Below are 57,671 nucleotides of genomic sequence, written 5' to 3'. Positions count from 1 at the left end.
ATCTTTGGTTTTTTGCGTGATAGTTTTTTTGCTAAAACAGCAGTTAAAATGTCTTTTGTCCAGTGGATATGTAAGACATCAATATTTTGACTATCGATAATACCAGCAAGATGAAAAACCGCAAACCTGTCCATCTCATAAAATGCCAAATTTTCAGCCTCAAAAGCTACCTTAAGCTTTGAGTTTTTGCCTATTACAGCAGTTGAGTTTAAATTTTTAGTCGCATTTTTCATATATAGCTCAAGTCCACCAAGATCAGGTGATAGACAAAGCTCTAAAATTTTAGCCATATTTTCCTCTTTAATACCTGAATTATTTTACATAATGCTTAGATAAATTTAGCTAAAATAATTTTCAAATAAAATAAAAAGGAAAATAAAAAGTGAAAATTTTCGTTATAAACCTAAAAAAAGATATAGAAAAAAAAGAAAAATTTATCAAAACATTTGAGCCTATCGGACTTGATTATGAATTTATTGAAGGTATTTATGGAAGGGGGCTAAGCGAAGATGAGCTTAGAAAAAGCGTATATGATTACGATAATTGTTTCATTACAAAAGGCGAAGTGGGCTGTGCGCTAAGTCATCTTAAAATTTATCAAAAAATAGTCGATGAAAATATACCTTACGCTCTTATCTTAGAAGATGATACCGTATTTAATTCTGAATTTAGAAACTATCTTAATATATTACAAGTTTTTTTGCAAACCAAACAAAATTACGAACTAGTTTGCCTAATGTATATGGTTAATAGTTTTAAAAATTTTAATATCAAAATTAATAAAGAGATTACTCTATATAAATTTGTAGCAGGTACTGGAACCTACGGCTATATAATAACAAATGCTGCTGCAAAAAAGATGTTAAAAGCAAATACTCCACTTATTTTGGAAGCTGATTGTTGGCTACAATTTTATAAATTATGCGGTTTAAACATTTATGGTTTAAATAAAAACATTATAGAAACTAGTGATATAGATGGAACAAACTCATCAATTGAGAAAGAACGCGTGACTTTAGGCAAGAAAAAATCACGCGCTAGAAAGCAAAGAATGCGAAAATTCGGCGGTGTAGCCTACATACTGCGTGGCTTATGGTATCGCTTGTTAAAGACAATTTTTAGCAGACATCTTATTAGCAAGTAAAACCTTTTTAAGCTCATTTTAGCTAAAATCTATATACAAATTTAAGGAACAAAAATGGAGTTTCTAGAAAAAAAAGATGTAAAAATTTGCATTATTATGCTTGGTCTTTTTGGAGATGTGCTATTTAGAACGCCCATTTTAAGAAGTATCAAAAAAAAATATCCAAATGCAAATATAACTGTTATTGTTGATAAAATAGGCTATGATGTTCTTTATAACAATCCAAACATAAATCATATTATAGTAATGAATCGAAAAAAAACAAATTATATAAAATATCTTTATAGCAAGATATCTACACAGATTAAGATAATTATTGAAAAATTTGATATAGTTATTGATTTATATAATGGCAGCTCATCAAGAAGCATGGCTAAGCTATCGCTTAGCAAGTATATCATAGCAAAAGAACCGTCTAAGTTACCTTATAAATTTAACAACGAAGCACATTTTACATCAAGGCTTTTTCAAGGACTCTCAAAGCTTAATCTAGACAGACAAGATATGAGTGTAGACCCTGAGTTTTTTATAAATTCAAAAGTGCAAAACCGCATTTTAAGTGAGGTTAAAAATTTAAAAAAAGATAAATTTTACCTACTTTCGCTAGGTTCTGGTGGGCTAGAAAAAATACTAGACATACATAAAACTTATGAAATTGTAAAATATTTAAATCATCATTATGGCTTTAAGCCAATAATCGTTGCCAATCCTGGTCAAGAGTTTTTACAAGAAAGATTAATAAACGACTATCTAGAACCAAATGGTATAAAATTTGTAAAGCTTGGCATAAAATCAATAGATGAGATAGCTATATTTATTAAACACTCTACTTTTTTTATAGTTCCAGATACTGGGTTATTACATCTATCTTTTAGTCTAAAAACACCAACCTTTTGCGTTTTTACACACACTCACCCACTATATGTTCAACCTGAAAATGATATAATTTATGGCATAGCCTACAAACTGAAAGAACCAGAAGAGTTTGATAGTTTTGGACTACGACACTGCACTCAAGATATTAATTTTAGTGAAATAAAACAAAATCTAGATGATTTTATAAGCAAAGTACTAGAGCAAGATAATGTATAAATTTACCCTAAATGAGAATTTTAACTGGCTAAAAGAGTTTTTGCTAGATATAAAAGATAAGTTTAAAAGCTCGCAAAACTCGCTACATAAAGTACGAAACGAGATAAAACTCATCAGCCAAAATGATACAGAAGTGGTTGTAAAAAGTTTTAAAATTCCAAACATTTTTAATAAAATTTTATACTTTTTTGGCAAAAAAACAAAAGCACAAAAGTCATACGAGCATGCCTTAAGGATTGAAAATTTCACACCAAAACCTATCGGATATATCGAGTTTTACGAACATAAATTACTTTGTGAGAGTTTTTTTGTAAGTGAAAATTTTGCATATGATTTTACTATAAGAGAAGTTTTACTAGACGATGAGTTTTTAAACAAAGATAGCATTTTAAAACAATTTGTAGCATTTACATATGCACTTCACGAGCAAGAAATTTTACATCTTGACTACAGCCCTGGAAACATCTTGATAAAACAAAGTGGCGACCGATACGAGTTTAAGGTAGTTGATATAAATAGAATGAAATTTAAAAAACTAAAGCTAAAAGATAGACTTAAAAATTTCTCTATGCTTTGGGCTACAGATGAGGATATGAAGTCTATCGCTGTTGAATACGCAAAACTCTCAAACGCCGATGAGAGCAGATGTATCGATATGGCGATGAAGTATTCGCATAGACTAAAGGCAAGAAAAAATTTAAAAAAACGACTAAAAGGACAAAAGTGCTAATAAGCATAATGTATCATCATCTAAATAGCGACAGGTGCTCTAATGATGCTGAAATTTTTGAGCAACATTTAAAACACATAAAACAAAATTTCACAACTATTTTCGCGGGAGAAAGCGTGCAAGGAAAGTGTGTCCACATCACATTTGATGATGCTTATGCAGACTTTTACCTACTTGTTTTCCCGCTTCTAAAAAAATACAACCTAAAAGCCACACTCGCAGTCCCTAGCAAATTTATACTAGATGACACACAAACTCCATCAAACGAACGGCTAAGTTTTGAACACAACGATCTTTTTGAAAATTTTAAAAAAGCAACATTTTGCACCTATAAAGAGCTAAAAGAGATGATAGACAGTGGCCTTGTTCAAATCGCCTCACATTCGCACTCTCATGTAGTTTTAACCAACGATGGTGTCGATTTAGATAGCGAAATTCGTGGCTCAAAAGAAATTTTAGAAAACAAGCTAGGCATAAGGGTAGATAGTTTGTTTTTTCCATACGGTAAATATAACGATGAAGTTTTAAAATTTACAAAAAAGCATTACAAATACGCTTTTCGTATCGGCAATGCGATTCAGGCTGATTTTAATGGCATAAATGGCGTAATATACAGAATAAATGGCGATGCACTAAGCTCACCAGACGCGATATTTAAACCATTATCAATGTTAAAATACAGACTAAAAGCATTTATAAAAAGGATACTTAAAAAATGATAAGTGGCGTAGTCTTGGTCAAAAATAACGAAAAAACTCTTGATAAAACGCTAAAAAGCCTTGAATTTTTAGATGATGTCGTGGTTTTTGATAACGGCTCTACCGACAACTCACTACAAATCGCAAGCTCATATAAAAATGTAAATTTGATACAAGGCGAGTTTGTGGGCTTTGGGCGTACAAAAAATAAAGCTGCAAGCTATGCAAAAAATGACTGGATACTAATCATCGATAGCGATGAGGTCGTAGATAGCGAGCTAAGAAGCATTTTACAAAACAAAATGCTTGATGAAAACTGCGTTTATAAGCTAAATTTTATCGCATTTTATAAAGAAATTCAGATAAAATACTGTGGATGGAATAACCAAAAGATAAAACGCCTATACAATAAAAAAATCACACACTATAACGATAACGATGTGCACGAAGATATCATAACGCAAGGTCTTAGAACTGAAATTTTGAGTGGAAACATCAGGCATTACAGCTACTCTAGTATCGAGCAGTTTGTCCAAAAAGCAAACACCTACTCAACGCTCTTTGCCAAAAATAACGCAGGCAAAAAGCACTCCAGTCCAGCCAAAGCTTTTTTGAACGCTGCGTACTCTTTTTTTAAGACCTATATATTTAAAAAAGGCTTTTTAGACGGCTATGTCGGTCTTATCATTGCCGTTTCGCACGCAGTAACAAATTTTTATAAATACATCAAACTTTATGAGCTAAACCAAGAAGCAAAAAATGAACATACTCATAACCAGACACGATAAGATCGGCGACTTTGTGCTGGCTTTACCTATGATAAAGCTAGCAAAAGAGCAAATTTTAGATGCAAAAATTTCGGTGCTAGTTTCAAAAGTAAATTATGAATTTGCTAAAAATATCGACTTCATCGATGAAGTTTTACTTTATGAAGAGAGCATTTTTGCACTATCAAAAAAGATAAAACAAGGACGATTTGATATTGCTATTAGCGCCTTTACAGATACAAAACTAGCGCTTGCTCTGCTTTTAGCTGGGGTAAAAAAACGAGTAGCACCAGCCACAAAAATAGCTCAAATTTTTGCAAATATCCGTATAAGACAACGCAGAAGTGAAGTAAAAATGCGCGAGTTTGAGTATAATATCGAGCTTTTACGCTCAGTTTTTAGTGAAATTTCGCCAGATTTTAAAAGACCGGTTTTAGAATTTAGCGAACTTGAAAAAATGGCTGTTTTTCAGAGTTTTTTAGATGAGAACAAGATAGAAAATGGACTTAATATCGTTGCTTTTCACCCAGGGTTTGGCGGTAGCAGTGATGGAAATTTAAGCCTTGATGATTATATCTTACTTGCTAAAATCACAAGTCAAAAACCAAACACAAAGGCTGTTTTTAGCTTTGGTCCAGACGATGATAGTGCTTACAGATATATAAGTTCAAAGCTTGATTTTGATGCTGTTTTATGGCGCTCAAACTTAAATTTGATAGATTTTTGTAAACTTTTGTCAAATTTTAGACTTTTTGTAAGCACCTCAACTGGTCCAATGCACCTTGCAGCAGCGGTAAATACACCCACTTTTTCATTTTTTGGAAACTCACTTTTTGCAAGTTTTAAGCGCTGGGGCAGCATAAATGAAAGTCAGCAAAATTTTTGCATATCAAAAGAGTACTCAAAGCAAGAGTTTGAAACGATAAAATCAGAATTTATAAAGGTACTAGATGCTTAAAAAGCCGTTTGTTTGGGACTTTTACTCAGATCAACCAAGCGTGATAACCGATAAAGCATATAAAAAAAATATGCGTAAAAATTTTAAATTTGATTATGCCAAGATGGCTCTTTTATCGCTATTTATCCTGCCACTAGCTACGATTTGTATAAAAATTTTTAAAGGCTTACAAAAGCCAGCAAAGAGTGATTTTTACGGCATAGGCGTAAATTTAGATAAAGGGGACGAGCAAGTTTGGCTAGTAGATGAACTTGGAGTTAAAAATTTGCTTATAAGGCTGCCTCTTTGGGATATGCAAAATTTAGATGAATACATAAAATTTGCTTTAAAATTTAAAGGCAAAAATATACTCATAGCCATCATGCAAGATAGGGATAATATCGAAAATTTAGAGCTTTTTAGAGAAAATTTAAGGCAGATTTTTACCAAATTTCAAGGCATTGCAAATGAGTTTCAGATAGGCATAGCTATAAATCGCTTAAAATGGGGCTTTTTTGCACCTTGTGAATATCTAAATTTTTATAAAACGGCTCAAAACTTAAGAGATGAGAGCTTTAAAAGCATAAAACTTATTGGTCCAAGCGTGATTGACTTCGAGTTTCACCACAATGTAGCTACGCTTTTTAGCCTAAAAGATGTTAAATTTGATAAACTTTCAAGTCTACTTTATGTAGATAGGCGTGGGGATCCGAAAAACTCGCAATACGGCATATTTGACCTAAAAAATAAGATAAACTTGCTATTTGCCCTAGTAAAATTTTCACCAAAAACTAGCAATGAAATTTATATAACTGAAACAAATTATCCACTTAAAAACACCGCTCCGTACGCACCAACTAGCGAAAAGGAGTGCGTGAGCGTGCATCAGTACGCACATTTTATGCAAGAATATCACGACATAGCCCTAAAAACAGGCAAGATAAAGCGGATTTACTGGCATCAGCTTATAGCTCCTGGATATGGGCTAGTGGATAATAGAGATGGCAAACTTGTTAAAATGCCACAATTTTACGAATACAAAAAGATGATAAATGAAGATATTTATTGAGATACCTGTGTGGTTGGGAGATGCAGTGATGGCAACACCAGCAGTTCAAAATATCATAAAAGCATATCCACACGCAAGCCTTATCATACTTGGCTCATCAGTCTCAAACCATGTTTTTAAGGGATATGAAAATATCCAACGCTTTATCGTAAATGAGACAAAAAAAGGCGGAAATAGATATATAAATTTAATAAATTTAGCCAAAAACATCGGCGAAGTTGATATAGCGATATCATTTAGGCGTAGCTTTTCATCTAAATTTATGATGTTTTTTATAAAAGCAAAAAAAAAGTTGCAATACCATCGCTTAAGCAAAAACGAAACACATTTAGTCGTTAGATACAACGACTTTATAAATAAATTTTTAGAACTTAACTTAAATGCAAAAGAGCAAAAGCTATATCACAAGCCATTTTGTTATGAGCGAAAAACTCTGGGCATAAATCCCGGTGCAACATATGGAAGCGCCAAAAGATGGTATCCAAAAGAGTTTGCCGATGTTGCTATGGCTTTGGCTGATAAATTTGACATTGTTATATTTGGCGGACCCAGCGAAACACAAATAGCCACAGATATAGAACAGATACTAAAACAAAACAATATCAAAAACTATCAAAACCTAGCTGGCAAAACAAGCGTAGATGAGCTAATCTCTCGCGTCGGCGGGCTTAGTCTTTTTATAACAAACGATAGTGGCCCTATGCATATAGCAGCGGCTTTTAAAGTACCTACTATAGCTATCTTTGGTCCTACAAAATTTAATGAAACCAGCCCATGGATGAATCAAAATGCCCATATCATCAGCAAAAACCTAACTTGCGCACCATGCATGAAGCGCACCTGTCCACTCTCTCATCATGACTGTATGAGACTTATCACTGCCAAAGATGTGTTAAATCTAGTTTAAAATTTAGGTTTATTTTAGTAAAATAAAAGACAAAAAGGGCAAAAGTGAGCATAACAAAAAAGTTACAATATAAATTTCTCTATCATCTTTATATCGTCTTTAATGCCATTTTTATGCTTGTGCCAAAGCCAGTTTCAAAAAAGATCCTTGAAATTTTTGCATTTTTAGTCTATAAACTAAACTCTCACTACCATAAAATAGCAATCTCAAATTTAAAACTAGTTTTTGATAATTCAAAAAGCGAGCAAGAACTAGAAAAGATAGCACTAAATTCATACAAAAGCCTTGCGTTTAACATGTTTGAGCTACTTGAAAATCAAAATTTACCAAAAGATGAAATTTTAAAAAAGATGAGTGTTATTGGTGGCGAATTTATCACAAATGCCCTTAATAGCGGTCGTAAAATCATCTTTGTTACCGCACACTATGGTGGGTGGGAGCTTACTTTACCAGGCATTGCACTAGCCTTTGACATGAAAGTTGGCGTGGTAAATAAAAAGATGCAAAACCCATACATACAAGAAATTTATGCCGCTGCAAGAGCTAAAAACAACATCACAATGATAGAAAAACACTCAGCAGCAAAAGGCATGCTACAAACACTAAATAAAGGCAACCAAGTAGCCATCGTTATTGATCAGCACACAGACACTGGTTGTGAGATAGAGTTTTTGGGTAAAAAGGTTATCGCCACCGATGCTGTAGCAAGGCTTGCTATAAAGATTGACGCACTTATTGTGCCGATACTAACCACTAAAAGTGAGTTTAGAAAGCACGAAGTTACGGTCTTTGAGCCTATTGATGTAAGGCAAATTTTAGATGAAGATAAAATTTTTACGCTAACTAAGCTTCAAAACGATATAATCTCAGCGCAAATTCTTAAAAATCCAGACCTTTGGCTCTGGCAACACAAGCGCTTTAAGGCATTTTATAATGAAATTTATGAGTAAGGACAGGTATTGCAAACATTAGCACTTTTTATCAATAGAACAAGTAAAATTTTAGGCGCTCTTGTTAAGGGTTTTGGCTATATATTTCACTTTATATTTCCTAAAATGAGATTTAACATACCGCGCTATAGCGAAGCAAAACTTACGCCAAAAAAGCAGACCAATATCCCAAAAACCATCTGGCAGATAAACTATACATACAAAGTCTCTCTACCAGTATATATAAACTATCTTTTCAACAGACTTTTGTCGCTAGATTGGGAGTATAGGCATTTTAGCAATGATGATGCGACAAAATTTATAAAAGAGTTGTGCGATGAGGATACTTTTAATGCTTATGACCAGCTAAATGATGGAGCAGCAAAAGCTGACTTTTTTAGACTTTTTGTGCTGAATAAATTTGGCGGGATATATCTTGATATAGATGCTTGCTTTTGCTTGCCACCAAGCATGCTTATAGATGAGAAACAAAGTGAGCTATTTTTAATGACAAAACATCGCTTTAGCAACTACTTTATGGCAAGTGCACCTGATAATAAATTTATCAAACAAACCATAGAAATGATAGTCCAAAATATCAAAGACAAAAACACAAGCAATGGCGTATATGCACTTACTGGGCCAACTGTTCTAAATGCAGCCATCACTGATGAAAATAGCGTTACACATCGTCATAATCGCTTTACATGTGTACAAGGCAGTTTTACAAATGAGCACTTTCAATACATCGATAAACCACGCGGCAAATGGACACATATAAGCCCAGATAGTATTTTGAAGTCATAATTTTAGAAGTAAGATAAAAAAGACTAAATAATAAAAATTATTTAATAAATATTTTAAAACAAACCCTATAATGGCTAAAATTTTCAAAGGATTATATATGAAAAGACTGGCTATTTTGGGGATTGCGTCTATTTTTAGTGTTTCAGCATTTGCTGTTGATGGAGCTGAAATTTACAAAAAATGTGTTGGCTGTCATGGTGCAGATGGTACGCAAAAGTATCATCCTAAAGCAAGCCCTATCGTTACCCTACGAAAAGACCGCAGACTACGCGCCCTTGAAGGATATAAAGAGGGAAATAACAACAAATACGGTATGGGTTCAGCCATGAGAGCACAGGTGCAAAACCTAAACCAACTCGAACTTGAAGCCGTAAACGAGTATATAGAGTCACTAAAAAAGTAACTCTTGCCATAACTCAAGTGCAAAATAGACCGCCACAGAGCTAATTTTGGCGGTTTAGCTAAATTCTCTATCAATCACTATAAAAACTTCAAAATCAGGATAGTTTTGCTCAACTCTTTGCTCTATCTGAGCTCTAAGCCAAGCCAAATCACGCTCTTTATAATCAACTACAACATCAAATCGTATGCGCTTTTGCTTTAAATTTATAAAAAATGCGTGAATTTCCTTTATGCTTTTTAAGTCAGAAAGGCTGTTTGCTACGCACTCTTTTGCGCTATTTTGACCCAAGTTTATACTATAAATCCCAAAAACTAGATAAACGCGAAATTTATTATAAATTGAAATTTGTAGCTCATTTAACTTTTGCGAAACATCACAAAGTGGCAAATGCTCATCTATCTCAACATTTGCCGAACCCACATATCGCTCAACACCATAATTATGCAGTATGAGATCGTAAGCGCCATGCACTATATCACATGACTTTATCGCAGCATAAATTTCATCGCTTATCTGCTTTTCAACCCTTTGCCCAACAATCTTATCAAATGTTTCTTTTATCAAAATCACACCATTATAGATAATAAACAACGACGCACAAGCCCCTGCATAGCCATCAACTTGAATGTTGGCAAAGTATGAAAGCGCAGCTGAGATTAGGATTATCGTGGCTATTATCGCATCTCCTAAAGCCTCTTGTCCTACCGCTTTTAGTGAGATAGATTTTGTCTCTTTGCCAACTTTTCGGTAGTAAAATCCTATACCAAATTTTACAAAAATGGCTATAAAAAGTATAAGTAAAAGTGGCGGCGTAAAGCTTGTAGCCACTGGATTAATAATATTTTGAATAGAAGTTTGTAAGAACTCAATGCCAAGCATGAGAACGATGATTGAAACTATTAAGCCACCGATATATTCAACCCTGCCATAACCGTATGGGTGGTTTTCATCTGGTAGCTTTTGAGCCAGCTTTGAGCCAAATATCGTTATTAAACTTGAAAATGCATCACTTAGATTGTTTATGGCATCTGAAATTATGGCTACTGAATTTGAAACAAGAGCGATAAAAATTTTAACACTTGCTAAAATTACATTTATGATAATCCCTAAAATAGCCGTTTTGATGATCTTTTTCTCGCGACTTCCGTCCTTAAAATCCATCATTTTAAAAATCCTTATCAAAAATAAATCTCAATTATATCATTTCTTGACATTAAAGCAAAATTTTTATAAAATCACAACTTCAAAAACTTCAATGTGAAAAACTTCTATCGATATTATTCGCAAATTTTAAAGAGGAAATATGGAAAATAACGAAACCCAACAGCAAAATGAGCAAAAAGAAAACACAAAACCCACTAAAAAACACCAAAACACCCGCACTCATACTCCAGTTGATGGACATAAAATCGAAGAGCTAAGAACACTCGATCTAGAAAATTTAGTTCAGATAGCAAATGCGGTAGGCGTGGAAAATCCACGAGAATTTCGCCGACAAGATTTGATATTTGAAATTTTAAAAACACAGACATCACAGGGTGGCTTCATACTTTTTACAGGAATTTTAGAGATAACAAACGAAGGCTACGGCTTTTTACGCTCTGTTGATGCAAATATCAGTGATAGCTCAAACGACGCTTATGTTTCAAACTCACAAATACGCAAATTTGCACTTCGTGTTGGTGATATAGTTACAGGGCAAGTTAGAGAGCCAAAAGATCAGGAAAAATACTACGCTTTATTAAAAATAGAAGCCATAAACTACATGCCTCTTGCTGAGGCAAAAGAGCGTCCACTTTTTGACAACCTAACTCCACTTTTCCCAACCGAAAAAATAAAACTTGAATACGATGCCATGAAACTTACAGGACGGGTTTTAGACCTTTTTACGCCACTTGGAAAAGGTCAGCGTGGACTTATCGTAGCGCCTCCAAGAAGCGGCAAAACAGAGCTTATGAAAGAGCTTGCTCATGGTATTGCCAAAAACCATCCAGAAGCTCAACTCATGGTGCTTTTAGTCGATGAACGCCCAGAGGAAGTAACTGATATGCAGCGCTGCGTAAAAGGTGAAGTTTATAGCTCTACTTTTGATCTCCCCGCGCAAAACCATGTACGCGTGGCAGAGCTTGTCATCGAAAAAGCAAAACGCCTTGTAGAGATGGGAAAAGATGTCATCATACTTCTTGACAGCATTACTCGTTTAGCTCGTGCTTATAACACCGTAACTCCACCAAGCGGCAAGGTACTAACGGGTGGTGTTGACGCAAATGCTCTACACAAGCCAAAACGCTTCTTTGGTGCAGCTAGAAATATCGAAGGTGGCGGCAGTCTAACGATAATCGCAACCGCTCTTATTGACACTGGCTCGCGCATGGATGAGGTTATATTTGAGGAATTTAAAGGCACAGGAAACAGTGAAGTTGTGCTAGATCGTAATATCTCAGATAGAAGAATTTATCCAGCCATAAGCGTCTTAAAGTCAGGCACAAGAAAAGAGGAGCTACTTCAAAAACCAGACGAACTTCAGAAAATTTGGGCTATACGCACCGCTATTGCGAGCATGGATGATGTTGAAGCTTTGAAATTTTTATATGCAAAAATGTTAAAAACAAAAGATAACGCGGAGTTATTGTCTATCTTAAATGAGTAGTTGGAGAGGCTCTCCAACTCAACCGCCTTTATTGGCTCTATGCATCGGATGTTGATAGTCGTTGCGTTCACATCCCATAAAACTACAAATGCCAACTGCAAGCAAAGCTAAAACCAAAATTTTTTTCATATTCTCCCTTTTTGTTTGGTTATATGAGAAATTTATCCAATTTTTAGTAAAATAAACATAAATTCACAACAAGGAATGCGCTTTGCAAGCACTAGCACTAAAATATCGACCCAAAAATTTTGACGAGCTCATCGGTCAAGAAGCAGTCAGTAAAAGTCTTAGCCACGCACTAAACGAGGGTCGCATAAGCCACGCATATCTTTTTTCAGGACTTCGAGGAAGTGGCAAAACATCAAGTGCTAGAATTTTTTCAAAAGCCCTAGTTTGCGAGCATGGTCCAAGCTCTCGTCCGTGTGAAATTTGTCCTCACTGCCAAATGGCAAATGAGAGCAGACATATGGACATAATAGAGATGGATGCTGCTAGCCACCGCAAGATAGATGACATAAGAGAACTTATAGAACAAACCAAGTACGCCCCAGCCAGTGCACGCTATAAAATTTTCATCATTGATGAAGTGCATATGCTTACAAAAGAGGCATTTAATGCACTTTTAAAGACACTTGAAGAGCCACCAAGCTATGTTAAATTTATCCTTGCCACGACAGATCCTTTAAAACTTCCAGCCACGGTTCTTTCGCGTACACAGCATTTTAGATTTAAACAGATAAGTCGTTTAAATATCATAAAACATCTACAATTTATCCTAAGCAAAGAGGGCATAAGCTACGAAAATGAAGCACTTGAAATTCTAGCTCGCAGTGGCTCTGGATCACTTCGTGATACTCTTACTTTACTTGATCAAGCTATTATTTTTAGTGAGCAAAAGCTTACACAAAGCTCGGTAGCATCTATGCTCGGTCTTCTTGATCCAAGCAGGATAGAGCAAATTTTAGATACTATCTTGGCAAAAGATAAAGAGACATTAAGAGTGCTTATATCTGAGTTTGAAAGCTATGAGCCAGAGATGATAATAGACGAACTTATAGCAAATTTAAAAGAGAAATTTCTAGCTGGAGATAGTAAATTTTCACTGCTTGTTTATGAGAGGTTTTTACGCATTTTAGCTCAGGCAAAAAGTATGTTAACTACCACTAGTGACAACGGCTTTGTCCTTTGTGTAATGTTTTTTATGATGCTTGAAGCATTAAATTTACAAAGCATAGATGATGCTATCGCTATTAGTCAAACAACGCAAATTTCTCAAACACCAAAACCACAGCAAAATATCGATAGCCAACCTGTAAAACAAATGGCACAAGCTCAGCCCATACTAAAGCAAGCACCACAAAAAAGCCAGTATGAAGTTTTCACATCAAGGCTTTATGATAGAGACTATGATCTTGGGGAGTGCTTTAGGCGAAGCGTGGAATTTGTATCTTTTGAAAGTGATATTTTAACACTTGCAACACCACAAGATGGCGATGATAGACAGATGCTTGTTGATAAATTTAAGATCATAAATCAAATTTGTAAAGAGATATTTGGTGCAAATACAAAAATAGACGCCCAGAAAAAACAGATACAAAAGCCCAAAAGTAGCCTTGATGAGATGATGAGCAAAGAGCTTGAAAACATCAAAGAAACCTCATTACAACAAACACCAGACACGCAGCCAGTCATACAAAAAGAGCCAAAAGAAAAGCCAAGCTTGTTATCTATAAACTCAAACAAAAGCGAGACTGAACGCGAAGCGATAAGACAAAACTCTATCTTGCAAGAAGCACAAAATCTATTTGGAACGCCACGGATAGAGTAGCTAAATTTAGCAAAGTTACGAAAAATTTTAGCTTTTTTGATAAATTAAATTTTACCCATTATAAGCATGCCTATTATAAAGCCAACAGCACAGGTTACAGCACCCAAAACAAAGGCTATGGCGCTTGTTTTTTTCTGCTTTTTTACCAGCTCGTCAAGCTCTTTTTCATGGCGTTTTTTAACACCCTCAAATGTCATGCTTAAGATTTGCTCATTATTTTTTTGTAAATTTTGAGCAAACTCTCTTATTTGCTCCTCATTTATAAAACGCATAGTTTCGACTGTCGTAAGCGCCAGCTTATCAAAGTCCGCCTCATCTTGCCAATACTGCACAACGGTATTGTTTTTAATATGATCACTTAAGCTTTGCTCAGTTTTTGCTAGTTCATTTGCCATTTTAAAGCCTTACTAAGCCGATAGTTTCGGCCTGTTTTATTTGTTTTTCTTCACTTAGATTATATTCTATCGCATCTTTTTCATTTATGATAAGTATCGTTGAGCCAAGCTCGAAATTTCCAAGCCTTTCGCCCTTTTTTACATATAAATTTTCATATCCATAAACCTGCACTTGACTGGCGTTAGCATTTGTTTGTATCCGCTCATCAAAGGTAAATTTCATCTTGCTAACATTTAATGCCCCAACAAACACAAGCCACATCAGTTTGCCATTATCCATCTGACATCTAAGCGCAACACGCTCATTTTTAGCATAAAGCCCATCAACTTTTTCAAGCCATTTTTTAGCTACACTATAAAGCTTGCCACCCATATGCACGGCTTTTAAAATTTTAAGATCACACGGAGCGTGGTAGTGATGGTAGTCTTTTGGGCTTAGGTAGATATTAGCAAAGTCATACTCATTTTTTAACTCAACTTCACTTATGCTTTGCCCCAAAAGCTCTTTTAGACTGTAAGTTTTACCCTTTATACTAAAAGCCATACCATCTTTTGTTGTACCGCTACTTAGACATGTGCCATCGCACGGACTTATAAAAATTTGTTTATCTTTATCAAATTCGCGCTCTTTTAGAAAATTTCTTGTAAAAAGAGCATTTAGACTTTCATATTCGCTTGCTTTATCAAACTCGCTCATATCAAGCTTAAAATACTTTATGTACTGTTCGTTTATAAAAGTTTGTACCGCTTTTGGAAATTTTATCTTACCAAAAAGTCCAAAATATCTAGAAAACACTCTATCCATACTCACTCTCCGTATAAATTTAATATCGCTATCTCGCTTGGTGCGAGTATACGAACTGGTGGACCCCAAAAGCCAGCACCAGAGCTAACATAAACTTGCATTTTATCATTATGTTTATAAAGTCCGTATAAATATGGCTGATCTATCATCACAAGTAGCTGAAAAGGAAAAATTTGCCCAGCATGGGTATGCCCACAAAGAACAAGATCTACATCTTTTTGCATAGTTCTTATAAATTTTGGCTGATGTGATAGTAAAACTGTAGGCAAACTCTCATCCTTACCAGCCAATGCCTGATCTAAATCTGGCTCAAAATGTTTAAATCTAAATCCGGCCAGATCATAAACTCCAGCCAAATTTATACCGCCCACAGAGATATTTTCATTGCCTAAAATTTTAATACCAAGTTCTGAAATTTTTGCCATTATATCTCTTACTCCATGATAATACTCGTGATTACCCGGGACATAAAATGTACCATAAGTAGAACGCAAATCTTTTAGAGGATCTAGGTTATCGCCTATCTTTTTTGCATCAAAGTCGATAAGATCACCCACTATCACAACCATATCTGGGCGCTGCTCATTTATCTGAAAAACCAGTGTTGCCATAAATTCTTTTTGCAAAAACTCACCGATATGAACATCTGAAATAAGTGCTATCCTAAGTCCAGAAGCTAGGCCTTTTATTTTTATATTGGTATGTTTTACTTTTGGTGGAGTAAGCGCACAAAAAACCCCTTTTAAAAAATAGCTCGCAAAAAGTATAATAAAAGTCACATCAAAGCAAAATTTGATGAATTTTCGGCGATTTGAGTTATATTTGCTCTTTTTTAATATACTTTTTGTAATGTCATAAATAAGACTTATAAAAAGCAAAAACCAGCTAAAAGCCACCATCGCACCTGCGATTAAATAGCCTTGTAAGTTTAAAATATCAAAGCGAATTTGCAAGAAAAATATAATCTCAAACGGCACTATGATAAAAAACGCTATGCGTATAAATTTTAAATACGGTTGCAAGAAATCAACTTTGCTAATAAAGCGCTTATATGCGTAAAAATTTGCGCCCACAGAAAATAAAATAGCAACCAAAAATATAGTTAAAAGTCTCAAATTTTACCTTTTTAGAGTGTCGTTATTGATATTTTAAGAACAAATAGCTTCTAAAAGCTCAACATTTTTTTCAGAAATTTGGTTTTTCTCATCAAGTTTTACTAAATTTTGAGCCTTAAATTTGTTTAAAATTCTTGAAAAAGTCTCTGGTGTAATGTTTAAGATAGAGGCTATTTTAGTGTGTTTTAGTTCGTTAAACACATCTTCATGCGAAAGGATAAACTGCGCTACTTTGGCTTCTGAACTTAGTATAAGCTCTTGATGTAAAAGGTTGCTTGTGATACGAAGTTTTTCAGACATTGAGCGTATTATAGCCATGCAAATTTCTGGGTCTGCCATAAATTTACTATAAAATTTTTCATAATTTATCTTTACCACCTCCCCAGAGATGACAAACACAGCGCTTGCTGGATATGCGATATTTTCAAAATTTACAACTTCAGCAACAAAATTCATAGGAGGTAGCTGATGAAGGAAAATTTCCTTTCCATTTGGTGTCGTTTTATAAAGCTTAACAGAGCCTGAAAGCAAGTAGATAAGCCACTTTGGCTCTTCACCCTCAAGGAACAAAAACTCACCTTTTTTATAGCTTTTTGTTACCACAATCTCCTCAAGCTCTCCTAGCTTTTCTGGGCTTAGTGTTTTAAAAATAGGTATCTTTTTAAGCACAAATTTCTCCTACAAACTTATCTTAAAGTAGGACATTTTAGCAACTTTTAGTAAATATTGAATCAAGAGCAGGGGCAAATTCCCCTGCATGAGAGTAAAATTATTTTTTAAGAAGATCTCTTATCTCGGTTAAGAGTGCGATATCTGCTGGAGTTTCAGCTGGTGCTTCAGGAGCTGGCTCCTCTTTCTTTTTAAGTGAATTTAGTGCTTTAATAACGCAAAAAATACAAAATGCAATGATGATAAAATCAACTGCTGTTTGGATAAAGCTACCGTAATTTATAGTCACTGCTGGAACCTCACCAACAGCTTCTTTTAGCGTAAATTTTAGATCTGTAAAATTTACACCGCCCGTTAAAACACCAACTATTGGCATAATAACATCAGCAACAAGTGAAGAAACTATCTTTCCAAACGCTCCGCCGATAACAACACCAACCGCCATATCGACAACATTGCCCTTCATGGCAAACTCTTTAAATTCACTAATAAAGCTCATTTCGCTCCCCTGGTTAAAAATTAAAATCCGAAATCTTACTTAAAATATACTTTACAATATATAAATTTAAAAATCTAACTTTAAATTTATCATCAAAGTGCTATAATCTAGCCCTAAAAATAACTAAAGGATCTTTAAAATGTATCGTTTTGCACCCTCACCAACGGGTGACATGCACATCGGAAATTTGCGAGCTGCCATCTTTAACTACATATGCTCATTGCAAGATAAAAGTGGGTTTATTTTGCGCATAGAAGACACTGATAGTGAGCGAAATATAGACGGAAAAGAGAAAGAAATTGTAGAAATTTTAGCAAAATTTGGCATCGTTGCAGAGCAAATTTACATCCAAAGCAAAAATCTAAAATTTCACCGCCAACTAGCAAGCAAACTACTCATAGACAAAAAAGCATTTGCCTGCTTTTGCACAGAAGATGAGCTAGAAAACAAAAAGCAAAAAGCAAAAGAAAATGGAGTAGCATATAGGTATGATGGCACTTGCGAAAAGATGAGCAATGATGAGGTTTTAGCATGCGAAAAACCATTTGTCATACGCATGAAAAAGCCAGCACATACAATGAGCTTTACTGATGCGATAAAAGGAGAGCTAAGCTTTGAGCCAGACGCTGTTGATAGCTTTGTTATTATGAGAGCAGATAAAACGCCCACATACAACTTTGCTTGCGCTGTTGATGATATGCTTGAGGGCGTAAGTTTTGTAATACGCGGCGAAGATCATGTTAGCAACACACCAAAACAAGACCTCATCCGAGAAGGACTTGGTTACACAGATACGATGCGTTATGCCCACTTGCCAATTATCTTAAACGGCGATGGCAAAAAAATGAGTAAAAGAGATAATGCAAGTAGCGTAAAATGGATGCTTGAAACAGGTTTTATGCCCGAGGCTATAGCAAACTATCTCATACTTCTTGGCAACAAAACACCTGTTGAAATTTTTACTATCAAAGAGGCTGCACAGTGGTTTGATATTAGCAAAATCTCACGCTCTCCAGCAAAATTTGACATAGCCAAGCTAGAGCATGTTAACCGCGAGCACATAAAGCTTGCTAGCGATGAGCGACTTAGTGAGCTATTAGAACTTGACAAAAAATTTGCAAATTTAGCTCGCTTTTATACCCAAGAAAGCTCTCTTTTACCACAAATAAAAGAAAAAATAGAAAAAATTTATACAGCCAAATCAATACCAAGTGAATTTGCTAACGATTTTGAAACTATCAAACATGCAGCAAAAACCCTAAAAGAGTGTGAAACTTACGATGAGTTTAAAACAGAGCTTATGAGCGCCACAAGCCTAAAAGGCAAAAGCTTTTTTATGCCACTTCGTTACGCCATAACGGGCGACTTTAAAGGACCAGAGCTTGGTGAGCTTTATCCGCTAATAAAAGCAGATATTAAGGAGATTATTAGATGATATTTTCAACATTTTTAAGCGCAGTTGCTAGCATTTTACATACTGTTATAGAAATTTACACCTGGGTGATTATCATCGCAGCTATCGTAAGCTGGGTTAGACCTGATCCGTCAAACCAAGTAGTTCAGCTTCTTTACAGACTAACTGAGCCAGCTTATAGTTTTGTTAGACGCTTCATACCAACAGTTTTTGGTGGGATAGATCTAGCGCCCATCATCATCATCTTAGCATTAAAATTTATAGATCTATTTCTTGTAAGGTTACTTATAAATGTTGCTGCGTCTATTTAGTGTAAGCCTTGGGCTCGTCTGTTTCTTAGAGGCGCAGGTTTTAAGCTATGAAGAGCTAAAAGACAAACCAAAGGGACTCGCAAAAGACTACTACATATACAGGCTTATAAACGAAGGTGACTACACAAAAGAGCAGATAAAAAACCTCTCAAAAGATATCTTTAGAAAGTCGGGTCTTGTTACAAAAAGTATAAATAAAGTTGTTCCACCAACGCCCACGCCAAATCCTTGCGCAAAAATAAATGAAAAAAATATACTTCAAGCAAGCACAAGCTGCCAAAATTCTCTAACAACGATAGCTTTTAGTAAAAAACTAAGCTCACAAACTAGAGAAAATTTAGCAAAAAAATTAGAAAAAACCCATCCACAAAAGGCAAAAATTTTACTTACTCTAAATACTAAAAATCCAGCCAAAGAATTTGCTAAAAACATGCAAACTGCACAGTTTTTGGCTTTTTTTAATGCAAGCAGCAATGCAGAAAAAGATAAATTTTTTACCGAAAACTTTGGTCAAAATTTCTTCAATGCACTTTATAACGAAAAAGGCTTTTCTCAACTTTTAAACAATCTTGTTATGGGGCGAAATTTTAATGAATTTAGAAAAAATTTTTTAAACATCACACCAGAGATTACAAGCCAAAATGATGCCTTCTTTCTTGCTTTAAATGCTGTAACTCTGGGCGAAAAAAGTATAGCGCAAAAGTTTTTTGAACGGGCAAAGGCTAGTTTTGACAGGGCATGGCAACGCGACAACGCCACTCATTGGCTTTACCTTTTGACAAATGATGATAAATTTTTAAACGAGCTAGCACAAAGCAAAGATGCAAATATGTACTCACTTTATGCTAGAGATTTTATACAAAATAGCCAACCTATCGAGATTATAGTACCAAAACCAACGAAAAAATATGTGGAAAATTTTGACCTTACAGATCCATTTTTATGGCAAGAACAAGCAGAGCTAGCAAAAACTATGAGCCCAGAGCAAGCAAGAGAGCACGCAAAACACTTTTATACAAACGACAGTCTTGGCGCCTATGCTTACTTTATGCAAAAAGCTGGTGGCTGGGAACATCAGTATTTTTTAATGCCACAAAATAGCGAGCTTGAAGACCTAAGCGTGCAAAGAAAATCCCTTATATACGCTCTTGCACGCCAAGAAAGTCTTTTTATACCAGCAGTCATTTCAACATCCTATGCGCTTGGAACTATGCAGTTTATGCCATTTTTAGCAAATGCTATTGGGAAAAAAGAGCTAAAAATAGAAAATTTTGATCAAGATGATATGTTTAAGCAAGATGTAGCATATCGTTTTGCAAATCATCATCTTGATTATCTTGAGAAATTTCTTTACCATCCGCTCTTTATAGCCTACGCATACAATGGCGGTATAGGCTTTACAAAAAGACTTATAACTCGCGACGATATGTTTAAAGATGCAGAATATGAACCGTTTTTATCTATAGAGCTAGTCCCAGTGACAGAGACTAGAAACTACGGCAAAAAGGTGCTGTCAAATTTTGTGATCTATAACTCACTTATGGGTACCAATATAAAGATTTCGACACTTTTAGAAAGTCTAACGAAACCTTCTTTGACGGATAAATTTCGAAACTAAGATTTAGGTTATCCGTATCTTTACTTGGGGCTGAAATTTCATAATAAATGCCCCAAGGCATGTTAAATCCTGTAAGTTTTAAAAGCTCATCATCTTGCTCTAAAACTCTGGCTTTTGTGCCATTTGTATCGCCATTTAGTGCGATAGTTTGCGGATTTATCTCATGTTCTTTTGGATTTATAGCAACTAAAAATTTCTCCTCGTTTTTTATAGAGACTTTGCTTTGGTATATTGGGTTTAAATAAGTTGCGGTGATTAAAGTATTGCCATTCTTATCTATTATCTCATCTTTACTTGTGTAGGCTAAAAGTTCGTTTTTTAGGGGTTCATGCACGATAACTTTTTTATTAGAACAGCCTTGTATAAATGCCAAAATGGCAAGAAATATTAGAAATTTTTTCATATTTTACCTTTAAGTTTGTGTGTATTTTAGCATTTATTTTTTAATTTAATTTTTAATCACTCATAAATTTTAAAGGCAAATTTGGCTATAATCCACCTAAAATCAAGCAAAAAGGCAAAAATTGAAACAGCTAGCCATCGCTTTTTCTGGCCCATCAAATAGCGGAAAAACAACTACAATATTAAAAGTTTTAAACAAATTTATCTCACAAGGTTTAAAGTGCGTTGTCATAAAGCATGACCCAGGAGACAAGGCGCGCTTTGATGTCGCTGGCAAAGATAGTTTTAAATTTAGCGAAACTGGCGCTGATGTTGTCGTGCTAAGTCCGACTAGAACGACATATTTTAGCAAAACAAAGTCAGAACTTGATGATGTTATATCAATGCTTGGAGAATTTGACCTACTTATAGTTGAAGGGCTTAAGACTTTGCCTTTACCACGCATAAGCGTATTTAAAGACGGCATAAATGAAGAGTATCTGCCATTTTCAAATGCTATTGCAAGCTACGAAACGCACAAAGACTATGGCTTGCCGCATATAAATTTAGACGACATTGATGCCATTTGCGAATGGATAATAAAAAATGCAAAGGTTGTAAAATGAGAGACTTGGAACAAATTTTTGATGCTATAAAAGATGTTAGTAAACGCATTAGCGAAGAGATAAAATACACCGATCTTGGCTATACATCGCACGAAAATGCCACTGGCGATACGCAGCTAAAACTAGATGTTTTAAGCGATGAGATTATTACAGAAAAATTTAAAGAGCTTGAGTGCGTAAAAGCGCTTGTAAGCGAAGAAAAAGATGAAGAGCTTTGTATAAATGAAGAGGCAAGCCTCATTGTTGCCTACGATCCTCTTGATGGCTCAAGTCTTGTTGATGTAAATTTTGCCGTGGGTTCGATATTTGCCATTTATGAAAATGAACTAAAGCCTGAAAATTTAATCGCTGCAGCTTATAGCGTTTATGGACCGCGCCTAGAGCTTGTTATAGCCGATAAAAAGTGTACATTGCCAAAACTATATAGACTAAACCGATCAGGCGAATTTGCATTCATAAAAGAGCTTTCGCTAAAAGAAAAAGGCAAGCTAAATGCAACTGGTGCAACACAAAGTGGTTGGAGCAAGACTCATCAAGAATTTGTAAGAGAGCTTTTTATGCAAGGCTATAGGTTGAGATACTCCGGGGCTATGGTGGCTGATTTACATCAAATTTTACTTAAAGGTGGTGGGCTTTTTAGCTATCCAGATACCACCGATCACCCAAATGGCAAGCTTCGTGTTCTTTTTGAAGTGCTTCCATTTGCATTTATCTATGAAAATGCTGGCGGAGCGACAAGTAATGGCAAAAATAAAACACTTTTTGATATACAGATACAAAAAACACACCAAAGCACACCGTGCTTTTTTGGCTCAAAATTTGAGTTAAATTTACTCCACGAATTCTACGGAAAAGCCTAATGTCAGAGCAAAATAGCATGCCAGATAGATTTGATATAGCGCTTACTCAAAGCTCACAAAGCCTACTTGAGTGTCAAAGCCAAAAAGGTCTTGCCAGCTGTATGAAGTGCGATGAGTTTTTTAGCTGTAAAATTCGACAAGAGTATGTTGATAGCGCCTATAAATCAATGTCAAAAAGCGACAGCGATGATGGTGGATTTGACTTTTAAAAGGAAAAAAATGAGAGAAAAAACATATATAACAACGCCTATTTACTATGTAAATGATGTCCCGCATATAGGACACGCCTACACTACTATAATCGCCGATACAATGGCGCGCTTTGCTAGACTTAGAGGACAAGATACATTTTTCATGACCGGAACAGATGAGCATGGTCAAAAGATAGAGCAAGCAGCACAGCAACGAGATAAAACACCTCAAGCATATGCGGATGAAATAAGTGCTAAATTTCGCAAACTTTGGGATGAATTTGAGATAAGCTATGATCATTTTATCCGAACAACTGACGCCGAGCATAAACTAACCGTTCAAAACGCTTTTGAAAAAATGCAGGCAAATGGCGATATTTATAAAGGTGAGTACGAAGGCTTTTACTGTGTTAGCTGTGAAACATTTTTTACTCAAACGCAGCTAGTAAATGAAGAGTGCTGCCCTGATTGTGGTCGTAAAACTAGCATAGTAAAAGAGGAAAGCTACTTTTTTGCTCTATCAAAATACCAAGACGCATTACTAAAATGGTATGAACAAAACGAGCAGTGCATAATGCCAAAAGGCAAAAAAAATGAAGTAATAAGCTTTGTAAAGAGCGGTCTAAAAGATCTTTCTATCACACGCACAAGCTTTGATTGGGGTATAAAACTGCCAGCATCGGCAAATGACGCAAAGCATGTGATGTATGTATGGCTTGACGCGCTTTTAAATTACCTAACGACACTTGGGTACACAAGAGATGAAAAAAATATGTCTTATTGGCAAAACACAACACACATCGTTGGCAAGGATATTTTGCGCTTTCATGCTATATACTGGCCAGCATTTTTAATGAGTCTTGGATTATCACTTCCAAAGCATGTAGCAGCGCACGGCTGGTGGACTCGAGATGGCGAAAAAATGAGCAAAAGCAAGGGCAATGTAGTTGATCCTCGCGAAGTTGCAAATGCTTACGGTCTTGAAAATTTTAGATACTTTTTGCTTCGAGAAGTTCCATTTGGACAAGATGGAGACTTTAGTCAAAAAGCCCTAATAGAGCGTATAAACTCAGAGCTTGGAAATGGGCTTGGAAATTTACTAAGCCGAATAGTTGGCATGAGCTCAAAATATAGTGAGTTTAAGATAAACTCAGAAAATACAGTTAAATTTTACCAAAATGAACTAGATGAGGCAAAAAATTATCTCAAAAATGCAGTTGAAAATTTAGAAAATTTTGCCACAAATCGCTATTTGGAGGAGTTGTGGAAGGTTGTATTTTTAGCAAATGCTTCTATCGCAAAGTATGAGCCTTGGGCTATGATAAAAGCTGGAGAAACCGATAAAGCTAACGCACTTGTGGCACTTTGCGCAAATTTATTAGCAAAAGTAGCCATACTTTTAAGTCCAGCCATGCCAAAAACATGCACCAAGATAGCAAATGCTCTTGGTTTTGAAATTTCAACCACAAATTACGAAAAAATAGTGCAAAATGATGAAATTTTAGATTTTATAACTCAGCCTACCGAGCCACTATTTCCGCGAATAGAAAGTGAGCTAATGGCTAAAGTAAGCCAACCACAAGCACAAGAAAAACAAGATCAAAAAACAAGCGATGATGAAACTATAAGCATCGATGATTTTGCAAAGATTGTGATTAAAGTAGGCACGGTGCTTGAATGCGAAAAGATCGAAGGTAGCGATAAATTGTTAAAATTTATCATAGATCTTGGTGAAGAAAAACCTAGACAAATTCTTTCTGGTATCGCAAAATACTACGATCCAACCACTCTTATCGGACAACAAATTTGCGTGCTGGCAAACCTAAAGCCTCGAACTATGATGAAAAAATATGTCAGTGAAGGGATGATACTAAGTGCTAGTGATGGCTCACTTACGCTTCTTGGCACACACGCAAAGGTCGCAAATGGCGCGGTCGTAGGATAAAATGCGCATTATCGACCTTACAAGGCTTTTAAAGGGCGCACTGCTTAACCGCCCAACTGTATCTGAAATTTACGGCTTTGCATTTGAGGCAAAACGCATAAAGCAAGGATTTGCCTTTATCGCCGATGAAGCTGATGATACAGAGCTTACGCTGGCTATAAAAAATGGCGCATACGCTATAATATCAAGCAAAGAGATACAAATTTTAGATAGCGAAGTGGCTTATATCAAAGTCGATGATCTGCGTTCATCTTTGCTTCGCTTAATGCGATATGAAGCCAGCCAAAAAGGGATAAGATTTTTTTATGTAAATCCTGTTCAAATGGCGATATTATCGCGTCTTAGTCTTGCTAAAAATGCAAATATAATGAGCGAAAATATATCTGAGCTTTTTGATAAAATTTTACGCGCAAACTCTGGTGAGTACTTTTTTAGCTCAAACACAAGAGCCCTTGAGCGCATAGCACCATTTTATGACCAAGTCTTTAGCGACACAAAAGTTAGCCCAATAAACCCAAGCTCGATATTTTTTTCAAATGTTATTTGTGATGATATTTTTTACCAAAATTTAGGAGTTCCAAGGGTATTTTTGCCAACTTTTTGTGGATTATTAAAATTTTTAAGGCAAAATGACATAACTTTTAGAGTTAATGATACTAAAAATTTAGGACATTTTGAGCCAATATTTATTGATAAAAACTTCAAGCCAACAAATTTTGGCTCTACTTTTAGGGCTATAATATCCGAAAGCGATGAAGAGCTTTTTAAGGTTGAGCTAGCTTTTTTACAAAAGCATTTTGATAAAAATGAGATAAGATTTTGTATACCAAAAAGTGCTGATTTTAAAATCACGGACGCAATATATATTGATGATTTAACCCAGATAAAAGAGCTTCGAAATTTCCGCTACGCCCTAGTTTTTGGCACAAATAGTGAAATTTTAAACGCCCTGCAAGAAAGCGAAGCGCAAATTTCACTATTTGATTTTTAATTTTTCCGCACAAAAACTTTTCTTGTGCGGAGTTTTTGGCTTACGCGCTTACTTTGTTTGGATCTTCGCCCTCACCTAAGAAAAATTTCATATCAGCCTTTGCATCACCGCTTATTAGGCGTAGGTTAAAATTCTCAACCAAGAATTTTACGATCGCTTCGTTAAAGAATTTTGGCACACTTGGTCCGACATTTATATTTTTCATGCCTAGACTAAATAGCGCAAGCAAGATGATGACCGCTTTTTGTTCCAACCACATAAGAACTATTGAAACAGGCAAGTCATTTATCGCAATGCCAGTAGCTTCGCTAAGTGCGATAGCTATCTTAACTGCGCCGTTGCTATCATTACACTGACCTAGATCAAGATACCTTGGTATCTGCGTGCCAGGAACCACACCAAAATCAATATCGTTAAATCTAAATTTTCCACAGCTTGAAGTTAATATCACACAATCTTGCGGCAAGCTTTCTGCTAGTTCGCGGTAGTACTCACGACCTTTGCCAGGCGCATCACATCCTGCGATAACAAAAAATCTACGGATCTTGCCTGTGTTTATAGCATCTAAAATTTGTGGAGCTAAGCTTAAAATAGTCTTATAATGCGCTCCAGTTACAAGAGTATCGCTAGCATCAAAACCGCTCACATCGCCACATTTTAGCGCGCACTCTATAAGTGGAGTAAAGTCATCATTTTCAATATGCGTAACTCCGTTTGTGCCAGCTATCGAGTAGCCAAAAAGGCGGTCTGAGTATGTGCAGTTTGATTTTAATGGAACGATACAGTTTGTAGTCATAAGTATCGCACCTTTAAATTCGTTAAAAAGCTTAGCCTGATCAAACCATGCTTTGCCAACATTGCCCTTTAGATGAGGATATTTGCGTAGTTCTGGGTATCCGTGCGCTGGAAGCATCTCTGAGTGGGTCTATATGTTTATGCCCTTGCCCTCTGTGGCTTTTAATAGTAAATCAAGTGCGCGAAGGTTATGTCCGCTAACAAGTATCGCCTTGCCTTCAACTTTGTTTTGGCTCACTTTTACAGGAGTCGGGACACCAAATTTTGCTGTGTGCGCTTCGCTAAGTAGGTTCATACACTCAACGCCAGCCGAACCAACTTCCATAAGCTGCTTTATATGCTCATCAAAGTTAAAATTTGAGTTTGTAAGCGTAAAATAAAGCGTATCTGCCATCACACGATCAACATTTGAAGTATCTGCGCCTAGTTCTTCTGCGTGGTGGCGATAAGCGCTAAGTCCTTTAAGACCAAAAACCATAGTATCTTGAAGTCTTGCAAGAGTAGCGTCTTTACCACAGGTTCCCCATCGGCTGACCTTTTGCTCCGCAACCATCAGGTGTGCTCATTTCGCATTGATGACAAAACATTTGAAGCTCTTTTTCCATCTTTTTTCCTTTAAATAAAATTAAAATTGTATTTTAATATTTTTTTGAAATTTTTTTGTTGATTAATATCAAGATTATTATTAAATTGATAATAAATATTAAAAAATATGGAACATTTATTGCTTGTAAAAACTAAAATTTATAAGGAAAAAAATGCAAGATAAAGACTATCTTTTTAGGATTGATCCGGCAGCAAGCGCAAGCTACAATATGTACAAAGCATCGCAAAAAGATGGCGAGGGTAGCTTTTTAGACTTTTTGCTAAAGTACGATAGTAATGCAGCAAATGAAGGCGATTTCTCAAGCGTTCTTGGTAAAGGCGAAAATGCAAAGATGATAAGCTCACTCATGTCAAACTCATCAGTAAGCCCAGAGGCTCTTTCAAGTGCTATAAAAAACAACACACAAGATGAAGCAGATAACCTACTTTCAGGGCTTTTAAATAGCTCGATGAAAAATTTAGATATGCTAAATTCAAGGGCTCATGAGATCATAAATGACGCCCTAAACTCAAAACTTATAACAGATGAGCAAAAGCAACTCATAGCATCAAAGTATACTGAATTTAGCAAAGAAACAGATAAGTAACATCAGTGAAAATCATTAGCAAATTTAAAGACTTTTACGATCATATAGTGGCTAAGTATGGCATCGATGAGCGACTAGTTTATGAAAGAAAGTGCTCAGACATTGACGCTAAAATTAAGCTTTCTTGTGAGTATGCACAAAATGAAGCCGTGGAGTTTGAAATTTACATAGGCGAGTATTTGATTTATGGCTTTAAATCAGCCAGCCATACCTATACTAGCCTTGATCTTGTCTTGCCGAGTAAAAAAGAGCCGTTTTTATGGCGAAATATAAAACCACTGAAATTTCAAAATGGCAATGAGCTTTTTATCTACTCGCAAGATGAAAACTCACGCTTTATATTGCGAGCAGATCGCTATACAAATAAGCCATTAAAAACAGCTAGAAATTTTGATGAAGATCTTGCAAATGAGCCTATACTTATACGCTATCAAGCCGAGCAAAACGGTAAATTTACACCAAAAATCGTAGCAAATCCAAACCTAAGTAAATTTGGCATTTTCATAGATCCTGAGTTTATCTGGCAAAGTTTGGTTGAGTTTTTATCAAAACAAAAGAGCCAAGATGAAATTTCACGCCCACTAAGCGACAGCGTAAAGATACAAAGTCATGGCTTTGATAAAAAACGCTCATTTCGCCCAAAGATAAAGAGTTAGTCCTTATACTTTATCCTATCTTTCACACCAGCTAGCTCAAAACCATGCAGTCTTAAGCGACAGCTATCACAAAGCCCGCACGCCTCATCTTCGTTCTCATAGCAGCTCCAAGTAAGCTCAAGCGGTGAGCCGACCTCAAGAGATTTAGCGACAATCTGCGATTTAGTTAGTGAAACTAGTGGAGTTAAAATTTTTACATTAAAATTATCAGAAGTGCCTAAATTTATCGCTTCATTTACGCCTTTTATAAACTTTTTTGAACAGTCTGGATAACCACTGCTATCCTCTTCAACCACACCGATATATATCGCATCCGCGCCCTCTTTTTCTGCAAGTGCTGCGGCGATAGAGATAAATATCCCATTTCTAAAAGGAACATATGTGTTTGGAATTTCGCTGCTAAGTCCAGTTTTTTGTATCTGCATAGTTGTATCAGTAAGGGAGTTTCCGCCAATTTGTGATATAAAATCCACATTTAAACTTAGCTTTTTATTAATGCCAAAAAACTCACAAATTTCATCAAACGCCCTTTTTTCACGCATCATCGTGCGTTGATTATAGTCAAAATGAAGCCCAATAATCTCATATCCCTCCTGCTTTGCAAGAGCAGCACACAGCGTGCTATCCATGCCTCCGCTCATTATGCAAACTGCTTTTTTAGCCATTTTATTCCTTTTTATCCACAAATAATAAATTTTGGCTAAAATTATACAAAATTTTATATAAGAAAGCATAAAAATGATACTTTGCGAAGAATATTATCCTGAAATTTTAGACCAAATTTGCGAGTTTTTGACAAAGGGTGACGTAGAACTTAGCTTTGTTGATAGTAAGCAGATGAAGCAGATAAACAAAGAACATCGCAAGATAGACAAAACAACTGATGTGCTAAGCTTTCCGTTTGAGTTTATGCTGCACGCACCACTTGGCTGTATCGTGATAAATCAAGACTTAGCCCAGCAAAAAGCAGATGAGCTTGGACATAAAAAAGATGAAGAGATAGCGCTGCTTTTTATCCATGGTTTGCTTCATGTTTTAGGATATGATCATGAAGTTGATAGTGGAGAAATGAGAGAAAAAGAGGAGGAGCTGATAGTAAAATTTCATCTGCCTAAAAGTCTTATCGTCCGCACAATGGATGAAATTTAACTTACTTTTTGCCCTTTTTTTGGCTTATGTTTTGCATGTTAATGTAGCCCATTTCTAGGAGTTTGTTATAAATTTGTGTAACCTTTGGCCCTGCAGCACTTCCCCCGTGCCCGCCATGCTCAATTATCATCGTAACCACAAACTGCGGATCCTCATAAGGCGCATATGTCGTGAGCCAAGCATGCGAGCGCTGCAAATACGCCATGTCTTCTTCGCGCATACGCTTTTTTTCAGTTTGAGAGATACCAACAACTTGAGCGGTACCGGTTTTTGCAGCGATATTCATCTTTGCGCCAGTAAAGTGTTTGCTAGCAGTCCCTTTTTGATGGTGCGCGACCTCATACATTGCATTTCTAATATAAGGCAACTGCAACTTTTCAAACGGTGTAAATACATCATCTTTTGGCGTAAAATCAACTGGCTCATTATCGATACTCTCTAAAAAGTGCGGGACTACATTTAGTCCTGTTGCTATCATCGCAGTATGCCTGGCTACTTGCATAGGGGTAACTAAGAAATTTCCTTGACCTATGGATGTAATCAGGGTTTCTCCTTGATACCATGGTTTGCCGTATTTTCGCATCTTCCACTCACGACTTGGCATAATACCTATAAACTCATTTGGCAAGTCAACACCAGTTGGCACTCCAAAACCGTAGCGTTCTAGTATCGGTGCTATGGCGTCTATGCCTATTTTTTGACTAGCTTTATAAAAATAATCATCACAACTCTCTCTAATGGCTGAGTTTAAATTTACAAAACCATGTCCATAAACATTCCAGCACCTAAATTTACGACCACCAAGCTCGTAAGATCCTGAGCAATGAAATCCATCATTACGGCTCATGCCGTTATTTAAAAAGGCAAGCCCCATACCCATTTTAACAACTGAGCCAGGCGGATAAAGTCCGTTTACTAGTTTATTTGTAAAAGGATGATCTATATCGTTTATAAGCTCGTTCCATTTTTCTTGCGAAATGCCTGTAACAAACTGATTTAAATCATACTCTGGAAAGCTTCCAGCTCCTATAATAGCGCCATCTTTTAGACTCATGACTATGACACTTCCAGCGTCCTTTCCAAACACCTCTTCAAGAAATTCTTGCACCTCAAGATCAAGGCTTAACCGTATGTTTTTGCTGCTTGGTTTGGTTATGCCAAGGTTTTGTATCTCTTCGTTTAGGGCATTTACCTTTGTCTTTTTAAAACCCTCAACCCCTTGTAAAACAGAGTTATAATAACGCTCAACACCACTTCTACCAGTATAGTTTGTAAGCTTTGTGAGCGGGTCATTTTGTATGTCTTGCTGGTTTGCCCTACCCACATAGCCTATGATATGCGAAGCTAGCTTTCCATAAGGGTAGTGGCGCTTACTAGCTGGGATGATTTGCAAATTTGGTCTTAAGCTAAGTGCTGAAAAGTGAGGTATAAATGCGTCATATTCTATAAACTCAACGACACTAATAAACTCTTGATTATATGGTGAATCATTTTTTACATACTCTCGTTTTAGCTTTGTTGCGTTTAAATCAGTAAAAATTTGCGTTATATGCTCAAGCTCGCTCTCTAAAATTTTAACATTTGCTTTTGAGCTAAGGTGCGGTTTTATAGCTATAGAAAAACCGAGTCTATTTACAGCAAGAGGGCGACTTTTAGCATCAAAAACTATACCCCGCGTAGGTGCGATATAGTGAGTTTTTATAACATTTTGTTCAGCAATACTTTCATAATACTCATTTGAATTTACGCTTAAATGATATATCCTAGTAAGCAACATTATCCAAAAAGCAAGGATGATAGCATAGACGATACGAAGTCTCATGCCACACGCTCACGCAAAAATAAAAATGCCAAAAAAGACTCAACCACAATAAAAGCAACATACTCATAGCTAAGATACATAGATGGCAAATTTAGCATATAGTTTATAAGATTACTAACCCCATAAGCACCTAAATATCCAGTACTTACGAAGATAACAAGTAAAAATTTTCGGTGTTTTAGCGTAGCAAAAAGCCAATCCACCATAAAATAAAAAAAGACAAAAAATGCCACGATGCTTGAAAAAAGATAAAAGCCATTAACCTGCTCAGCAAAAAGTAAAAAAGCTATGCTTAGGTACCAGCCAAAACCAAGCTCTGTATAGCTCTTTTGCCATCTTGCATACTCTAGCACCATATATGTGAAAAATAGCCCTATTAGCGGTGGCAAAAATATAAAAATTGTCGTAGCTATCTCGTAGACAAAAAGAGCTAGCACTCCTAGCGCATAGCCGATAATTTGCAAGTCAGAGCTGTTTCGTCGCATATTTTAAAAAGTGTTTGAAAGCCCCAAAGTTGCGCTTACTATCCGCTCTAACGCCTTATCAATACCCTTTTTATTTAAAGTAGAGACTAACACTCCATTTGGGTCAAATTTTAGCAAAGCTGAGCGCTCACTTTGATTGAGCTTATCTGCTTTTGTGTATAAATTTATAATCATCTGATCGGCACGAACAAAGCTTTTTAGGTATTGGCTCACATCTGCGTCTATATTAAGGTTAAAATGTCTAGCGTCTATAAGATGTACAAAAAGTTTAATGCTAGTGCGTGCTTTTAAAAATTCATCCAAATTCCGCTTCCACTCATGGTGCATGCTTTTTGCGACCTTTGCGTATCCAAAGCCAGGTAAATCAACAAATAAAATATTAAATTTTTCATCATTCTCATCATTTTTGAAGCCAACTTCAAAGAAATTTATAAGCTGTGTTTTACCTGGAGTAGATGAGCTCTTGGCTAGTGAATTATGATTTGTAAGTGCGTTTATAAGGCTACTTTTACCAACATTTGAGCGACCCAAAAATACAACTTCACTAATACCAAATTCAGGCGCTTCTTTAATGCTAGGTGCTGATGTTATAAATTTAGCACTTACTGCTCTAATCACTTTTTATCGCCCTTATCTTCGATCTGAAAGATAAATTTTACTGGCTTTTTTTCGCCACTATTTACATTGTATGTGCCAGTTGATTGATTAACAACGATTTTTTCGCCATAAACCCTTTTATCGGTATCTATCTCGTGTAAAAAAGCATTTGTTGTAAGAGTATAAAGCTGCTGTACTGGCTCATATGTTAGCACCTCACCACTTCCTTCATAGTGTTTTTCACGCATAAAAATTTTAAACTTTGCATTTCCTGTAGCTATGTATTTTATAGGCTGGCGATTTTTATCAAAATGCACATCAACTTTTGTAGCTCTTAGCTCATCATAGCTACCCTTTTTTATATGAACATTGCCCTTAAATTCTGTAACTTGCTTATTTTCATCTGCAAAAAAACTATCCGCACTTATCTCAACTTGCTCTGCTTTTACACAAAGCAAAGCAAGTGCCACATATAAGGCTACTCTTGATGCTTGACCCACGCTTTTATCTCCTTAGCTTGCATTTGTTTATTTTGCGTATTATAAACTACGCTTTTGCCAATAGCTCTATCCGCGCCACGAAACATCTCAAAGGGCACTTTTGAGCTTAAAATTTTACTTTTTGTATCATAAATTATCTCTTGGGAGAGAAATTTCATACTTTCATTGTTTTCATATTTTGCATTTTTTTGAAATTTAATTAAATTTTTCTCTAAAATCGCCTTATCTGAACTTAAAAAATGAGTCTGGTCCGAGCGTAAAGATGTTGAACGAAATTTTAGAGCTTCATCTTTATTACTGTATCGATTTATCTCATCTGCTTCATATATGGCAATAACCTTTGTGGCATTTACCTCATAGTCTATAACCTCATTTGCTTGCATATTTGAAACTCTAAGATCTTGTTTAAACTGCTCTGCAAAATATGGGTCAGACGAAAACAAAAAGACCAAAGTCATGCTAAAAATAGCTATGACAAAGTAGAAAATTTTTACAACCAACGCTTCGACCACTCATCAAAGAGATCTTCTTTTTTGATTATAATCTCGATCATTTCGCGCACCGCTCCAGCGCCACCCTTATGCTTTAGCTTAATATCAACATCAAGCTCTTTTATCGCATCTTTTGGCTTAAAGCTCATAGCAACGGCATTTAAAATTTTATAGTCATTATAATCATCGCCTATGGCTGCGGCATTTTCAAAGCTTAAACCTTCAAATTTTAGTATCTCTTTTGCAACTTCAAATTTATCATGTACGCCCTGATAAACATGTGTTATTTTAAGATCTTCTGCGCGTCGCTCAACTATATCAGAGCTTCTGCCTGTAATTATAGCGACCTTCTTGCCAAGCTTTAGCCAACTCTCAATAGCATACCCATCTTTTACATCAAAAGCCTTTAAAAGCTCGCCATTTGCACCATAAACTATCTTACCATCAGTCATACAACCATCAATATCTAAAAATATTATCTCTATCATAAAACGCCCTTTGTGCTTGGCGTGTTTATGCGTGAATTTTCTTTAAGCGCTCTTCTTAAGGCTAGCGCAAAGGCTTTAAATGTAGCTTCGATGATATGATGAGTGTTTTTACCACGAACTTTACTAAGGTGCAAAGTTATGTTTGCATTAAAGGCAACTGCGCGAAAAAACTCCTCAACCAGCTCTACATCAAACTCTCCAACTTTACCAGTTTGGCTAAAATTTTCATAAACCAAAAATGCTCTATTACTTAGATCAAGAGCACAGCTTACTGCTGCTTCATCCATCACGACAATACCATCTGCAAATCTCTCAATCCCACGAACTGGATAGATAGCCTCTTTTAAAAGGGTGCCGATAACTATGCCAACATCCTCAACACTGTGGTGAAAATCAACCTCTAAATCACCCTTGCATACAAGCTTTAAGTCAATCAATGAGTGTTTTGTCAGTGCTTCAAGCATATGGTCAAAAAAGCCTATGCCAGTTGAAATCTGCGCTATCCCGCTACCATAAATTTCTAGCTCAGCGCTTATGTCGGTCTCTTTTGTTTTTCTATTTAAAATTTTCATCCTAGTTCCTAACTATGAAAGCACCGCTAAATTTACCGCTTCTTGCAAAGTCTCTAGCCTCATCTTCACTCCTAAAGCCAGTTAAAAATACACGGTACATCATAACACCATTATCATCGATCATCGACTTCACAGTACTTTTATAACCCATAATGCTTTCATGCTCTTTTTTATAGCGGTTTGCACCATTTTGATTTTTAAATGCTCCGATTTGAACCATAAAATCACCACCAACATAACTTTGTGAACCTTGAGCTATGCTACCACTTTGAGAGCTTGAACCTTGTTGTGGTTTAAAAATTTGACCATTTGATGCACTAGTAGTTGGTTGTTTAGAGCTAGCAATCTTTACATCGCCAGCAAAACCTATAATCTCCATAGCAACTGGTGCAGTGCCTGGACCAATCACGCCAAGCTGAGTAGCAGCGGCTTTTGAAAGATCTATAACGCGGTTTGCAACAAATGGACCACGGTCGTTTATACGAACGACAGCAGTTTTGTTGTTATTTAAATTTGTTACTTTTACTATCGTATTCATCGGTAAAGTTTTATGTGCTGCGGTCATGTTGTGCATATTATAAATTTCGCCATTTGATGTTTTTTTGCCATGAAAATTTGGTCCATACCAGCTTGCTATACCGCTTGCCTTATCTCCAACATTTACAACGGTAGGATAGTAGGTTTTGCCATTTATAGTATATGGTCTCATGGTTGCTTTTGTTACAGCAGGCGAGCTGTTTGGCTTTACCTTAGTTGGACCACTAGGGGCAAACGGAGCACCACCCCAAGAACAACCACTTACAAATACTGCTATTAGAAAAAAATATAAAATTTTAAGGTATGACAATATTATCTCCAACTGTTAATACGCTTGACATTGCAAGAGAATTTGCGTCCGCCAAGTCTTTATGCTCAACATTAAATTTCTTTGATAAGATAGCCAAAGTATCGCCATTTTGAACTGTGTAAGTTTGAAATTTATTCTTGCTTGAGCTAGGGATTATTATCTTTTGATTTATGACAACCTTATTTGTTTTTAGCTCGTTATAGTCCTTTATAGCCCTATGGCTTACCCCCTCTTTTTTAGCTATACCAAGAAGCGTATCGCCCTTTTTAACAGTATATGTATAAAAGTTGTTTTTGCCAGTAAAGGGCTTAAAATTTTGTGCAAAAAGCTCAGTTTTTGTCTCTGGTATATATATGTAGTATTTTTTAACAGTTGGTGGAGTAAATACAAAATTTAAATGCGCATTATCGCTTTTTAGCTTAGCAACACCTATACCTATACTATCGCCCACCTGCATAAGTGTTGTGCCTCCTGGTACTTCAACTTTTGCAAGTTTTAATCCACCACTTGATCTAAGAAGCTTTGCATCTTTTGACATTAAAAATTCAGAATCTTTTGCGATAAACGATGCTCTTAAAATTTTAATAATAAAATTTCTAGTCTCTGCCGGCAGATAGTTTTTGCTAGGATTAAGTAATGTAGCAAGATCATCTGTGCCAGCCATCTTTATGCCCTTTCTCATCCTGCCTTCGCCACAGTTATACGCCATAAGCGCTAGATACCACTTACCAAACTGCCCCTTAAGGTCCTTTAAATATGTCGAAGCAGCTTTTGTTGAGGCTATAGGATCACGGCGCTCATCAACATATTTATCTATCTTTAGTCCATGTATACGAGCTGTTTTTTCCATAAATTGCCACATACCAACAGCCTTTGCGCTTGAGACTACATGATTTGAAAAACCTGACTCTATCATCGCTAGATAAAGTATGGAGTCTGGCACTCCAGCCTCTTTAATGCTTGCTTTTAGGTTTGGGATATAGTTATATCCTTGTTTGATAATGTTTGAAAAAGCTCTTATTTGATTTGTCTGTATGCTTTTTTTCATATTTTGATAGTATGAAGTTTTCATAAAGCTTAGATCTATGTCAAGATCTTTGAGAGTTTTTGCCTGAAATTCATATGAATTTTCAGCAACGCCTGCAAACATAAAGCTCGCACAGGCGCTAAGTATAAGAAATATCTTAGATATCGCTTTCATTTTTATCCTTATTATGTGTCAAAACACTTAAATAATCTTTTGGCATTGTTTGAAGTAAGTTTACAAACCTCTTCAAACTCAAGGCTTAGAATTTCAGCTATCTTCTGAGCAACATTTTTCGTAAAAGCAGGCTCGTTGCGTTCTCCACGAAATGGCTCAGGAGTAAGATATGGAGCGTCTGTTTCTACTAATAGTCTATCTTTTGGAATTTTTGTTAAAATTTCGACTAGATTTTTTGCATTTTTAAATGTCAAAACCCCACCTATACCAAAGTAAAAATTCCCAAATTTAGCAAGTTCTAACAAAAGTGGCGATGCGTTGTAGCAGTGAAGCACAGCTCCATCAAGCCTACTTGCATACTCTTTTAGTATGTTAAAACAGTCCTCGTTAGCATCACGGATATGAAGGATAACGGGCTTTTTTAGCTCAATTGCAAGTTCAAGTTGTTCTAAAAAAACTCGTTTTTGTTCTATTTTTTCTAATTTTTTTTCACTCTCATCCTTTGGTAAACGAAAATAATCCAAGCCACACTCACCTATCGCCACGCACTTTTCATGCATCGCAAATTCCCTAACAACAGCCACATCAAAGCCATCTTTATCATAAGGATGAACTCCAGAAGCAAAAAAGACATTGTGATTTTGCTCGGCTATTTTAGCTATTTTTGGTAAATCATTAATATCAGCTCCAGGATTTACTACAAATTTCACACCTTTTTCAGATGCTCTTTCAAGTACAGCATCCAAGTCATCATTAAAGCGATTATCGTCTAAATGACAATGCGTGTCAATAATCACTCATAAACCTCAACACGGTTCTTGCCGCCCTCTTTTGCTCTATAAAGCGCCTCTGAGGCAAATTCTACCATATCATCAACCGTATAATCATACTGCCTAAACGAAACACCGATACTAACGGTTAAATTTATAGTTTTATCTTTATGTTTTACGCTTATTGCGCCCACCTTTGATCTAAGTCCGACAAAATACTTTATCGCATCTTCGTTTGAGATGTCTTTTAAAACCACACAAAACTCATCTGCGCCAAAACGCGCAACTATATCATTGCCCTTTACATTGCTAATAAGCGCTGAAGCAAGAGCCTGCAAAACCTTGTCGCCAACTTCATGACCATGAGCGTCATTTATCTCTCTAAAGTTATCGATATTTATAACGCCTATAGCAAAAGGCTCGTCATTGTCGTTTATATTAACCATATATTCATTCATGTTTTCATAAAAATATCGTCTATTAAAAGAGCCAGTCAAGAAGTCGCGATTAGCAAAATTTGCTATTTGCTGGATGTTTTCTATGTTTTCTATGGTGTTATGAACGCGCACCGTAAGCTCTTCTTTACTAAAAGGCTTTGCAAGAAAATCATTTGCTCCACTTTTTAGAAAAGTCGCCGCACCGATGTCATCATTTGGCGATGTCATAGCTATAACACCAAGGTTGTTTTTATCGGCTTGAGAACGAAGTTCTTTTAGCACCTCAAGACCGTTTTTAACTGGCATAGCATAATCAGTTATAACAAGTCTTATATCAGGATGATCGGCAAAATAACCCATCGCTTCCTCTCCATGAGCTGCCGTGAAAACTTCAAATTGCAAATTTTTAAGCATTCTTTTTAGCTCATTTCTTACGGTCATCGAATCCTCAACTATCATGACTTTGTATTGCTTGTTTTTATAAAGTCTATCAACCATCGTAAATATAAAATTCACATCATCAACATTACCTTTATAAACATAGTCGATAATGTCTTTTTTTATAAAAGACTCTCTAGTTTTGGCATCGATACTGCCAGTTAAAACGATGACAGAAAGCCCTTTTAGCAAAGCATAATCAACCACCTCTCCATCTGGAGCATCTGGTAAATTTAAATCAAGCAAAGCCAAAAAATACTCATCCTTATGCCTGTCAATGAGCGTCCTAGCCCCTGCAAAATCGTGCGCAACATCAACTTGCATATCAGTACTAACAGCCATTTTTTTAGCTATGAGCTTTGAGAGTGCCTTGTTATCATCAACAACCAAAATTTTTGACATCATTCGCTCTTTCTATATAATAAAGTGAAATTTTAAATACACGACATTTTAGCAAAAAAATTTATCATTTAGCTTAAACATATATTAATTTGATTTAAGATTAAGCAAATTTTTAGCAAATTCTATCGCCTCTTTGCTTATATGCTCGCCACTTATCATTCTTGCAAGCTCACTCACGCGCTCATCTTGATTAAGCTCTTTAACGATTGAACTATCTGCATTTTTCTCAACCAAAAAGTGAGTATGGGCTTTTGAGCTAAGTTGTGGCTGATGAGAAATAGCAAAAATTTGATAAAACTCTGCTAGTTTTAAAAGCACATTTGCAATACTCATCGCCTCTTTTCCGCTTAAATTTGCGTCGATTTCATCTAAAATGATAACACCATTTCCATTTTGTGTTATCTGAGTTTGAGTCGCTATAAAGGCAAGTCGCAACCGATTTAGCTCACCTGAGCTTAAATTTTTAAAGCTTGTCTCATTTAATTTTAAAATAATCTCATCACAACCAAGTTCATCAAGCTGCTTTTTTTCTACAAACAAAGATATCTCGCTCATATAAAGCTCACCAAGATAAGAGTTTATAAGTTGTTCAAGCTTAGGCAAATTTTGCTCTCTTGCAGCACTTAAAAGACTAGCAAGCCTTGTGGTTTCATCTTCAAGAGTGCGAAATTTTATCTCAAGCTCACTTTTTTCAAAACTTATATTTTCATACTTTTTAAGCTCCATTTTTCGCTTTTCAAGCACTTCTAGCGCCTCTTCTATACTTCCATAGCGTTTTATAAGAGAATTTAGACCCTCTATCCTATCCAAAACTCCTTCTATGTCGATATCTTCAAGTTCTTCCATGCTTAGGCTATCGCGGGCTATACGAAGCTCATTCATCGTCTCTTCAAAAAATGCAGCATCTATGTCACTAATATGCAGCGCATCTAAAACTGCCTTTTCAGCATGAAATACAGCCTCAGCCCTACTCCAAGCCTCGTTTATCTTATCTTTTTTGCTAAGCTTCTTTTTTATCTGCATAAGCTCATCAAATTCACCTATTTTTGGGCTTATACTTTCTATTTTTGAGATTTCAAAACTAGCAAACTCTTTTAACTCCTCAACCCTTTTTTCATCCTCTTGTATGGCTTTTAACTCCTTTGAAATTTTGCTAAATTCAACAAATTTCTGAGAAAAGCTCTGTTTTATATCAAAAAATTTTGGATCTTTTTTGCATTCTAAAAGGTCAAGAAGTTCTAAAAATCGCTCATTCTCAAACTCATTTGCCTCTTTTGCTGAAAGATATTTTATATGCTCTTTTGCTATTGTGGCGAGATTTTTCTTTGATATTGTTTGAGAATTTATAAAATAGCGTGTACTCTTATCACGAAGTAACTTAAAGCTATTTATAGGCTCTGGCTCTATGCCAAACTCACTCATATCAAATGCAAAATCAACATCAGCTTCAATCAGCCTTGCTTCGCTATCTTTTAGCCCAAAAACTGCCATTATAGCACTCATAAGTACACTTTTGCCAGCACCACTCACACCAGTAAAAACACTAAGCCCAGCCCTAAAATTTAGCTCTACACTCTCAAATCCAAGATAATCTTTTATCAAAATTCGCTCAATCATTATAACCCCAGTGCAATTTCTGTTTTAAAATTTGAAAATAGTCCTCATCTTGCTTTCGTACCAAGTTAGCATAAATTTTACTTAATCCAACACTAACACCGCTAAACTCACTCATACTAAAACTATCTTGACCATCTATAACAAGCACCTCATCGTTACTAGCCCTAAGCTCGACGGTTAAATCTTTAGGTAAGATGATAGGTCTTTGAGTGAGTGAGTGAGAACAGATCGGGGTTAATGAAAAAACATCACTAAGCGGATAGATTATCGCTCCTGCAGCACTCATATTATAAGCCGTTGAGCCAACTGGAGTACTTGCGATGATACCATCACCAAAGTAGGTGTTAAAATATTTTCCATTCAAAAATGCCTCAACCTTTGCTATGGAAACTGGTTTTTCGCGCATTATAACAGCATCATTAAAGGCGACCTTATGAACCTTCTCTCCACTTTTTTTATGCATAAAAACATCAAGCATAAATGGTCTAGAAATTTCAAATTTTGCCTCAAAAAGCTCTTTGAAAAAAATCTCACACTCATCAATGGTAGCAGTCGTTAAAAAACCAAGATGTCCCGTATGTATGCTTACTATAAAAGGCGAGATTTCAGCACTTTTTCTAGCCACAGATATAAGCGTTCCGTCGCCACCAAGAGAGATTAAAAGCTCGCACTCTCTAGCTAGCTTTTCAAGATTAAAACCATCTTGCCCAATAGCTTTTGCTGTGAAATTTTCAAGCAAAATACAAACATTAAATTTTTTAAAAATTTCTTTTAAAATCGATAAATTTTTACCAAGCTCGTTGTCTATTTTTGCGACTATGCCGACCTTTTTTATGTTTTTTATATCTAAATTTTTCATAGACATATTCTAACAAATTTTTGCTTAACAAAGCTACGCAAAAGCAAATTTTTAGTATAATCAGGCATTTTAAACTGAATTTTAAAGGAGTTTTTATGCGAAGCCATTATTGTGCCGATCTGTCAAAGTCTGACATCGGTAAAGAGGTTACGCTTTGCGGCTGGGTAAATACTTATAGAGATCACGGCGGAGTTATATTTTTTGACCTGCGAGATCGTAGTGGACTAGTGCAGTTAGTCTGCGATCCAGCAGACAGCAAAAGTGCTCATGAGATCGCATCAAAAGTGCGTGATGAGTATGTTTTAAAAGTAAAAGGCAAGGTAAGAGCCAGAGGCGAAGGGCTAGTAAATCCTAAGCTAAAAACGGGCGAGATTGAAGTCGTCGTAGATGAGCTTGTGATAGAAAATCCAAGCGAGGCGTTACCGTTTATGATAGGCGATGAGAGCGTAAATGAGGACATTAGACTTAAATACCGCTTTTTAGATCTTAGAAATGAGCGTTTGCAAAATATCTTTAAAATGCGCTCAGCCGCTGCCATAGCTGCAAGAAATAGCTTGCAAGATATGGGATTTATCGAGTTTGAAACGCCGATCTTAACGCGTGCTACACCGGAAGGTGCGAGGGATTATCTAGTGCCAAGCCGTGTCTATCCGGGTCAGTTTTACGCACTACCACAAAGCCCGCAACTATTTAAACAGCTTTTGATGTGTTCGGGATTTGATAAGTATTTTCAGATAGCAAAGTGCTTTAGAGATGAGGATTTGCGTGCTGATAGACAGCCTGAATTTACGCAAATAGATATCGAGATGAGCTTTGTGGAGCAAGAAGATATTATAAATATGGCTGAGCAAATGCTAAAAGATGTCTTTAAGGCTTGCGGATACGATGTAAAAACTCCATTTGCTCGCATGAGCTACAAAGAGGCGACCGAGACTTATGGCTCTGATAAGCCAGATTTAAGATATGATCTAAAAATGCTTGATGTGATCGATATTTTTGAGCGTTCAAGTAATGAAATTTTTAGCTCGATTGCAAAAGATCCAAAACGCAACCGCATAAAAGCGCTAAAAGTGCCAAATGGGGATAATATTTTCAGTAAGCGCGAGATGAATAGATTTGAAGAGTTTGTGCGTAAATTTGGCGCGCAAGGGCTTGGATACTTCCAGATGAAAGAGGACGGTTTAAAAGGTCCGCTTTGTAAATTTTTCACACAAAGTGATTTAGATGAGATAGTCTCTCGTTGTGAGTTAGCAGTCGGTGATGTCGTGTTTTTTGGAGCTGGCAAGAAAAAAGTCGTGCTTGATTATATGGGAAGATTTAGAATTTTCTTAGCTGAGCAAATGGGTATAATTGATGAAAGTAAAATGGAGTTTTTATGGGTGCTTGACTTTCCTATGTTTGAGCAAAATGATGATGGCTCATACTCAGCGATGCACCATCCATTCACAATGCCAAAAAATATCGACGAGCCAGACCTTGAAGACATTTTATCAGTAGCTCACGATGTCGTTCTAAATGGCTTTGAACTTGGTGGTGGAAGCGTGAGAATCCACAAAAACGAAGTTCAACAAAAGGTCTTTAAGCTACTTGGCATAGATGAAGCCGAGCAAAGAGAGAAATTTGGCTTCTTGCTTGATGCGCTTAGCTTTGGTGCGCCACCGCACGGTGGTATCGCGATAGGTTTTGATAGACTTATCATGCTAGCGACTAAGTCAAGCAGTATCCGCGATGTCATAGCATTCCCTAAAACTCAGCGCGCACAGTGCCCGCTCACAAAGGCACCAAGCGAGGCAAATAGCGAGCAGTTAAGAGAGCTAGGGCTAAGACTAAGAGAAAAAGAGAAGTAAGCGCTATTTTGTGGTGGCTTTTGGTAGGCTTTAAATTTTAAATCAGCGATAAGGTATCTTGACTTAAAATTTCTACGTAGCGCCAAAGACCATCTCACGATACTTGCACTTAATTTAACTAGTTTTTGACTGGTTTTAAAGACAAAAAATATAGGCGAAGTGTCGCAAAGCTAGGCTGGAGAAATTTTATTTTCATCAACGCATAGCAAAGCGAGACAAGCCATTAAAAAGGAAAGAGAATGAAAAATTTATTTTTAATCATCGGCGCTCCAGGAAGCGGTAAAACAACCGATGCAGACTTGATAGCAAAGGCGGACACGAGCTTTACGCATTTTAGCACGGGCGATCTGCTACGTGCGGAGGTTGCAAGCGGTAGTGAGCTAGGCAAGCTAATCGATAGCTTCATCTCAAAGGGCAACCTTGTGCCACTTGAAGTGGTTGTAAATACCATAGTTTCAGCGATCAAGTCAGCAAACACGCCAAATGTCGTGATCGATGGATATCCAAGAAGCGTTGAACAAATGAGCGAGCTTGACAAGGTTTTATCGGCTCAAAACGAGATAGTTTTAAAGGGCGTTATCGAGGTTGATGTGAGCGAAGATGTAGCGCGCGAGCGTGTGCTAGGTCGTGCAAGAGGCGCTGATGATAACAACGAAGTCTTTAACAACCGCATGAAAGTCTATCTTGAGCCAATCGTTGCGATACGCGAGTTTTACAACGCCAAAAACCTACTTCATACAGTAAATGGCGAGCACGGTATCGAGCCGATAGTTGAGGATATGAAAAATTTAATAAATAAACTAAAATAAAAGGAAAAAAATGGACATTTCAAAAATCAAAGTAGGCTCAAACCCTGATAAAATCAACGCTGTCATCGAGATCCCTTACGGCTCAAACATCAAGTACGAGATAGATAAAGACAGTGGTGCTGTCGTGGTCGATCGCGTGATGTACTCAGCGATGTTTTACCCAGCAAACTACGGCTTCGTGCCAAATACCCTAGCAGCAGACGGCGATCCAGCAGATGTTTTGGTGCTAAATGAATACCCGCTTCAAGCTGGCTCAGTCATACCTTGCCGCTTGATCGGTGTTTTGGTAATGGAGGATGAGAGCGGAATGGATGAGAAGCTACTAGCGGTGCCAGTAAGCAAGATAGATCCAAGATATGACAACATCAAATCACTTGATGACCTACCAAAAATCACACTCGATCGCATTAAAAATTTCTTTGAAACTTACAAAATGCTAGAGCCTGGTAAATGGGTGAAAGTAAAGGATTTTGCTGACGCAAAAGAGGCTGAGAAAATCCTAGATGAAGCGATAAAAAACTACAAATAATTTTTTGGGGCATGTCCCCAAAATTTTAAAAGGATATGCATGAGAGTTTTATTTGTCATTTTGGTATTTTTAGTAGCGTTATTTGCAAACAATACAGAAAAACAAAAGATAGATATGCATGGCGGTAAATCTTATAGCTACGGAAGTTTTAGCCAAAAAATGGACGGAAATTTTAGTATCGCAAAAGATATAAACAAATCAAAATAAAATTTTAGCTTTTAATAAGCTTAGTTTTTGTATAATCTCAACTTCAATTCAAGTGGGTTCATAGCTCAGTTGGTTAGAGCATCCGGCTCATAACCGGATGGTCCCAGGTTCGAGTCCTGGTGAACCCACCACTTATTGTATTTCTTTTCATTTTAAAATATTGCAAAATCCTTTATAAATAGTTTAATTAGGTATTTTGCATTTTATTTATTTCTTTTTGCAACAATCCAATTAAAAAATTTCATAGTTTCTTAATAGATATAAAAAAATCCTAAATAAAATAAATTTTTCTTATATTTTTTAAGTTTTTACTTTTTAAAAATACCAATCTAGTATTTTATTATTTCGCATCTAGAAAATAGATAATATAACTTATAAATAAAATAGTAAATTTATATTAACTTTGATAAAATACTAAAAATTTTCAAGGACACAAATGCAACAAGCAAATAAAAAATTTGGAAGTGGAAAAACGATATTTATAATAACTCCTAGTGATATAGATTCAATGAGCAGCTAAAAAATAATTTAGAATTTTATAGCTTTAAAGTTATAGATGGGACCAAGAATATATATGGATATCCGAATATCCTTACAAGAATACAAACAAACCTTAAAAAACTAATAGTAAAAATGCAAAAACAAAATTACATCAGTATTTGCTATACGAACATATAAAAAATGTTTTAAATAAACATGACAAAAATAGACTATGCATTTATTTGGTTATTACACAAAAATACGGCTTAAAAACAGCTGATTTATTAAAAAATAAATGTAAAAAATAATATCATTAATTATCAATTTGATGGCATGCTTAGATATGGTGAAATTTTTAATTATATTGGCAAATTTAAGAGATTTTTCATATTTGATCCATTTGATAAAATATATATGAAAAAATATACAAACATACTACCTACTACAAATTTTATTTTGATTACCTTCAGGATCAAAACGATACTGTGATTACTAGTGACTTTTATTTTTTAGGCAGTCATAACGAGAGTAAAAAAGAGAACATAATCAAATTTGCAAAATATGCAAAAGCAAGCAAAGTTAATTTTATTATAAAAGAAATACTTTCAAAACTAGAAACTAGAGCTTTTGATTATGGTTGCAACAACATAACCTTTACTGAAAAAACATTAACTTATCGTGAAAATTTAGAAAATGTCAAAAAATCAAAAGTTTTAGTTGACTTTGTTATAGATGTACATCATGGGCTTTCACTTAGGACATTTGAAGCACTTGGTTATAATAAAAAACTAATAACGACAAATAAAACCATAAAATACTATGACCTTTATAACCCAAACAATATCTTTATACTAGATAATAACTTTGAAGAAATTGATGATTTTTTAGCAAAACCCTACATTATTGACGAACAAATTAGGTCAAAATATGGTTTTGGTAACTGGATACGATATGTATTAGATATTCACCTTTACGAGACTATAAAATTACCAGATATAGAATAAAATCATTGATTTTTAGTCTACTATCCTTTAGCTTATTTACAAAAAGTAAAAAACGCTCATAAGTAGCACTTTTTTAAAATTAAAATTTAGTATTTTTATAATGAAATGGCTCCGGATGCTGGGTTCGAACCAGCGACCAAGTGATTAACAGTCACCTACTCTACCGCTGAGCTAATCCGGAACATATAAAAGAAGTCGTATTATAGATAAAAAAACGATTTTTGTCAATAAAATCTAGCTTAAAATCTATAAAATTTCAAGCTAAATTCTGTATTTTTACACAAAAAGTCCATTTACACTTTCATTATGATAGACGCGGCGTATAACTTCACCAAAAAGTGGCGCAACAGTTAGTACTTTTATGCAACTATGGTCTTGTTTTAGAGGTATCGTATCAGTAACGACTAGCTCATCAAGATAACCTTTGTCTAAATTTTCATATGCTGCACCGCTTAAAACTGGGTGCGTACAAAATGCCATAACGCTAGTAGCTCCGCGCTCTTTAAATACCTTTGCCGCCTTTACGATCGTACCTGCGGTGTCTATCATATCATCTACCAAGATAACATCTTTGCCATTTACATCGCCTATGACATTCATCACTTCGCTTTCGTTTGCCTTTTCGCGACGCTTATCGACGATAACTATATCAACATCAAGGGTCTTAGCAAGCGCTCTAGCACGAGAAACACCGCCTACATCAGGGCTTGCAACAATAGGATTTGGCAAATTTTTTGACCTAACATAATCAGTAAAAACCATGCTTCCATAAAGATTATCAACTGGTATATCAAAAAATCCCTGAATTTGCCCAGCATGCAAATCCATCGTAACCACACGGCTAATGCCAGCCGTTTGCATCATGTTTGCTACAAGTTTTGCAGTTATTGGCACTCTTGGTGCGGCTTTGCGGTCTTGGCGAGCATAGCCAAAATATGGCACCACCGCCGTTATCGAGCTAGCAGAACTTCTCCTAAGAGCGTCTGTCAGGATTAGAAGTTCCATTAAATTTATGTTCGCTGGGGCACAGGTCGGCTGAACGACAAAAACATCCTTTCCGCGCACACTTTCGCCCACTTGCACGCTAATCTCTCCATCACTAAAACGCTTTATACTAGCCTCACTAAGCGGAAGTGATAGATACTGTGAAATTTTCTTTGAAAATTCCAAATTTGCCGTTCCAGAAAAGATTTTATAACCCCTCATAATCCAACCTTAAAATTTATTTTTGCGCCATTTTAGCCAAAGTGAGCTTAATTTTTCTATCTTACTTACTTAGATCCATTGCCAAAACAGTGTTTCCATCGGCATCAGTAGCTATGTCAGCCATACCCATTATATTATAACCACAATCCACATAATGAACCTCACCAGTCACACCGCTAGCAAGATCGCTTAGCAAATACATAGCCGATTTACCTACATCTTCGGTACTTACATTGCGTTTGAGTGGAGAATTTACCTCATTATATCGCAGTATCATTCTAAAATCACCTATTCCAGAAGCCGCCAAAGTCTTAATAGGTCCAGCAGAGATGGCATTTACGCGGATATTTTTAGCACCAAGATCATGTGCAAGATAGCGAACAGAGCTTTCTAAGGCAGCCTTCGCCACACCCATTACATTATAATGCGGCACAAATTTTGGCCCACCAAGATAGCTTAAAGTAAGAACCGCCCCACCCTCTTTTAACACAGGTAAAACTGCTCTTGTAAGCGAAAGAAGCGAATAAACAGAAGTTCCCATCGCTACATCAAAAGCCTCTTTTGTGGTATTTATAAACTCACCCTCCAAAGCCTCTTTTGGAGCATACGCCACAGCATGCACGATAAAGTCTATCTCGCCCAGATCACCTCTTATCTTATCAGCTATGCTTGCAAGGTGTGCTTCGTTATTTACATCAAGTTCATATACAAATTTACTTCCAAACTCCTGTGCTATGGGCTCCACACGCTTTTTTAACGCATCATTTAAAAATGTAAAAGCAAGCTTTGCACCCTGCTGATGACAAGCTTCTGCGATACCATAAGCTATTGATTTAGCGTTTGCAACGCCTACTATTAGACCCTTTTTGCCATTCATTATCATTTTTACTCCTTTTTGCTTTTGTTTGTTGAGAATTTTAAAATAGCAAGAAAATTTAAAGCCAAGTATCTAGCATGACTAAAATTTTCTTACAAATTTTAACCCTCATTTGTCTTTATCAAATTTAAAAAATTTGCCGCATCCCAGCTCGCAGTACCTACCAAAACGCCATTACAGTTTGTGATATGGCAAATATCGCTAATATTTTTAGCATTTACACTGCCTCCGTAAAGAAGCGGTGCAGCGGTCAATGTACGGACAAAATCAAGCACCTGCGTTATCTGCTCTACACTCGCACTACTTCCAGATCCTATCGCCCAAATCGGCTCATAGGCGATGATTAGTTTGTCATAAGATAGGTTTATAAGCTCAAGTTGTGCTTTTAAAATTTCCCTTGTCTTGCCAGCCTCTCGCATCCATAAATTTTCGCCTATGCAATAAACCACCTGCCAGCCATTTTTGACAGCAAAATCAAACTTACTAAGCAAAAGCTCATCGTTTTCTTTTAAGACTCCACCATGCTCATGCAAAAGCTCGCGCCGCTCAGAGTGTCCGATAAGAACGCTTGTTATACCAAACTCATCTAAATGAGCCTTGCCTATCTCACCAGTATAAGCACCACTTTGGCAAGGGTAGAAATTTTGTGCTCCTATGCTAAATTTTGCCCAGGCAAAGTCATCTAATGCTGTAAAAGGCGGAAATATCAGCACCTTTTCATCATCCAAGCCATCATTTAGCACCTTTGCATACTCAGCAAAGCTTGCCCTTGTGTGGTTGCATTTTAAATTTGCTGCATAAATAAAACTATTCAAAGCTTACCCTTCTAAGTGGTTTTACGCCCGGTAGCTCTTTGCCCTCTATAAGCTCTAAACTAGCTCCGCCACCAGTTGATATAAATGTCATCTCATCAGCATTTCCAGCCCTTGCAACCACATCAGCCGTATCTCCACCACCAACTACTGTTGTTGCATGAGTTTCGGCGATGGAGTGGCTCATTTTGATACTGCCTTTGCTAAATTTATCCATCTCAAAAACACCCATAGGTCCGTTCCACCAGATAGTTTGAGCATCGATGATAGCCTCTTGAAAAAGCCTAATAGACGCAGGTCCTATATCTAAACCCATCCAGCCAGATGGGATCTCTTGTGCCGTTACATATTTGACCGCCGTATCAGCCGAGAAGGTCTGAGCCGCTACAACATCAACTGGTAAATAAATTTTAACGCCTAGCTCCTTGCCCTTTTTAAGCACCATCAAAGCCTCTTCAAGTAGCTCCTCTTCAAGCAAAGAGTTGCCTATATTTTCGCCCAAAGCCTTTAAAAATGTAAAAGCCATACCTCCGCCGATTATCAGCTTATCTACGCGTGGAAGCAAGTTTTTTAGGGCTTGTAGCTTACCGCTTACCTTACTACCACCTACAACTGCAACAAACGGGCGGGCGGGCTTTTTAATAAGTCGCTCAGCAAAATCAATCTCCTTTTGCAATAAAAATCCAGCCGCCCTATGCTCCTCATCATAAAATTTCGTAATCGCCTCAACCGAGCTGTGAGCTCTATGACAAACACCAAAGGCGTCATTTATGTAAATTTCAGCAAACTCACTCAAAGCCTTTGCCAAAGCTTCATAGTTTTTAGTTTCACCTTTTTCAAAGCGTAAATTTTCAAGCATAAGAACTTCGCCTTGTTTTAGGTTTGCAACCTTATTTTGAGCGTCTGCACCGATGACATCATTTGCAAAAATCACATCTTGATGAAGTGCAAAACTTAGCCTTTTTGCCACTGGTTTTAGTGAAAATTTCTCTTCAAAACCGCTCTTAGGACGACCTAAATGAGATGCTAAAATGATCTTGCAACCCTGATCTAGACAATATCTTATCGTAGGCAAAGCAGATATTATACGCCTATCATCTGTAATGTTTAAAAACTCGTCCATAGGCACATTAAAATCACATCTTATAAAAACGCTTTTTCCGCTTAAATTTAGCTCTTTTATTGAGATTATATCATTCACATTAACCCCTTTTTACAGCCCACACAGCCATATCTATAAGTCTAGCCGAGTAGCCCCATTCATTATCATACCAAGCCATAACTTTCACCATATCATCGCATATAACCTGCGTTATATCAGAAGCGATGGCTGAGCTATACTCACTCGTGCAAAAATCACTACTTACACGCTGATCCTCATCAACTATCATTATACCCTTCATTGCGCCTTTTGAGGCCTCACGAAAGGCGTTATTTATCTCATCTACGCTAACAGCTTTGCTTAAAACAGCAGTAAGATCGACCATAGAAACATTTGCGGTAGGCACCCTGACACTTTGTCCGTGGATTTTGCCTTTTAGGCTTGGCATGACTTTACCGATAGCTTTTGCCGCACCCGTGGTTGTAGGTCCTATATTTAGGGCTGCTGCACGGCTTCTACGAAAATCCTTTGACTTTACATCAACCAAACTTTGCCCATTTGTGTAAGCGTGTATAGTGGTCATTAAAGCCTTTACTATACCAAATTTTTCATCAAGCACTTTTGTAACCGGTGCTAGGCAGTTTGTGGTGCAACTAGCATTTGAGATGATGTTTTGACCTGCGTAGCTTTCGTGATTAACCCCATAAACAAACATCGCAGTATCATCTTTTGCTGGAGCACTCATGACGACCTTTTTTATGCCCTTTTGGATATATGGCTCACAGCTTTGCGTGGTGAGAAATTTACCCGTACATTCAAGCACGACATCAACACCATAAGCGGCATAATCAAGCTCGTTTAAGTCCCTTGTTGAAAAAACTCTTATCTTTTTGCCATCAACTTCTATATGATCATCATCTATAACTTTAACATCCTTTTTAAACTCGCCATGAACGCTGTCGTATTTTAACAAATACCTTGTCATATCGCGTTTTGCTGTGTCGTTTATGGCTACAAGCTCGCAGTCATCACGATCAAAAATAATACGCGCGGCACACCTGCCAATACGCCCAAAACCATTGATAGCTATCTTTACTGACATATTTACTCCTTAAAATTTGGAATTATCATAATTTTACAAAAAAAATTTACAAAAACAGCTAAAAGCAAATAAATTTTATAGCTTATTTTTAGCTTATTATGCTACAATGGCACGAATTAATCTTAAGGTAAAATTTGAATATAGCTTTTTTTGGCGGCAGCTTTGACCCACCACATTTAGGACACGATAGCATAGTAAAGATGGCGCTTAGTGAGCTAGACATCGACAAGCTTATCATTATGCCAACTTTTATAAGCCCATTTAAAAGCCAATTTTCAGCACCACCAGAGCTTAGACTAAAATGGGTAAAAAAACTTTGGGGCGAGCTAAAGCGTGTAGAAATTTTAGACTTTGAGATAAAACAAGAGCGCCCAGTGCCAACTATACAAAGTGTCAAATATATATATGAAACCTATGACATTAGTGAGTTTTACCTCATCATCGGGGCTGATCACATTAGCTCTCTTGATAAGTGGCATGATATAGCAAAACTTAGGGAGCTTACAAAAATCATAGTAGCTGAGCGAGACCACATCATAATACCGTGTGAATTTAAAAAGATGGATATACATGTTAATGTATCAAGTTCACAAATTCGTCAAGAACTTGCAAGCTCTCAAATTCCAGAGGTTATAAAAGATGATGTGATTAAATTTTATAAAGGAAATAGATGAAAGATAGGATAGAAGCGATAGTTAAAATTCTAGACGAAAAAAAGGCTGAAGGTATCGAGGTTTTTGACATGAGTGAGCGTAATTATTTCGTAAAACAAGTCATAATAGCAACAACTATGGGCGAACGACACGCACTCTCTCTCACAGATGACTTAAAAGAAAAGCTTAAGCCAGCTGGAGAGCAGTTTTTAGGCATAGAAAGTTCTGGCGAATGGGTAGTGTGCGATCTTGGCGACATGCTCATACACCTAATGAGCTCAGAATATAGAGCTAGATACAACATCGAAGAATTTTTAAATAAGATAAAAGATAATAAAACCATTTAATACAAGGAGAAAAAATGAGTATGAAAAAAGTTGGGCTTTTTGCCTTAAGTTGCTTGCTTTTAGCAGGTTGTGCGGTAAAAAACAAGGATGCTATGCTAGACGCACAAGTGGCAAATGAAGCTGTTGATGAGAGCAAAGCGCTCATACTTTTCTTGGTTGATTCGTCTGAGTCGATGTTAAAAAATGACCTTGACGCAAATATCACTCGCATGGATGCAGCACAAAAAAATTTAAAAGATATAGTTCAAATTCTAGATCTTAGCAAAGCAAATTTGGGACTTATAAACTTTGGCGATAAATGTGAAGTAACAAATAGCATAAAAGCTACTGGCAACACAAACTACTTCACAGCAAAAGTTGATAACATAAAAGCAGATGGCTATACTCCGCTAGCAGATAGCATAAAAGCTGCAAATTCTATCATCAAAGAGCGTAACGGTAAAAATGTACACATAGTACTTTTAAGTGACGGACTTGAGACTTGCGGTGGTGATCCAAAAGCTCAGATGAGCCAGCTAATCAACGATAATCCAGATGCAAAGATAAGTGCTTTTGTATTGGGTTATGATGTTGATGATTTTGCTAAAAATCAGCTTAAAGATCTACTAAGAGGCGAAGGTAGATATTTTGATATTGCTGATACAAGAGAGATGTCAAATGCCCTAAACGCTATCGTAACACAAACCGAACTAAATAGTGATGGCTGGGAAGATGGGGTTTATAACTTTGGTATAAATTTTGACCTAAATAGCGATGTTATAAAGCCTGAATTTTTTGAAAATGTTCAGAAATTGGCTGATTATATGCTAAAAACTGGCAACACAATGCAAATTCAAGGTCACACAGATAGTACAGGGCCTGATGAACTAAATCAAGCGCTATCTGAAAGAAGAGCAAATTCTGTAAAAAATAAGCTTATCGAGCTTGGCGTAGATCCTAGCAAATTAAGCGCGGTTGGATATGGGGAGTCTCAGCCAAAAGTTGATAACACAACAGCCCAAAATAGATATATAAACAGACGCGTAGAAGCGCACAATGTAAACTAATTTACCTGGGAGCTCTCCCAGGTTTTCTAACCCTTAACAAATCAACATTTAAAACACTTTTTGATACAATATCAAAAATTTTAAAGGAGTAAAAATGGCAAAAGATGCAAATGGAAACGAACTAAAAGATGGGGATAATGTAACTCTCATAAAAGATCTAAAGGTAAAAGGCGCTGGCTCAACTCTAAAGCGAGGAACAATGGCAAGAAATATACGCCTAAGCGATAATGATAAAGAAGTTGAGTGTAGGATCGATAAAATGGGCGTCATAGTCCTAAAAACAGAATTTTTAAAAAAGGCTTGATAGGCTAAGATTTATTTTATGCCTTGAATCAAAAAGCCAAATATCACATACTTGCCAACTTTACTGGTTTTGCTAAAGTAGAAAAGTATGATTACCAAAAGCGAGCAAAAATGACAGATGATTTTTATATGCAACTAGCCATAAATGAGGCTTGGAAGCATCAGCTTTTAACCTATCCAAACCCAGCTGTTGGGTGCGTAGTGCTTGATAAAAATGGTAAAATTTTAAGCATTTCATCACATAAAAAAGCTGGCTTTATGCACGCTGAGCCAAGTGCCATCTTACAAGCACTTTGCACTATTTCTAGTGAGTTTGCAAGCTCATTTTTGCGTGAGTATCAAATGAGCTTTGAGTTAAAAAGCCAAAACATCACTCAAACGCTAGAAAATGAAAACTTAGACGCTAAATTTTGCTACGATTTTATACTTAAAAATCACTCAAATTTATTAAAAGGTGCGAGCGCTTATGTCACGCTTGAGCCTTGCTCACATCACGGCAAAACCCCACCTTGCGCTAGTTTGATAGCAAATTTAGGTTTTAAAAGAGTAGTTATAGCAAACTACGATGAGAATGAGATCGCAAGTGGCGGTGTAAAAATTTTAAAAGAGGCTGGCGTTGAGGTAGTGTGCGGGGTTTTAAGCAAGCTTGGTAGTGAGCTTTTAGAGCCATTTATGGCGTGGCAGAGTGGAAATTTTAGCTTTTTTAAGATAGCTCTTAGTGCAAATGGCGTAGCCACAGGTGGTGTCATATCAAATCAAGCAAGCCGCACCCATATGCACGCGCTGCGCTCGGTTTGCGATATGCTAGTTATCAGTGGCAACACCGTTCGTATAGATCGTCCCACACTTGATACAAGACTTACAAAAGACGGCAAGTCGCCTGACATTCTTATCTACTCGCGCTCGAAAAATTTTGATAAAAGCATACCGCTTTTTGGCGTGAAAGATCGAAGTGTGAGTATAAGCGATAGTCTAAAATCAGCCTTTGATAGAGGGCTTGTGATGTTTGAGGGCGCTCAAGGCTTGCTAAATGCACTACCTAATGAAGTAAAATGGGTGCTAGTGTATCAATCAAGCACGTTAAAAAACGCTCAAAATTTAATATCTGAACGCACATTTGAGCCGCTTCATAGTGTGAAATTTGATGATGACACAGCGACTTGGTATAGGATTAGATAAGCCTCTGTCCGCCCACATAAAGCCTTAATGCGCGCTTTGTATGAAGTATGAGCTGGGTTACAAGCGCACTCTCTTCTATCTCATCAAAGCCAGCAAATACCGCGATGTCGACTAATTTTCCCGCCTTTAAAACGCCATTTTCTAGCCCAAGCGCTTGCGCTCCGCCCTTTGTGGCTGCTAAAAATATAAATTTTGCCATGCTATTTAGCTCGCTCGTTTGATGGGTAAAGAGCACATTTCTAAGCTCGTCAAACATATTTAAGCTTATGTTTGAGCTAAGCCCGTCTGTGCCGATATTGAGGCTTACATTTGCTTTTTTTAGCTTGGCTAAATTTAGCGCACGCTTGCCAAGTAGTCTGTTTGAGCTAGCGCAGTGCGTGACACTGTGAAGCCCGCTTTCAAACGCACTAAAATCGCTCTCGTAAACACAGTGCGTAAATAGCGTCCTAACCCCGCTAAACATCGAAAAATAGCCCTCTTTTGTATAAAGTGGCTTTGGATCTGGGGTGAAGCGCTTAAGGTGTGATCTAAACTTACCCGAGCCATTTTTTAGCCACCTTTGCTCGTGTAAGCTCTCCATAAAGTGCGTGGATATGATTAGATTTTTGGCTTTGGCAAATTTTATAGCCATTTTGGCTAGTTTTGGATGGATGGAGTAAGGTGCATGAAGCGAGATGGCTGGGGCGAAACGCTCGTTTTGATAGCGAGAGCTTTGTAAAAATCGTTCATTGAAAGCCTTGAAATTTTGCTCTGCGTAAGCCTCGTTTGAGCCTAAAATTTCGTTAAAACATACAACTCTTGCTTGTGAGTTTGCTAAAATTTTTAAGTCCTTGCCAAAGCTAGATATCGCTCCTATCGTGCCTACACCGCTTGCTAGCATGGAGTTTAGCGAGCTTTGCATTATCTCATCATCACACGCTAGCTTTGCGCCATTTTCTACGATCGAGCCAAGCCAAGCGATAAAATCGCCATAAATTAGCTGAGTTTTGTTTGCACTAAACTCAAGGTGTGTGTGCGTGTTTATGAGAGCTGGAGTGATGATGCAGTTACCTAGATCGCTGAAATTTGCACCTTTAAAACGCTGTTTTAGTTCACTCTCATCGCCGATAGATAAAATTTTATCATCAAAAGCTATGCAGGCATTTTTATGGATAGTGAAATTTTCATCGCAGGTGATTATAAATTTTGCTTTTAAAATTTGCATATTTACCCTTTTTTCTTTGGGTAATTGTATCAAAACAGGGCTAAAAATAAGTAAAAAGTGTGAATAAAGGCGGAATTCCGCCTTTTAATTAGTTTGCACGAGTTGCAGCGTCTGGTGTAAATAGTGGTTTATTCATAAGTTTAAACGCACCGATAAACTCTTGACCTTTTGGACTTGTTACCCATTTGATGAAGCGATCAGCATTTTCTATATCTGTTTTAGCGCAGTGTTTTGGGCTAACTGCTATAACTGAGTAGAAATTTTTAAGATCAGTGTCGCCTTCATTGATGATGACCATTTCAGGGTTACCGTTTTTGTTGCTTTCATATTTTATATATGTGCCACGATCTGTTAGAGTTACGCCTTTTTGCTCAGCAGCTGCGTTGATAGTAGCTATCATGCCTTGACCAATTTGAGTGTAAAAGCCCTCTTTTTCAGGTACTTCGCCGATAGCTTTTTTCCATAGACCTTTTTCTTTATTGTCTGTACCTGATTTATCGCCGCGTGAGACGAATTTGATATTTTGGGCTTTGATTAGCTCAAGTGAAGCTTTTAGATCTTTGCCTTTAAATTTATCTGCGATTGACTTATCTGCGATTAGAACGAAGTCGTTATACATTACAGGTTTGCGCTCTACGCCGTAACCCTTTTCAACGAATTCTTTCTCTACTTTTGGTGAATGCACGAAAAGTATATCAGCGTTGCAGTCTTGTCCTAGTTTTAGTGCCGCACCTGTGCCAACAGCTGTAAATTTCACATCCACACCAGTATCAGCCTTATAAACCTCAACCATCGCATCTAGCAAGCCAGTATCAGCCGTGCTTGTAGTAGTAGCCATGTTTAAATCAGTGTCAGCTGCAAACATCGCAGAAGCCAAAACTAGCGAACTAAGTAAAATTTTTTTCATATTCTCTCCTTGTATTTGGGTTGGTTTTAAAAATTTTCTGCTATTATAGCATATTAAGTTAACATTATAATAATACACAAAAAGGAATATTTATTGGATTTCATTTTAGATGGAATTTTAAGTGCTTTTGGACTGCTTTTTAATGGGGACGAATCAACCTACTCAGCCATCTTTGCCACACTTAAAAGCTCTAGCGTATCAATCATTTTAGCACTTTTATTCGGACTTCCGATGGGTTTTATTTTGGGATTTTACAAATTTGCTGGATTTAAGGCATTAAGGCTTATTAGCGATACCATGCTTGCAATGCCAACAGTTGCCATCGGGCTTATTATCTACGCCTTTATCACGCGAAATGGACCACTTGGAGAGCTGGGGCTGCTTTTTACCCTAAAAGCCGTAATGCTCGGACAGTTTGTGCTAGCACTGCCCATTATTGTTTCACTAAGTGCTAGCGTAGTTGAAAATATGGATGAAAAGCACCGCCTAACTATAATGTCCTACCGCCTAGAGCCACTTGAATGCGCACTATGCGTGCTTTATGAGCTTCGCTACTCGCTTATGGTGGTTGTTGCCACCGCTTATGGACGCATCGTTGCTGAAGTTGGTGTAGCTATGCTAATAGGCGGAAATATAAAGTACTTTACCCGCACTATCACAACCGCCATCTCACTAGAAACAGGTAAGGGCGAGTTTAACATGGGTATTGCCCTAGCCCTTGTGTTAATCGCCATAGCTTTTGGCGTAAATTTATTAATTCATGCACTAAAAAGGCTAGATAGATGATAGAAATTTCAGATCTAAAATTTCAATACAAAAACTTTAATGTGCTTGATATTAATAGTTTGTGCATAAATACAAATGTAACAACTGCGCTTTGTGGCTCAAACGGAAGTGGCAAAAGCACACTTTTAAAGTGCATAGCTGGACTTTTAAAACCAAAAAGTGGCAGTATAA

Annotated in this window: 65 protein-coding genes, 2 tRNA genes and 1 pseudogene (2 of these 68 running past the window's edge); 37 read left to right on the top strand and 31 right to left on the bottom strand. The window is 36.6% G+C overall.

The features are described 5' to 3' along the window. Positions 1 to 290: the start of a glycosyltransferase family 4 protein gene (locus LQV35_RS01520; RefSeq protein ID WP_230056107.1), read on the bottom strand. Its footprint begins 760 nt before the window's first position; the window shows 290 of its 1,050 coding nt (coding positions 1-290); it begins with the start codon at positions 288 to 290; its stop codon lies beyond the left edge, outside the window. Between the two features lie 92 nt (positions 291 to 382). Here LQV35_RS01520 and LQV35_RS01515 point away from each other — a divergent pair, with 92 nt between their 5' ends. From LQV35_RS01515 to LQV35_RS01465, 11 genes are all read left to right on the top strand, one after another. Then, positions 383 to 1,144, top strand: coding sequence for a glycosyltransferase family 25 protein (locus LQV35_RS01515; protein ID WP_230056106.1), 762 nt, complete (start codon positions 383 to 385; stop codon positions 1,142 to 1,144). Between the two features lie 54 nt (positions 1,145 to 1,198). Further along, positions 1,199 to 2,236, top strand: a complete 1,038-nt coding sequence (locus tag LQV35_RS01510) for a glycosyltransferase family 9 protein (protein ID WP_230056105.1) — start codon at positions 1,199 to 1,201, stop codon at positions 2,234 to 2,236. After that, positions 2,229 to 2,966 (top strand): lipopolysaccharide kinase InaA family protein, encoded by a 738-nt coding sequence (locus LQV35_RS01505; protein WP_230056104.1) that lies wholly within the window; start codon positions 2,229 to 2,231, stop codon positions 2,964 to 2,966. The genes LQV35_RS01510 and LQV35_RS01505 overlap by 8 nt, the downstream gene beginning before the upstream one ends. Further along, positions 2,960 to 3,685 (top strand): polysaccharide deacetylase family protein, encoded by a 726-nt coding sequence (locus LQV35_RS01500; protein ID WP_230056103.1) that lies wholly within the window; start codon positions 2,960 to 2,962, stop codon positions 3,683 to 3,685. The genes LQV35_RS01505 and LQV35_RS01500 overlap by 7 nt, the downstream gene beginning before the upstream one ends. Next, positions 3,682 to 4,452: a glycosyltransferase family 2 protein gene (locus LQV35_RS01495; RefSeq protein WP_230056102.1), complete on the top strand. Its 771-nt coding sequence runs from the start codon at positions 3,682 to 3,684 to the stop codon at positions 4,450 to 4,452. The genes LQV35_RS01500 and LQV35_RS01495 overlap by 4 nt, the downstream gene beginning before the upstream one ends. Continuing rightward, positions 4,424 to 5,389: a glycosyltransferase family 9 protein gene (locus LQV35_RS01490; RefSeq protein WP_230056101.1), complete on the top strand. Its 966-nt coding sequence runs from the start codon at positions 4,424 to 4,426 to the stop codon at positions 5,387 to 5,389. The genes LQV35_RS01495 and LQV35_RS01490 overlap by 29 nt, the downstream gene beginning before the upstream one ends. Then, on the top strand, positions 5,382 to 6,437 hold the full coding sequence (locus tag LQV35_RS01485) for a hypothetical protein (RefSeq protein WP_230056100.1): 1,056 nt from the start codon (positions 5,382 to 5,384) through the stop codon (positions 6,435 to 6,437). Before LQV35_RS01490 ends, LQV35_RS01485 begins: the two co-directional genes overlap by 8 nt. After that, complete coding sequence (gene waaF / locus LQV35_RS01480; RefSeq protein WP_230056099.1) at positions 6,421 to 7,344, top strand: lipopolysaccharide heptosyltransferase II; 924 nt, start codon at positions 6,421 to 6,423, stop codon at positions 7,342 to 7,344. The genes LQV35_RS01485 and waaF overlap by 17 nt, the downstream gene beginning before the upstream one ends. Positions 7,345 to 7,388: 44 nt before the next feature. Beyond that, positions 7,389 to 8,294: an LpxL/LpxP family acyltransferase gene (locus tag LQV35_RS01475; protein WP_230056098.1), complete on the top strand. Its 906-nt coding sequence runs from the start codon at positions 7,389 to 7,391 to the stop codon at positions 8,292 to 8,294. 9 nt (positions 8,295 to 8,303) lie between these two features. Continuing rightward, entirely contained in the window at positions 8,304 to 9,080 is a 777-nt protein-coding gene (locus LQV35_RS01470) for a glycosyltransferase family 32 protein (RefSeq protein WP_230056097.1), read from the top strand. A gap of 97 nt (positions 9,081 to 9,177) precedes the next feature. Then, positions 9,178 to 9,483, top strand: coding sequence for a c-type cytochrome (locus LQV35_RS01465; protein WP_230056096.1), 306 nt, complete (start codon positions 9,178 to 9,180; stop codon positions 9,481 to 9,483). Between the two features lie 54 nt (positions 9,484 to 9,537). Here LQV35_RS01465 and LQV35_RS01460 read toward each other — a convergent pair whose 3' ends face one another. Further along, complete coding sequence (locus tag LQV35_RS01460) at positions 9,538 to 10,647, bottom strand: cation diffusion facilitator family transporter (RefSeq protein WP_230056095.1); 1,110 nt, start codon at positions 10,645 to 10,647, stop codon at positions 9,538 to 9,540. 139 nt (positions 10,648 to 10,786) lie between these two features. On the opposite strand from LQV35_RS01460, the gene rho reads away from it, so the two are divergent. Together rho and LQV35_RS01450 are read left to right on the top strand one after the other, a co-directional pair. Continuing rightward, positions 10,787 to 12,133 carry a transcription termination factor Rho gene (rho, locus tag LQV35_RS01455; protein WP_230056094.1) on the top strand — a complete coding sequence of 449 codons (1,347 nt, stop codon included), beginning with the start codon at positions 10,787 to 10,789 and terminating at the stop codon, positions 12,131 to 12,133. 211 nt (positions 12,134 to 12,344) lie between these two features. Continuing rightward, the gene (locus LQV35_RS01450) at positions 12,345 to 13,961 is read left to right on the top strand and encodes a DNA polymerase III subunit gamma/tau (RefSeq protein WP_230056093.1); all 1,617 of its coding nucleotides are present in this window, start codon (positions 12,345 to 12,347) and stop codon (positions 13,959 to 13,961) included. A 44-nt stretch (positions 13,962 to 14,005) separates the two neighbouring features. Here LQV35_RS01450 and LQV35_RS01445 read toward each other — a convergent pair whose 3' ends face one another. The 5 genes from LQV35_RS01445 to mscL all read right to left on the bottom strand — a co-directional run bounded on the left by LQV35_RS01445 (position 14,006) and on the right by mscL (position 17,444). Next, complete coding sequence (locus LQV35_RS01445; protein WP_230056092.1) at positions 14,006 to 14,356, bottom strand: hypothetical protein; 351 nt, start codon at positions 14,354 to 14,356, stop codon at positions 14,006 to 14,008. A 1-nt stretch (position 14,357) separates the two neighbouring features. Next, a complete protein-coding gene (locus LQV35_RS01440) occupies positions 14,358 to 15,167 on the bottom strand; it encodes a phosphatidylserine decarboxylase (RefSeq protein WP_418884432.1) in 810 nt (269 codons plus the stop codon). Continuing rightward, the gene (locus tag LQV35_RS01435; RefSeq protein WP_230056090.1) at positions 15,164 to 16,276 is read right to left on the bottom strand and encodes a metallophosphoesterase; all 1,113 of its coding nucleotides are present in this window, start codon (positions 16,274 to 16,276) and stop codon (positions 15,164 to 15,166) included. The genes LQV35_RS01440 and LQV35_RS01435 overlap by 4 nt, the downstream gene beginning before the upstream one ends. 33 nt (positions 16,277 to 16,309) lie before the next feature. Beyond that, a complete protein-coding gene (locus LQV35_RS01430; RefSeq protein WP_230056089.1) occupies positions 16,310 to 16,945 on the bottom strand; it encodes a Crp/Fnr family transcriptional regulator in 636 nt (211 codons plus the stop codon). Positions 16,946 to 17,045: 100 nt separating this feature from the next. Continuing rightward, positions 17,046 to 17,444, bottom strand: coding sequence for a large-conductance mechanosensitive channel protein MscL (gene mscL / locus LQV35_RS01425; protein WP_230056088.1), 399 nt, complete (start codon positions 17,442 to 17,444; stop codon positions 17,046 to 17,048). Positions 17,445 to 17,583: 139 nt separating this feature from the next. On the opposite strand from mscL, the gene gltX reads away from it, so the two are divergent. The 3 genes from gltX to LQV35_RS01410 are packed head-to-tail and all read left to right on the top strand — an operon-like array spanning position 17,584 to position 20,787. After that, complete coding sequence (gltX, locus tag LQV35_RS01420) at positions 17,584 to 18,879, top strand: glutamate--tRNA ligase (RefSeq protein WP_230056087.1); 1,296 nt, start codon at positions 17,584 to 17,586, stop codon at positions 18,877 to 18,879. Continuing rightward, the gene (locus LQV35_RS01415; RefSeq protein ID WP_230056086.1) at positions 18,876 to 19,169 is read left to right on the top strand and encodes a YggT family protein; all 294 of its coding nucleotides are present in this window, start codon (positions 18,876 to 18,878) and stop codon (positions 19,167 to 19,169) included. The genes gltX and LQV35_RS01415 overlap by 4 nt, the downstream gene beginning before the upstream one ends. Beyond that, the gene (locus LQV35_RS01410; RefSeq protein ID WP_230056085.1) at positions 19,150 to 20,787 is read left to right on the top strand and encodes a lytic transglycosylase domain-containing protein; all 1,638 of its coding nucleotides are present in this window, start codon (positions 19,150 to 19,152) and stop codon (positions 20,785 to 20,787) included. The genes LQV35_RS01415 and LQV35_RS01410 overlap by 20 nt, the downstream gene beginning before the upstream one ends. On the opposite strand, the gene LQV35_RS01405 is transcribed toward LQV35_RS01410, so the two are convergent. Continuing rightward, on the bottom strand, positions 20,708 to 21,190 hold the full coding sequence (locus tag LQV35_RS01405) for a hypothetical protein (protein WP_230056084.1): 483 nt from the start codon (positions 21,188 to 21,190) through the stop codon (positions 20,708 to 20,710). The genes LQV35_RS01410 and LQV35_RS01405 overlap by 80 nt on opposite strands. Positions 21,191 to 21,311: 121 nt before the next feature. On the opposite strand from LQV35_RS01405, the gene mobB reads away from it, so the two are divergent. From mobB to LQV35_RS01380, 5 genes are read left to right on the top strand one after another with little or no spacing between them, the layout of a single operon-like run. Further along, entirely contained in the window at positions 21,312 to 21,794 is a 483-nt protein-coding gene (mobB, locus tag LQV35_RS01400; RefSeq protein ID WP_230056083.1) for a molybdopterin-guanine dinucleotide biosynthesis protein B, read from the top strand. Beyond that, on the top strand, positions 21,791 to 22,654 hold the full coding sequence (locus LQV35_RS01395; protein WP_230056082.1) for a class 1 fructose-bisphosphatase: 864 nt from the start codon (positions 21,791 to 21,793) through the stop codon (positions 22,652 to 22,654). The genes mobB and LQV35_RS01395 overlap by 4 nt, the downstream gene beginning before the upstream one ends. Then, the gene (locus LQV35_RS01390; protein ID WP_418884431.1) at positions 22,654 to 22,863 is read left to right on the top strand and encodes a hypothetical protein; all 210 of its coding nucleotides are present in this window, start codon (positions 22,654 to 22,656) and stop codon (positions 22,861 to 22,863) included. Before LQV35_RS01395 ends, LQV35_RS01390 begins: the two co-directional genes overlap by 1 nt. Before the next feature lie 10 nt (positions 22,864 to 22,873). Next, entirely contained in the window at positions 22,874 to 24,790 is a 1,917-nt protein-coding gene (gene metG, locus LQV35_RS01385) for a methionine--tRNA ligase (protein WP_230056081.1), read from the top strand. Position 24,791: 1 nt separating this feature from the next. After that, positions 24,792 to 25,781: a ferrochelatase gene (locus LQV35_RS01380; RefSeq protein WP_230056080.1), complete on the top strand. Its 990-nt coding sequence runs from the start codon at positions 24,792 to 24,794 to the stop codon at positions 25,779 to 25,781. A gap of 40 nt (positions 25,782 to 25,821) precedes the next feature. On the opposite strand, the pseudogene hcp reads toward LQV35_RS01380, so the two are convergent. Then, positions 25,822 to 27,181 (bottom strand): annotated as a pseudogene (hcp, locus tag LQV35_RS01375) (hydroxylamine reductase). A gap of 153 nt (positions 27,182 to 27,334) precedes the next feature. On the opposite strand from hcp, the gene LQV35_RS01370 reads away from it, so the two are divergent. Next, entirely contained in the window at positions 27,335 to 27,769 is a 435-nt protein-coding gene (locus tag LQV35_RS01370; protein ID WP_230056079.1) for a hypothetical protein, read from the top strand. A 5-nt stretch (positions 27,770 to 27,774) separates the two neighbouring features. After that, entirely contained in the window at positions 27,775 to 28,425 is a 651-nt protein-coding gene (locus LQV35_RS01365; RefSeq protein WP_230056078.1) for a hypothetical protein, read from the top strand. On the opposite strand, the gene queC is transcribed toward LQV35_RS01365, so the two are convergent. Then, entirely contained in the window at positions 28,422 to 29,090 is a 669-nt protein-coding gene (queC, locus tag LQV35_RS01360) for a 7-cyano-7-deazaguanine synthase QueC (protein WP_230056077.1), read from the bottom strand. The genes LQV35_RS01365 and queC overlap by 4 nt on opposite strands. 73 nt (positions 29,091 to 29,163) lie before the next feature. On the opposite strand from queC, the gene ybeY reads away from it, so the two are divergent. Beyond that, positions 29,164 to 29,574 (top strand): rRNA maturation RNase YbeY, encoded by a 411-nt coding sequence (gene ybeY, locus LQV35_RS01355; protein ID WP_230056076.1) that lies wholly within the window; start codon positions 29,164 to 29,166, stop codon positions 29,572 to 29,574. A gap of 1 nt (position 29,575) precedes the next feature. Here the strand turns inward: ybeY and mrdA are convergent, their stop codons facing one another. From mrdA to LQV35_RS01290, 13 genes are all read right to left on the bottom strand, one after another. Continuing rightward, on the bottom strand, positions 29,576 to 31,396 hold the full coding sequence (gene mrdA, locus LQV35_RS01350; protein ID WP_230056075.1) for a penicillin-binding protein 2: 1,821 nt from the start codon (positions 31,394 to 31,396) through the stop codon (positions 29,576 to 29,578). Continuing rightward, positions 31,393 to 31,881, bottom strand: a complete 489-nt coding sequence (locus tag LQV35_RS01345) for a hypothetical protein (RefSeq protein ID WP_230056074.1) — start codon at positions 31,879 to 31,881, stop codon at positions 31,393 to 31,395. The genes mrdA and LQV35_RS01345 overlap by 4 nt, the downstream gene beginning before the upstream one ends. Positions 31,882 to 31,884: 3 nt before the next feature. Next, complete coding sequence (gene yihA, locus LQV35_RS01340) at positions 31,885 to 32,499, bottom strand: ribosome biogenesis GTP-binding protein YihA/YsxC (protein ID WP_230056073.1); 615 nt, start codon at positions 32,497 to 32,499, stop codon at positions 31,885 to 31,887. Beyond that, positions 32,496 to 32,978 (bottom strand): lipopolysaccharide transport periplasmic protein LptA, encoded by a 483-nt coding sequence (gene lptA / locus LQV35_RS01335; protein ID WP_230056072.1) that lies wholly within the window; start codon positions 32,976 to 32,978, stop codon positions 32,496 to 32,498. The genes yihA and lptA overlap by 4 nt, the downstream gene beginning before the upstream one ends. After that, positions 32,957 to 33,490 (bottom strand): LPS export ABC transporter periplasmic protein LptC, encoded by a 534-nt coding sequence (lptC, locus tag LQV35_RS01330; RefSeq protein WP_230056071.1) that lies wholly within the window; start codon positions 33,488 to 33,490, stop codon positions 32,957 to 32,959. The genes lptA and lptC overlap by 22 nt, the downstream gene beginning before the upstream one ends. After that, entirely contained in the window at positions 33,469 to 33,957 is a 489-nt protein-coding gene (locus LQV35_RS01325; RefSeq protein WP_230056070.1) for a KdsC family phosphatase, read from the bottom strand. Before LQV35_RS01325 ends, lptC begins: the two co-directional genes overlap by 22 nt. Further along, on the bottom strand, positions 33,954 to 34,529 hold the full coding sequence (gene hisB, locus LQV35_RS01320) for an imidazoleglycerol-phosphate dehydratase HisB (protein WP_230056069.1): 576 nt from the start codon (positions 34,527 to 34,529) through the stop codon (positions 33,954 to 33,956). The genes LQV35_RS01325 and hisB overlap by 4 nt, the downstream gene beginning before the upstream one ends. Before the next feature lies 1 nt (position 34,530). Then, a complete protein-coding gene (locus LQV35_RS01315; protein ID WP_230056068.1) occupies positions 34,531 to 35,376 on the bottom strand; it encodes a septal ring lytic transglycosylase RlpA family protein in 846 nt (281 codons plus the stop codon). After that, positions 35,363 to 36,577 (bottom strand): lytic transglycosylase domain-containing protein, encoded by a 1,215-nt coding sequence (locus LQV35_RS01310; protein WP_230056067.1) that lies wholly within the window; start codon positions 36,575 to 36,577, stop codon positions 35,363 to 35,365. The genes LQV35_RS01315 and LQV35_RS01310 overlap by 14 nt, the downstream gene beginning before the upstream one ends. Before the next feature lie 11 nt (positions 36,578 to 36,588). Continuing rightward, positions 36,589 to 37,374 (bottom strand): TatD family hydrolase, encoded by a 786-nt coding sequence (locus LQV35_RS01305; RefSeq protein WP_230056066.1) that lies wholly within the window; start codon positions 37,372 to 37,374, stop codon positions 36,589 to 36,591. Further along, positions 37,371 to 38,624, bottom strand: a complete 1,254-nt coding sequence (locus tag LQV35_RS01300) for a GGDEF domain-containing response regulator (RefSeq protein WP_230056065.1) — start codon at positions 38,622 to 38,624, stop codon at positions 37,371 to 37,373. The genes LQV35_RS01305 and LQV35_RS01300 overlap by 4 nt, the downstream gene beginning before the upstream one ends. A gap of 84 nt (positions 38,625 to 38,708) precedes the next feature. Then, positions 38,709 to 40,241: an AAA family ATPase gene (locus LQV35_RS01295; protein ID WP_230056064.1), complete on the bottom strand. Its 1,533-nt coding sequence runs from the start codon at positions 40,239 to 40,241 to the stop codon at positions 38,709 to 38,711. Continuing rightward, positions 40,234 to 41,100 (bottom strand): NAD(+) kinase, encoded by an 867-nt coding sequence (locus tag LQV35_RS01290; RefSeq protein WP_230056063.1) that lies wholly within the window; start codon positions 41,098 to 41,100, stop codon positions 40,234 to 40,236. Before LQV35_RS01290 ends, LQV35_RS01295 begins: the two co-directional genes overlap by 8 nt. A gap of 95 nt (positions 41,101 to 41,195) precedes the next feature. On the opposite strand from LQV35_RS01290, the gene aspS reads away from it, so the two are divergent. The 6 genes from aspS to LQV35_RS01260 all read left to right on the top strand — a co-directional run bounded on the left by aspS (position 41,196) and on the right by LQV35_RS01260 (position 45,976). Continuing rightward, the gene (gene aspS / locus LQV35_RS01285; protein ID WP_230056062.1) at positions 41,196 to 42,947 is read left to right on the top strand and encodes an aspartate--tRNA ligase; all 1,752 of its coding nucleotides are present in this window, start codon (positions 41,196 to 41,198) and stop codon (positions 42,945 to 42,947) included. 239 nt (positions 42,948 to 43,186) lie between these two features. Further along, entirely contained in the window at positions 43,187 to 43,756 is a 570-nt protein-coding gene (locus tag LQV35_RS01280) for an adenylate kinase (RefSeq protein ID WP_230056061.1), read from the top strand. A 10-nt stretch (positions 43,757 to 43,766) separates the two neighbouring features. Beyond that, positions 43,767 to 44,285, top strand: a complete 519-nt coding sequence (ppa, locus tag LQV35_RS01275; protein WP_230056060.1) for an inorganic diphosphatase — start codon at positions 43,767 to 43,769, stop codon at positions 44,283 to 44,285. 39 nt (positions 44,286 to 44,324) lie between these two features. Then, entirely contained in the window at positions 44,325 to 44,492 is a 168-nt protein-coding gene (locus LQV35_RS01270; RefSeq protein ID WP_230056059.1) for a hypothetical protein, read from the top strand. Between the two features lie 54 nt (positions 44,493 to 44,546). Continuing rightward, positions 44,547 to 44,623 (top strand) — tRNA-Ile (locus LQV35_RS01265). 759 nt (positions 44,624 to 45,382) lie between these two features. Further along, positions 45,383 to 45,976 (top strand): WaaS/CpsH family glycosyltransferase, encoded by a 594-nt coding sequence (locus tag LQV35_RS01260; protein WP_472843486.1) that lies wholly within the window; start codon positions 45,383 to 45,385, stop codon positions 45,974 to 45,976. 106 nt (positions 45,977 to 46,082) lie between these two features. Here LQV35_RS01260 and LQV35_RS01255 read toward each other — a convergent pair. The 6 genes from LQV35_RS01255 to gap form a co-directional block, all read right to left on the bottom strand. Continuing rightward, positions 46,083 to 46,157, bottom strand: a tRNA-Asn gene (locus tag LQV35_RS01255). Between the two features lie 95 nt (positions 46,158 to 46,252). Next, positions 46,253 to 47,182, bottom strand: coding sequence for a ribose-phosphate pyrophosphokinase (locus LQV35_RS01250; RefSeq protein ID WP_230056057.1), 930 nt, complete (start codon positions 47,180 to 47,182; stop codon positions 46,253 to 46,255). Positions 47,183 to 47,243: 61 nt separating this feature from the next. Then, positions 47,244 to 48,065 (bottom strand): enoyl-ACP reductase FabI, encoded by an 822-nt coding sequence (gene fabI, locus LQV35_RS01245; protein ID WP_230056056.1) that lies wholly within the window; start codon positions 48,063 to 48,065, stop codon positions 47,244 to 47,246. Positions 48,066 to 48,160: 95 nt separating this feature from the next. Further along, the gene (locus LQV35_RS01240) at positions 48,161 to 48,874 is read right to left on the bottom strand and encodes a triose-phosphate isomerase (RefSeq protein ID WP_230056055.1); all 714 of its coding nucleotides are present in this window, start codon (positions 48,872 to 48,874) and stop codon (positions 48,161 to 48,163) included. Next, positions 48,867 to 50,072, bottom strand: coding sequence for a phosphoglycerate kinase (locus LQV35_RS01235; RefSeq protein ID WP_230056054.1), 1,206 nt, complete (start codon positions 50,070 to 50,072; stop codon positions 48,867 to 48,869). The genes LQV35_RS01240 and LQV35_RS01235 overlap by 8 nt, the downstream gene beginning before the upstream one ends. Before the next feature lies 1 nt (position 50,073). Further along, entirely contained in the window at positions 50,074 to 51,075 is a 1,002-nt protein-coding gene (gap, locus tag LQV35_RS01230) for a type I glyceraldehyde-3-phosphate dehydrogenase (RefSeq protein ID WP_230056053.1), read from the bottom strand. Positions 51,076 to 51,209: 134 nt separating this feature from the next. Between gap and nadD the strand changes: the two genes are divergently transcribed. From nadD to ribD, 5 genes are all read left to right on the top strand, one after another. After that, positions 51,210 to 51,749, top strand: a complete 540-nt coding sequence (nadD, locus tag LQV35_RS01225) for a nicotinate (nicotinamide) nucleotide adenylyltransferase (protein ID WP_230056052.1) — start codon at positions 51,210 to 51,212, stop codon at positions 51,747 to 51,749. Further along, on the top strand, positions 51,746 to 52,075 hold the full coding sequence (gene rsfS / locus LQV35_RS01220; protein WP_230056051.1) for a ribosome silencing factor: 330 nt from the start codon (positions 51,746 to 51,748) through the stop codon (positions 52,073 to 52,075). The genes nadD and rsfS overlap by 4 nt, the downstream gene beginning before the upstream one ends. 14 nt (positions 52,076 to 52,089) lie before the next feature. Further along, positions 52,090 to 53,121: an OmpA family protein gene (locus LQV35_RS01215; RefSeq protein ID WP_230056050.1), complete on the top strand. Its 1,032-nt coding sequence runs from the start codon at positions 52,090 to 52,092 to the stop codon at positions 53,119 to 53,121. Between the two features lie 94 nt (positions 53,122 to 53,215). Then, positions 53,216 to 53,425 carry an alkylphosphonate utilization protein gene (locus LQV35_RS01210; protein ID WP_230056049.1) on the top strand — a complete coding sequence of 70 codons (210 nt, stop codon included), beginning with the start codon at positions 53,216 to 53,218 and terminating at the stop codon, positions 53,423 to 53,425. A 110-nt stretch (positions 53,426 to 53,535) separates the two neighbouring features. After that, positions 53,536 to 54,603, top strand: a complete 1,068-nt coding sequence (ribD, locus tag LQV35_RS01205) for a bifunctional diaminohydroxyphosphoribosylaminopyrimidine deaminase/5-amino-6-(5-phosphoribosylamino)uracil reductase RibD (protein ID WP_230056048.1) — start codon at positions 53,536 to 53,538, stop codon at positions 54,601 to 54,603. Here ribD and mqnF read toward each other — a convergent pair. Then, positions 54,596 to 55,807 (bottom strand): aminofutalosine deaminase family hydrolase, encoded by a 1,212-nt coding sequence (mqnF, locus tag LQV35_RS01200; RefSeq protein ID WP_230056047.1) that lies wholly within the window; start codon positions 55,805 to 55,807, stop codon positions 54,596 to 54,598. The genes ribD and mqnF overlap by 8 nt on opposite strands. 88 nt (positions 55,808 to 55,895) lie before the next feature. Further along, positions 55,896 to 56,714 (bottom strand): tungstate ABC transporter substrate-binding protein TupA, encoded by an 819-nt coding sequence (tupA, locus tag LQV35_RS01195; RefSeq protein WP_230056046.1) that lies wholly within the window; start codon positions 56,712 to 56,714, stop codon positions 55,896 to 55,898. Positions 56,715 to 56,807: 93 nt separating this feature from the next. Between tupA and tupB the strand changes: the two genes are divergently transcribed. Both tupB and tupC read left to right on the top strand, forming a co-directional pair. Next, positions 56,808 to 57,500 carry a tungstate ABC transporter permease TupB gene (tupB, locus tag LQV35_RS01190; protein ID WP_230056045.1) on the top strand — a complete coding sequence of 231 codons (693 nt, stop codon included), beginning with the start codon at positions 56,808 to 56,810 and terminating at the stop codon, positions 57,498 to 57,500. After that, positions 57,497 to 57,671 carry the start of a tungstate ABC transporter ATP-binding protein TupC gene (tupC, locus tag LQV35_RS01185; RefSeq protein WP_230056044.1) on the top strand. The gene runs 788 nt beyond the window's last position, so the window shows 175 of its 963 coding nt (coding positions 1-175); the start codon lies at positions 57,497 to 57,499; its stop codon lies off the right edge, out of view. The genes tupB and tupC overlap by 4 nt, the downstream gene beginning before the upstream one ends.

It is taken from the genome of Campylobacter suis, assembly GCF_905120475.1.
Classification (GTDB): Bacteria; Campylobacterota; Campylobacteria; order Campylobacterales; family Campylobacteraceae; genus Campylobacter_A; species Campylobacter_A suis.
The sequence above is the reverse complement of the archived record's forward strand: the minus strand, read 5'-3'. Positions and strand labels throughout refer to the sequence as shown.

Coding starts and splice junctions, on each gene's coding strand:
- LQV35_RS01510 (WP_230056105.1), top strand. CDS start 1,199: ATGGAGTTTCTAGAAAAAAAAGATGTAAAAATTTGCATTATTATGCTT.
- LQV35_RS01505 (WP_230056104.1), top strand. CDS start 2,229: ATGTATAAATTTACCCTAAATGAGAATTTTAACTGGCTAAAAGAGTTT.
- LQV35_RS01495 (WP_230056102.1), top strand. CDS start 3,682: ATGATAAGTGGCGTAGTCTTGGTCAAAAATAACGAAAAAACTCTTGAT.
- LQV35_RS01490 (WP_230056101.1), top strand. CDS start 4,424: ATGAACATACTCATAACCAGACACGATAAGATCGGCGACTTTGTGCTG.
- LQV35_RS01485 (WP_230056100.1), top strand. CDS start 5,382: ATGCTTAAAAAGCCGTTTGTTTGGGACTTTTACTCAGATCAACCAAGC.
- waaF (WP_230056099.1), top strand. CDS start 6,421: ATGAAGATATTTATTGAGATACCTGTGTGGTTGGGAGATGCAGTGATG.
- LQV35_RS01465 (WP_230056096.1), top strand. CDS start 9,178: ATGAAAAGACTGGCTATTTTGGGGATTGCGTCTATTTTTAGTGTTTCA.
- LQV35_RS01460 (WP_230056095.1), bottom strand. CDS start 10,647: ATGATGGATTTTAAGGACGGAAGTCGCGAGAAAAAGATCATCAAAACG.
- rho (WP_230056094.1), top strand. CDS start 10,787: ATGGAAAATAACGAAACCCAACAGCAAAATGAGCAAAAAGAAAACACA.
- LQV35_RS01445 (WP_230056092.1), bottom strand. CDS start 14,356: ATGGCAAATGAACTAGCAAAAACTGAGCAAAGCTTAAGTGATCATATT.
- mscL (WP_230056088.1), bottom strand. CDS start 17,444: ATGAGCTTTATTAGTGAATTTAAAGAGTTTGCCATGAAGGGCAATGTT.
- gltX (WP_230056087.1), top strand. CDS start 17,584: ATGTATCGTTTTGCACCCTCACCAACGGGTGACATGCACATCGGAAAT.
- LQV35_RS01415 (WP_230056086.1), top strand. CDS start 18,876: ATGATATTTTCAACATTTTTAAGCGCAGTTGCTAGCATTTTACATACT.
- LQV35_RS01410 (WP_230056085.1), top strand. CDS start 19,150: ATGTTGCTGCGTCTATTTAGTGTAAGCCTTGGGCTCGTCTGTTTCTTA.
- LQV35_RS01405 (WP_230056084.1), bottom strand. CDS start 21,190: ATGAAAAAATTTCTAATATTTCTTGCCATTTTGGCATTTATACAAGGC.
- LQV35_RS01395 (WP_230056082.1), top strand. CDS start 21,791: ATGAGAGACTTGGAACAAATTTTTGATGCTATAAAAGATGTTAGTAAA.
- LQV35_RS01390 (WP_418884431.1), top strand. CDS start 22,654: ATGTCAGAGCAAAATAGCATGCCAGATAGATTTGATATAGCGCTTACT.
- metG (WP_230056081.1), top strand. CDS start 22,874: ATGAGAGAAAAAACATATATAACAACGCCTATTTACTATGTAAATGAT.
- LQV35_RS01380 (WP_230056080.1), top strand. CDS start 24,792: ATGCGCATTATCGACCTTACAAGGCTTTTAAAGGGCGCACTGCTTAAC.
- LQV35_RS01370 (WP_230056079.1), top strand. CDS start 27,335: ATGCAAGATAAAGACTATCTTTTTAGGATTGATCCGGCAGCAAGCGCA.
- queC (WP_230056077.1), bottom strand. CDS start 29,090: ATGGCTAAAAAAGCAGTTTGCATAATGAGCGGAGGCATGGATAGCACG.
- ybeY (WP_230056076.1), top strand. CDS start 29,164: ATGATACTTTGCGAAGAATATTATCCTGAAATTTTAGACCAAATTTGC.
- mrdA (WP_230056075.1), bottom strand. CDS start 31,396: ATGAGACTTCGTATCGTCTATGCTATCATCCTTGCTTTTTGGATAATG.
- LQV35_RS01345 (WP_230056074.1), bottom strand. CDS start 31,881: ATGCGACGAAACAGCTCTGACTTGCAAATTATCGGCTATGCGCTAGGA.
- LQV35_RS01325 (WP_230056070.1), bottom strand. CDS start 33,957: ATGATAGAGATAATATTTTTAGATATTGATGGTTGTATGACTGATGGT.
- hisB (WP_230056069.1), bottom strand. CDS start 34,529: ATGAAAATTTTAAATAGAAAAACAAAAGAGACCGACATAAGCGCTGAG.
- LQV35_RS01310 (WP_230056067.1), bottom strand. CDS start 36,577: ATGAAAGCGATATCTAAGATATTTCTTATACTTAGCGCCTGTGCGAGC.
- LQV35_RS01300 (WP_230056065.1), bottom strand. CDS start 38,624: ATGTCAAAAATTTTGGTTGTTGATGATAACAAGGCACTCTCAAAGCTC.
- LQV35_RS01295 (WP_230056064.1), bottom strand. CDS start 40,241: ATGATTGAGCGAATTTTGATAAAAGATTATCTTGGATTTGAGAGTGTA.
- LQV35_RS01290 (WP_230056063.1), bottom strand. CDS start 41,100: ATGAAAAATTTAGATATAAAAAACATAAAAAAGGTCGGCATAGTCGCA.
- aspS (WP_230056062.1), top strand. CDS start 41,196: ATGCGAAGCCATTATTGTGCCGATCTGTCAAAGTCTGACATCGGTAAA.
- LQV35_RS01280 (WP_230056061.1), top strand. CDS start 43,187: ATGAAAAATTTATTTTTAATCATCGGCGCTCCAGGAAGCGGTAAAACA.
- ppa (WP_230056060.1), top strand. CDS start 43,767: ATGGACATTTCAAAAATCAAAGTAGGCTCAAACCCTGATAAAATCAAC.
- LQV35_RS01270 (WP_230056059.1), top strand. CDS start 44,325: ATGAGAGTTTTATTTGTCATTTTGGTATTTTTAGTAGCGTTATTTGCA.
- LQV35_RS01250 (WP_230056057.1), bottom strand. CDS start 47,182: ATGAGGGGTTATAAAATCTTTTCTGGAACGGCAAATTTGGAATTTTCA.
- fabI (WP_230056056.1), bottom strand. CDS start 48,065: ATGATAATGAATGGCAAAAAGGGTCTAATAGTAGGCGTTGCAAACGCT.
- gap (WP_230056053.1), bottom strand. CDS start 51,075: ATGTCAGTAAAGATAGCTATCAATGGTTTTGGGCGTATTGGCAGGTGT.
- rsfS (WP_230056051.1), top strand. CDS start 51,746: ATGAAAGATAGGATAGAAGCGATAGTTAAAATTCTAGACGAAAAAAAG.
- LQV35_RS01215 (WP_230056050.1), top strand. CDS start 52,090: ATGAGTATGAAAAAAGTTGGGCTTTTTGCCTTAAGTTGCTTGCTTTTA.
- LQV35_RS01210 (WP_230056049.1), top strand. CDS start 53,216: ATGGCAAAAGATGCAAATGGAAACGAACTAAAAGATGGGGATAATGTA.
- ribD (WP_230056048.1), top strand. CDS start 53,536: ATGACAGATGATTTTTATATGCAACTAGCCATAAATGAGGCTTGGAAG.
- mqnF (WP_230056047.1), bottom strand. CDS start 55,807: ATGCAAATTTTAAAAGCAAAATTTATAATCACCTGCGATGAAAATTTC.
- tupA (WP_230056046.1), bottom strand. CDS start 56,714: ATGAAAAAAATTTTACTTAGTTCGCTAGTTTTGGCTTCTGCGATGTTT.